We start from the raw sequence: 57,671 nt of genomic DNA, 5'->3' as shown, positions 1-57,671 counted from the left end.
CCGTGCTGCGCGATGCCAAAAACAAACCCGTGGCCCAGAGCCTGAACGCACTGGAATATTTGCTCCGGTTTCTGGATGCGTATGATTTTGCGTCTGAAGGCCGCGAAGAGATTCAGGAGGAAAGCAAAACCCTGATCAACGCCGCCGTGCTGGGCCTTATCTTCGAGAAGATCAACGGGTACAAAGACGGCTCCATTTACACGCCCGGCTTTATTACCATGTACATGTGCCGGCAGGCCATTCGGTTGGCGGTAGTGCAGAAATTCAACGAAGCCTACAACTGGCAGGCCCAGAACTTCGACGACCTCAAGAATTACCTGGCCGACCACAAAAGCGCGGCCAAAATTCTGGAATTCAACGCGCTGCTCAACAGTTTGCACATCTGTGACCCCGCCGTGGGCAGCGGGCACTTTCTGGTGAGTGCGCTCAATGAACTCATTGCCGTAAAAGCCGAACTCAAACTGCTGGCCGACTACAAAGGCGTGCGCCTCACAGAGCATGACGTGAGCATTGAGAACGATGAACTGATTGTCACAGACCTGCACACGCAAGATATTTTTGAGTACACCGTGAGCCCCGCCGCCCAGGGCAAAGGGCTGTACATTGCCCCCGAAACGCAGCGCGTGCAGCAGACGCTCTTCCATGAAAAGCAGACCATTATTGAGAACTGCCTGTTCGGCGTAGACATCAACCCCAACTCTGTCAAAATCTGCCGGTTGCGCCTCTGGATTGAACTGCTTAAAAATGCATATTATTTGCCCCACCCTAAATCCCTCCCCAACGGAGAGGGACTTTCAAGTGCTCCCCTCTCCGTTGGGGAGGGGCCGGGGGTGGGGCTCAGCAGCCCGGTGTGCTACGCCAGCGCGGCGGGCTTGCGTGATGGTTTTGCCCAGGTCAGCAACCAACCAGAACTGCAGACGCTGCCCAACATTGACATTAACATAAAGCAGGGAAATTCTCTATTGAGCCGGTTTGGGCTGGACACAGACTTGAGCGAGGCGCTGCGCGGCACCAAGTACAGCGTGGCCCAGTACCGCAGCTTTGTGCAGGAATACAAGAACAGCCACAACAAAGACCGCAAGCGCGAGCTGGAAACCATCATCAACCACATTAAGGCAGATTTCCGGACGGAGATTCAGCGCAATGACCCCAAGGTGAAACGCCTGCAGAAACTCACCGGCGAACTGCAGGTGCTCACCACCCAGATCCCCATGTTTGAGCCCAGCGCCAAGGAGAAGAAAACCCGGAAACAGCAGCAGCAGAAACTGGAGCAAGACATTGCCGCCCTGAGCACGGGCATTGACGAAATCAAAAGCAACGCCATTTACCGGAACGCCTTTGAGTGGCGCTTCGAGTTCCCCGAGGTGCTGGACAACGACGGCAACTTTGCTGGCTTTGACGTGGTGATTGGGAACCCGCCGTATTTAAGATTACGAGATGATAAAACCTCAATTAGAAATTACTTTCTAAAAAATTATACATCTGCAGAAAATCAACTCGATTTATATCATTTATTTATAGAAAGAGCTAAAATGATTGCGCACCAGGAAAGTGTTATATCATTTATTATTCCAAATACTTTTTTAGGAAATGAAAATTGCAAAAACTTAAGAAAATTTATTCTTGAAAATCTAAAGTTATATTCAATTATTGATTTTAAAAAACAAGTATTTGATGATGCTTCTGTTGAAGTAGTTATCGCTAACTTTAAATTAACAGGTTCTAATGATAATGGTTCCTATATTATATTAGATGATAACGGATTTAGAGAAGTGAACAAGTTTTCTGCCGAAAAATTTAGAGAAAATACAAACTACAATTTTACAATTACTTTAGATGCAGGTTTAATATCAGTAATTGATAAAATTAATTCCAAATCTCAGAGAGTTGAAGATTTGTTCGATGTGATATCTGGAGTTAAAGAGTACCAGATAGGTAAAGGAACTCCTAAACAAACAGAAATTGAAGTAAAAGGCAGAGTCTTTAATTCAAATGTAAAGCTAGATGAAACATATTTGCCTGAATTAAGAGGAAAAAATATTTTAAATTATATAGTCAAATGGAATAATGAATATTTAAGTTATGGAAAGTGGTTAGCTGAGCCAAGACAATTTTACCAGTTTCTAGGAGCAAAAATTTTAATACGACAAATTCCAGGAAGTACTAAACTTGTTGTGGCCTACACTAGTGATGATTTTATTGTTGATCAAACTGCCTATGTGGCAAAACTGAAGAGCAAAAATGATGACTATATAAAAGTTGTTTTAGCCTTGTTAAACTCAAAATTGGTGTTTTGGTATTTTCAAAATACTAATAATGAATTTGATAAATTATTTCCTAAAATTAAAACTAAAGAATTTAAATCATTGCCATTATTTAAATTTGAAAACAGTTTAGACCAAAATGATATAATCGTACTCGTCACCCAAATCCTCGACCTCAAAAAAGAAAACCCACAGGCAGACACGGCTTCGCTGGAAAGGCAGATAGACCAACTGGTGTACCAACTCTATGACCTCACCCCCGAAGAAATTGCCCTGGTAGAAGCCAGCTAAACCCAAGCACGTACAACAAGATGAAAACAATTCACCTGCGCGCCACGTGGTATTTCCTGTTTCTGGTTCTGCTTTCCTTCGGGTGTACAGAGGAAGAAGAGGAACCCAAGCAGTACCTGTTAACCAAAATCACGCATCGGGTGGGCGATGACCGCCATGCTGGTAGTTTTTTCAACGGCGTGCGCACGCTTCAATACAACGCTAATGGAAAATTGGAGGCCTTTACGTTCAATGATAAAAATAATGCAGCGCATTTTACCAACACGTTCACCTATACCGCAGAGGGCAAACTTGAAACCATTACAGATGCAGCTACCTTAACTAAATTTATAGAAGTGCTGACCTATGATGCCCAAGGAAGAATTGCTACGTCAAAAGGCTATGCGCATAGGAATTTCACGTATGAATATGGCGCAGATGGGAAAATGACGGCTTTTGTGAATTTTGACGGCCAAGCCATTGCCTACGCCATTGTCACAGAATTTGACGCCAATGGCAACGTAGTGAAAGAGGAAATTTTCAAGTCCAATTCCTTGAAAACCATTTTAGGGAAAATAGCTTCCTTTGCCTATTCCTATGATGCCCAGAAAAACCCCTTGCAAGGTTTGACTAGCCCCGTAAACCCCCTTTTTGGCGTGCCCTCTACCTATTTAGATTTTGGCTATACCAACGCGGCGTTTTTTTACAGCCCCAATAATATTACCAAGCTAACCATTGACACCAACGTGTCTGGCACCCCTACCAGTACCACCTATGCATTCACCTATGAATACAACAAAAACGGGTACCCTACGGTCATTCGGTTTGGGCAAGATGTGATGGAACTGGAATACGGATTTCTATAAATTTCCTGTTTTGGGGCTCATTTCCAGAAATGAGGCCAAAAACGAATCTGTCACTACCGGTGCAAGAAAGCCCGGAAGTATGTGAACCAACCGCTGCCTTGGCAACGTGAAAAGATTAACAGGGGCGCTTTCTTCATGTTTTCCGTTTTCGGGCTACATTTGTGAAACGCCGCCCAAAACGCGGCGCCCACCAACCATTACGCAACATGCTACCGCACCTACAAGAAGCCACCACGTACATACAGCAGCAAATAGAGCAGTTTCAACCAGACTTCGGCATAGTGCTGGGCACGGGCCTGGGCGCGCTGGTGCAAGACATTGCCGTGCAGTACGCCCTGGACTACCAGGATATTCCGCATTTTCCGGTGTCAACGGTAGAGAGCCACAGCGGCAAGTTGATCTTTGGCCAGCTGGGCGGCCGAAACGTGGTGGTCATGCAGGGCAGGTTCCATTACTATGAAGGCTACACCATGGAGCAGGTGGTGTTTCCCATACGGGTCATGAAAATGCTGGGCATTCAGAAACTGCTGGTGAGCAACGCCGCCGGCGGCCTCAACCCCCAGTTCAATACCTCAGATTTAATGGTCATCACAGACCACATCAACCTGCAGCCCACCAACCCACTCATTGGCAAGAATCTGTCCACGCTGGGGCCCCGCTTCCCAGACATGAGCGAACCCTATGACCCCGACATGATCTCCCAGGCCCTGGATATTTCTGAGCGCCATAACCTGAACGTGCAGACCGGCGTGTACGTGAGCGTGCCCGGCCCCATGCTGGAAACCAAAGCCGAATACAAGTACCTGGGCCTCATTGGCGCCGATGCCGTGGGCATGAGCACCGTGCCCGAGGTCATTGCCGCCGTACACATGAACCTGCCCGTCTTTGCCGTTTCTGTGATCACAGATATGTGCGTGCCCGGCAAGATCAAGAAAGTGATTTTGCAAGACATTCTAGACGCCGCCGCCCAGGCCGAGCCCAACATGACCTTGTTAATCAAAGAACTCATCCAGCGCCAACCCTAAGTAGCTATGGCAACCCGTTTTAGTGCTCATTTCCAGAAATGAGCCCTAAAACAGAAAAGCCCCGGCCTGATTTCCTGTAAGGATTTCAGACCGGGGCTTTACTTGAAGAATAGTATTAGTGAATGAAAATCAACACGCATTTCGTCCCCCTTTGAAGGGGGTAGGGGGATGATGACTTTAAATGAATTTGCTTTCCCGAGAATCAGACTTTCTTGTTAAAATTAGTTAGTAGTCGGGCCTACAACTGGCCTTATCATCCCCCTACCCCCTTCAAAGGGGGACGAGATGCGTGAAGTAAATCTTAATAGTCCATTGAGATTTCCGTTTTAGGGCTCATTTCCAGAAATGAGCCCGAAAACAGAAAAGCCTCCGCTTGATGCCCGTGGGGGAAATCAAGCGGAGGCTTTTTTTTAATGCGAGGTTCTGCTATTTCAAGATCAGTTCCTTGGTGACGTAGTTCAGGTGCGTGAACACGCCGTAGCCGCCTACCACGGTATTCTGGATCGCCACGGGCTGCGCGAAGGGGTTGCCGTTGGAACGGCGGGCGTCTTCGGTGCTGCTGATAAAGCGGTAGTAAGCCTGGTCTACGTGGTAAAGCTTTAGGTTGAGCGTGTCGTCTTTCTTGAAACGGTAGGTGGTGGTGTAGGTGATTTTCTGGCCGTTGCGCAGGCGGTCGGTGATTTCGGCGTCCATGCGGCTGTTGGTGTTGTCCACGGTGGAAGTGTCTTTCTGGTGGGCCAGCAGGCGGTAAAAGTTTTCGGCGGCGGGGTCGTCTTGCCAGCGCACATATAGATAGGCCTCTTTCACGTTGTCGGGTTTGTCATTGAACTTGTAGCCCACACTGTCAAAAGGCACGGGCGGCAGAATCTTGGTGGAGCCGGTCACGCGGCGGCCTCTGGGGTCGGTGATTTCCAGGGTATAGACATCGCCGGGTTTGGCGTCAATGAGCACGGGGTTGTGGTAGTTGTAGGCCTTTCGGTTTTCCTCATCTACCTGTAACCGGAACGTGAGCTTGATGGGCGCTTCATTGTTTTTGGTGATAAGCACGGTGGCATCGTCTACAATGGTGGGCTGCACGTTGTCAAAATAGCCGGTAGACTCAGACAGTGCCATTTTAATGGGTTTTCCGTTCTCCAGATAGCACTCTACTACCAGTTGCGCGGGTATTTTAGGCAATTTCACCTCAATTTCCTGCTCCATGTCACAGGCCGTGCAAACCGCCGCCAGAAACAGGGTCAATATCAGCCTACCGTTAAAAAAAGTTTTCATTAGAACTTGAAATTATAGGTCACAGACGGAATTATGGGGAACAAAGACACCTGTTTGGCCGCAAAGCCCGTGATTTGGCGCGTCTCTTCGTCTTCAATGGTTTCAAAATACACAAAATAGGGGTTGCGGCGGTTGTAGGCGTTGTACACGCTAAAGGTAAGGTCTGCGCTGCCGCGCTTGGGCCGCAACTTCCAAACCAAACCTAAATCTAAGCGGTGGTAAGCCGCCAGCCTGAACGAATTGCGGTCTGGGTAAATGGGCACCACCACAAAATCTTCGCCCTCCACGTCTTGCACCAGAATGCGCTGTACCGGCAAAGAATAGGCGTTGCCCGTGCCGTACACAAAGGTGGCGGTGGCGCTTATGCGCTTGTTCACTTCTTGTATGGCCACTATGGAAATGTCATGCCGCCGGTCAAAACGGGTAGGGAAGGTCTTGCCGTTGTTAATGTCTGGGAAGGTGCGGTTGGTCCAGGAGAGGGTGTAGCCCACCCAGCCGGTGGTGCGGCCGTTTTTCTTCTCCACGTAAAATTCCTGACCATAGCTTTCACCGGTGCCAAAGACAAATTCGCCCTCCAGTTCTGTGTTCCCGAACAGCTCTGCGCCGTCACGTAAATCCAGTTGCCGGGTCATGTCTTTGTAATAGGCCTCCGTGCTGAACAGCCAGTCTTCTTTGTACACTTTGGTGAGGCCCAGCGCCACCTGGTCAGAGAGCTGCGGTTTTACGCCGGGGCTAGACGGGTACCAGATATCAGTGGGCAACGAAGCGCCGGAGTTAGACACCAGATGCACGTACTGGTACATGCGCGTGTAAGAACCCTTGAGCGTGAGTGTTTCATTTAAACGGTAACTGGCGGCGGCGCGCGGCTCCAGGCCCGTGAAGTTCTTACCCTTGTTCACAAACCCCGACACGCGCAAGCCATAACTCAAAGTCAGGCTGGGGCTCAGTTCCCAGTCATCTGAGGCGTAGGCGCCATACTCAAAGCCGGTGTAGGTATTGCCCGCGTTCACGCTCACAGATCCGTCTTCGCTGCCAGCCTGCAGGCGGCCCACCACAAACTCATGGTTGGTGCCAGAAAGGCCAAATTTCAAGGTGTGGTTCTCTTTGGGGCTCCACTCAAAGTCGGTTTTGAGGTTAATGTCTGAGATCTGGGAGGTAAGGCTGAAACTGAAAATGTCCAGCTGGTTTTTGATCTCATAAGAGTATCTGGACGAGGTGAGCGTAGTGTTGGAGAAGAATTTAGGCGAAAACTGGTGTACCCAGCGCAGAGAGCCCACCCGGTTGCCCCAGTTGAAATTGAAGTTGAAGTCGGCGTCATTGAAGGTGAAAAAATCACGGCCGTAGTACCCGCTAAAGAAGATGCGGTCTTTTTCGCCCAGTTCAAAAGAAGCCTTGGCGTTGAAGTCATAGAAGTAATAATCTGGGATGGGCGCCCATTCTGGGTCACTTTCCTGAGATTTGTTGATCAGGCGCGTGAACACGTCTACATACGTTCTTCGGCCGGAGATCAAGAAGGAGGATTTGTCTTTCTGAATAGGGCCTTCCACCGTCACCCTTGAGGCTATCAAACCCAGACCACCAGACACGTCATATTCCTTGCGGTTGCCTTCGCGCAGCTTTACGTCCAACACGCTGGAGAGCCGCCCCCCAAACTGCGCCGGAAAACCGCCTTTGTAAAGCTCCACGCCCCGCACCGCATCTGGGTTGAACACACTGAAAAACCCGAACAAGTGGCTGGGATTGTACACCAGGGCGTCGTCTAACAACACTAAATTCTGGTCATTGCTACCGCCGCGCACAAACAGGCCGGTGCTGCCTTCGCCGCCGCTCTGCACGCCCGGTTTCAGTTGCAAGGTTTTGATGATGTCCACTTCCCCGAACAGCGCGGGCAGAAGTTTGGCCTCACGGGCGGTCAAGGTTTCCACACTCATCTGGGGCGTGGTGAGGCGTTGCTGGTATGAGTTGCGCTCGGCTTCCACCACTACTTCATTGAGCGTGTTGGTGGTTTCTTTCAGTTCCAGGTTGAGGCGGGTGTTGGCGGTGAGTTTCACGTCCCGGAGTTCAGTCTGGAAGCCCAGGTAGGAGAATTGGACCTGGTACGTGCCGGGTGCCAGGGAGAGGGAATACAGGCCGTTCACGTTGGTTTCTGCGCCGGTGCCCAGGCTGGGGACGGCCACGGTGGCGCCAATGAGCGGTTCGCCGGTGGTGGCGGAGCGCAAGGTGCCGGTAAGCGTGACTCTGGCCTGAGCCTGCCCCGTGTGGGCATACACCAGCAGCGCCAGCAAGGCCGGCAGCACACGTTTTAAGAAAGGCAAGGGTACAAGTTGGGCAAATGAATACACGTTTCTAGTAAATGTAGCTACAGGCATAACGCCCAGACGCTTGATTTGTTTTCAGCTGATACAGAAAAGATTGCGCTTTGGTTGGCCTACTAAGAGCATGTTTAAATTTGCCTTTTGCGCTGCAATACGGTATCAACAGAACCTGACTTCACCATTTTTTCTCACCATAGCGCTGCTATGCTGCTCAAAAAGGGCTTTGCCAGAACCTATTGCTACCATTTTTCGCCTGCAAAATCAAAATTTAAACAAGCTCTAAACAGAACCAGCCACAGTCTCTTCTTTTGGCGGATGCCTGGCTCCTGGCCCCGGGTTTTCAAAAAGACACCTCTACTTGACCGCTCATGCTGGGTTTTCCCCTACGAACCCGGCAAAAGAAGAAATCCGTTTTCGGGCTCATTTACAGAAATGAGCCCGAAAACGGATACTACACCTTAAACACCTTACAGCGTGGAATACAGCCAGGCTTGCTGCAGGGCTTTCTGGGCTTCCGTGGCGTTGGGGTCTGGGTTTAACACATGGGCCACATATTCTTCTGAGGGCACCAGTTTGGTTTTGAGCACTTTGGGTTTCACGGTGCCGCTGGCGTCTTTTCTACCTACCACAAGGGTCAAGTCGCTGCCTTCCTGGCCGTTGAGCACGTGTTTGGTGATGAGGTCGGTGGCGTTCTGCAGCGTGATATCTTCGCCGTTGATTTGCCAGAGTTGGTCGCCGGCCTGGTAGCCCAGCTGTTTCCCGAAGGCCGTGACGTTCTCCACGCTGGCCACCATGATGTGCCCAGAGGCCTGGTCGTATCCCAACGTAGGCCTGCCCAACGACAACCTGCGCTGCACGCCGGTGGGCGCGTAAGTTACCCCCACTTTACTGAAAATCTCCTGGTACGGCAGCGGCGTGGCGCCTTCCACGTACAGCCTGAAAAACTCCCTGATTTCTGGGTAGGTGAGGGCCGTGATCTTGTCAAACAGTTCTTCGTCTTTAAACGATTGGTCTTTGCCGTAGGTCTTGCTCAGATCGGCCATCAGGTTCCGGATGCCGTATTTGCCACCTGACAGTTCCCGAAGCCTGATGTCCAGGGCCATGCCCAGCAGCGCGCCTTTCTGGTACACGTTGCCGTACTGTTTCTCATGCTGGTCCAGGGCGCCCAGGCTCAGCTCCGTAAAGGCCAGGTCATCTTTGTATTCCTGTTTAGACGAAATGATTTTGTTGCGCAACTCCGCCAGAAAATCTGGAAACTCCACCAGTTTCTGGTTTACCTGCACGTGGTGGGCAAAGTATTCGGTCACGCCTTCATAGAGCCACAGGTGTTTGGACATTTTAGGGTTGCCGAAATCAAAATTGCCGATTTCCTCTGAGTGGATGTTGAGCGGCGTGACAATATGGAAGAACTCATGCGCCGCAATGTTGCGCACCTGCTCGGCCAGCATAGCCGGGGGCATCTCCGGGAAATAATACACCGACGAATACGAATGCTCCAGCGCGCCATACATGCCCGTGCGGTTGGGTTTGTTGTCAATGTAAATCAGGAACGCGTATTTGTCCACGGGCAGGTCACCGCCCAGGTAGTTTTTCTGCGCCTCCAGAATGGTTTTGATGTTCTGCGCCAGGTTTTGGGAGCGCTTGCCCCCGCCGGCGGCGTAGGTGGAGATGAGCACTTCGGCGCTGCCTACTTTGAGCATGGCCGTGTCTGGCACGCTGTAGAGCATGGGCGAGTCTACCAGGTCATTGTAATTGGCCAAACGGTAGGTGTCTGCGGTGGCGGTGGAAGACGTGGCGCGCAAGGGCGTGGCACCGTAGAAACCCTTCGGTTTGGTTACGGTTACCTCATAGGGCACTTTGGTCATGCCGTCAAAATAGCCGTAAAACCCGTGGTTGTTGAGCAGAAACACCTTGCCATTTTCAATGTCTGTGGCAGCGGGTTCAAACACAATATCTTCTTTTTTAGATGTGTCCCAGGTGTCCTCTACCCAATAGGTGAGCTTGGCCAGTTTCTTGGCTTTCTTTATGCGCCAGCTGTTCTGATTGATGCGTTCCACGGGCAGTTTCTTGCCTTTTTTGTCAAGGGCCACCATGTCATTCACAAACTTCCCGAAGTCATACACTGAGTACGTGCCCGGCACCATCTTGGGGAAATTGTAGATGATTTCGTCCTGGTCAATGTCGGGGGTTAGGAGGGTGACCTGCAGTTTGTCATTTTTTACCTGGGTCAGGTCAATGGAGAACCGGTACCCGCGAGCGGCCGTTTCTGGCTCTGGGTCAGCCTGTGTAGGGAACTGCAACAAAAGGGCCAGGCCCAGCGCTGCCAAAAAGTTTTTACGCATGTTGGAATTGTATGGAATGCTATGAAAACGAAAGTTACCCGTTTTAGGTACGTGCCCAAGATAATTTCCTGGCCACAGGCTCGTTTACACTTCTTCTATAAGTAGCGGGGGGCGTCTAAAACTTACAAAATGGTAGTTTCCGTTTTCGGGCTCATTTACAGAAGCGAAGCCAAAAACGGACTTTTAACTGTTTGAGGCCAGGCCATCACTTTCTCTGCTGTTCGGAGTCTTCCGCAGGGCGACTCCTAACTTTGAATGGAATGGAAGTCTCTGACTTCCTGCCGAATGGCAAATGGCGCTATTGGTGAAATCTATGGTAATTCTTAGCCACCAGAAATACAGGTTGCTCATAACAGAGTTCCTCCAGATTCAGGACTGATGTGAAGTCGCCTTGCGGAAGACTCCCAATAGCGAAGTAGATGGGGTGATTTCCGTTTTCGGCTCCGTTTCCAGAAATGAGCCCGAAAACGGAAACCGCTATGTCAAATGCTGCTGCACAATCTGGCTGAGTTGGTGCGCCGGGACCACGCCTGACTGCCGCCAGACCTGTTTGCCCTGGTGAAAAAGTAACAGCGTAGGTATGCCCTGCACGCGGTATTGCTGCGCCACCGCTGGGTTTTTGTCTACGTCAATCTTGATCACTTTCACCTTGCCGGCGTACTGCTGGGCCACTTGCTGCAGAATGGGCGCCATGGTTTTGCAGGGGCCGCACCAGTCGGCGTAGAAGTCTACCAGCACGGGCATGCCGGGGCTGTTGATTAATTCCTGGAATGATTTTTTCGCCATACTTCCTTTGAATTTCTGGTCCAAGAACCTATACGGGGAAAGCCAGTTCCAGGTGAACTCCATTGCGTATTTCCTTGTCATAAAAATTGGCTTTTTCTGACTTTTTGAGGTGGACGGGTTAGCCCCGCAACGGAACTTTCTGGCCCCACAGAACCTTTACAAAAGGACACTCACCTAACCATTTCCCCCTTGAAAACTTTCCTTTTATCTACCATATTCATTGCCTTGCTGGGTTGCTCTTCGTGCAAAGATCCGGAGGTGCTGGAAGGCCCGGTGACCGCCGTTGAAAAACAGAAAGACCTGTTGGTGTCGGCTACCAAACTGACTACCATTCCGGCCGCGGGCCTAAGGCAGATTGCCGTCTCTAACGGGCAGCCGGAGCTGGCCGCGCAAGTGAAATTTGACGTGGATGTGTACCGCGTGGTGTACCTTACCCAGTACAACGGGCAGGAAATCAAAGCCTCGGGGCTGATGGTGGTACCCTTGAACATGCCGGGCCCGGCACCCATTTTGAGTGCGCACCACGGCACCACCTTTGACCAGAAATACGCGCCCAGCAACTTTCAGCTGAATTCGCTCACTGGTTTTGAGGCTTTTGGGGCGGCGGGCTACCTGACGGTGGTACCTGACTTTATTGGCTACGGCGAGTCTAAGCACATTCTGCACCCGTATTATGACGTGAAACACTCCGGCACCGCCGTGGTAGACATGATCAAGGCCGGTAAATCGTTCTTCCAGAAAAACAACATCAAAGAGTCTGGGGAATTATTTCTGGCCGGTTACTCTGAGGGCGGGTACGTGACCTTGGCGGCGCAGAAGGAAATTGAGGAGAACCCAACCCATGGCCTCACCGTGACGGGCGCCGGGGCTGGAGCCGGAGGCTATGACCTGGAAGGCATGCTGGCCCGCATTGTCTCTGGTCAGAAGTATGACTACCCTGCCAACCTGGCCTTCATTATTCAGGCCTATAACAAAACCTACAACTGGAACCGACCTTTAACCGATTTCTTCCGGGAACCGTACGCCACCCGCATTCAGGAATTGATTGATGGCACACGCACCAGCAGTTCCATCAACAGCGCCTTGTCTTCAGATCCTGCCCAACTGTTCAACTCCACCTTTTTGGCGGCCCTCCGGGGAGCCGGGGAACAGCCTTTGAAAGACGCGCTCAAACGCAATAGTTTGAAGAACTGGGTGCCTAAAAGTCCGGCCCGTCTGTACCACGGCACCGCAGACACCATGGTGCCGTTTGAGAACTCACAGGTAACGGTAAACGCCATGAACGCCGCTGGTGCTACTACGCTCACGTTTGTTCCCATAAAAGGAGGCACGCATTTTAGCAGTCTGGAACCCATGATCAAAGACCTCATTCCCTGGTTTACTTCCTTGAAAAAGAAATAAGCATTTGGATTTTTTCACCACGAAAAAGCCCCGGTTCTTTAGGACAGGGGCTTTTTCCGTTTTCGGGCTCGTTTCTGGAAACGAGCTCGAAAACGGCCATCAACAAGCAGCAAGTAAATTAACTCACCTGCTTCAGTTTGGTGACCACCCACATAGACAGCACCGTGAACACAGACGCAATAATGCCAATGGTACCAAAATGCTGAAGTTTTTGGGTGATAGGGTCATTGGTGATAATAAGGCCCGCAATAAACGCCGCCATGCCAGACGCCAACTGCTGCACCGATGAGTTCACGCTCATGAACGAGCCACGCAACCGCGGTTCAATGCTGGAGGTGATCATGGACATGGCCGGCACAAACCTCGCCCCGAACACAATAAAAAACGCCGTGGTCACCACAAACGCCTGCCAGTGAGGCACCTGGGGCAAGTTGGTCACCACCAGAATAGGAATGATAGAAACCAGCGCCGCCCACATGAACACTTTCTTCTTGCCGTGCTTGTCTGCCAGCTTGCCGGCGTATTGCGAGGTCACCACCGTGGCCAAACCGCCAAAAAGGTAAATGTAACTCAACTCCACTTCGGCAAAGCCCACATTGGCCACCATGTACGGGCTCAGAAACGGCACCACGGTAAACCCGGCCATGGACAGCACCACCATCAGCGCGAAGGCCCACAAGCAGTTGGCTCTGGTGAAAATGGTCTTCAGGTTTTGGGCCGGATGCTGGGGCACGTGGTGCAGCAAATGCGCGCGCATAGACGGCAGCATGCGCCAGGCCAACACCAGCACCAGCAAGCATAGCACGGTCAAAAGGTAAAACGGGGCGTGCCAACTGGCATGGCTGGCCAGATACAAACCCACCGGAATGCCGCCAATAGACGCAATAGAGAACGCCGCCATGACCTTGCCCGTGGCCGCGCCCCGGCGTTCCTCCGGAATAGAATCGCCAATAATGGCCAGCACCAACGCGCCCAGCACGCCGCCAAACGCGCCGGCCAGCACGCGGGCAATAAGCAGAAAAGTGAAGGTAGGCGCCAGCGCGCAGGCAAACGTGCCCAAAGTAAAACCCAGGTACAACACCAGCAGCGCTTGCTTGCGGTCAAACTTGTCAATGAAAAACGCGCTGAGCAAGCCTGAAATGGCCGCACTGAACGTGTACGCTGACACCAGAAACCCAAATTCGCGCGGTGATATGGAGAAAACCCGCATGAGCTGCGGGCCCAGGGGCATCATGATCACAAAGTCCATGATGTGCGTGAATTGTATGGCGGCCAATATGAACAGCAACCAACTTTCACGCAGGGCGTGCGGGGAAGACGGCAAAGAAGTAGCGGAAGACATGTGGGTTGTGGAGCGAGGGGAAAGTGAAAACTACCCAAGCCTTACGCGGCCGTTACCAAGAGGTTTCTGCCGGCAAAAAGCGTGAGGGCGCAAAAGTAAATAAATCACATGGGTAAAACCCAAACCACTGGCTTTCTGTTTAAAATGAACCAACATTCCTGTGACCACTGGTGGCGAAGAAAAAGAAAAACGCGGCTTTCCCTGCCTCAGACCCCGTCTGCGCCCTGTGCGGCCGCGAGGTAGGGTTCACCACCCTGCACCATTTAATTCCTAGGGAGGAAGGCGGGCGGCACGGGCCCACCGCCCCATTGTGCCAACCTTGCCATAGTACCATCCACCTCACCTTCACCAACAAAGAACTGGCCGTGCTCTACAACACCCTGGAGAAACTCCGGCAAGCCGAAGACCTGCAGAAATATTTGCTTTGGGTAAAGACTAAACGCCTTGACAGAATCTCCAACCGTCGCAGGAAAAGGTAAGGCAATGCTTCCGTTTTGGGGCTCATTTCCAGAAATGAACCCTAAAACGGAAGGATTTAAAGCTTCGGAATCCGCTGATTATTAAAATATTAGTGGTTATTCTGCGCTTTTGATATTAAAGTAAATACAATGCTTTGAAAAATGCAAAAAAATGAAAGAATCCTCTCTTGATGTACACTTGGCAAGCCCCTATCTTTCGAATTATTTTATTGTTAATGAACTAGCGTCTTTCCGGCTCCCCCCAACCAGATGGCAACGCATTGAACAGTTGTTCTTTCGCCATGGTACAGATTGCCCAGAATTTCTTTTACGAGCTTGCCGTAGACCCCGTTAAAAACAGGATATACTTTAAGGTATTTGGGTCTTGGTCAAAGGAAAAGGATGTGCCGCTTTACGTTGAGCACTGGAAACAGGCCCTGGCCCTGGTAAAGCCGGGCTTTTCCTTGCTTTCTGATATCAGGGAAGGCCGGGAATACGGGGTAGGCGTGCGTGCGCTCCATCTGCGCGTGCAGAAAATGATTGTGGCCGCCGGTCTTTCGCAGGTAGCCGAAGTCCATACCTTGAATGAGCCCGCCAGCGAACAAGCCATTGACCTGGCCCATGAAAGCAATCTCCCGCTCAACATTTTTGACAGCCTAGAAGACGCCGAAGCCTGGCTCGCCGAGGTTTCCTGAGCCGGCCCCAGGAAAACCTTCACCCCATTCTGCGTACATATAGGGAAACGTAGTGCTTTCTGTGATTTGTTAGTAGCTTAGCAAGCCATCACTGTTCGGCACGTACCAACCATCCCTGCTATGAAAAAGATTGTTTGCCCCGTAGATTTCTCCAAGACCTCCAACAGAGCCGCTGAGTACGCGGCCCACATTGCCCAACACACCGGCGCCTCGCTCACCCTGCTGCATGTGCTGCACCTGCCCATCATGGACACCTCTGAGTCGGCCATGATGGCCAGCCAGGTACTGGACGAGCAGCGCCGCACCGCCACAGACAAACTGCATTCCCTGTCGCTGCACCTGCAAGGCCTGTTTGGCGAAACAGGCGGGGCCCGGTACGTCACCGACTCCAAGGTGCAGGAGGCGTTTCTGGCAGATGCCGTGGAGCGCATGGCCCTGGAAGAAGGCGTTGATTTTGTAGTGCTGGGTACCACCGGCGGCGGCAACAGGCTAGAGGAAATCTTGATTGGCAGCAATACTGAAAGCGTGATCCGTCAGGTGAAATGCCCGGTGCTGGCTATTCCGGCCAATGCCATGTTCCCCAGCATCCACCGCATTGTATACGCCTCAGATTACCAGCCAGAAGATTCAACGGCTTTGCGCCAGGTATTAGAATTGGCCGCTGTGTTCCAGGCCGAAGTGGAGGTGGTACACGTGAGCAAAAGCGCTGATGCCGAGTCTGCGAACCAAGCCCAAACCTTTATGGAGCGCCTGCGGCAGGATCTGGGTGAATCTGCCATCCGGTTCCAGCAAATTGTGCACGAGGAAGAAGACGCCGGCCTCAAAGAATATCTAAGCAATACCCAAAGCAACATGCTGGCCATCTTGAAAAAACGCCGCAATTTCTTTAAAGACCTGTTCACCATGAGCCTGGCCGAGAAATTGACCTACCAAACCAAACTTCCGCTGCTGGTACTCCACGCTGACCAGGACTAAAGATTTTATGGCATCTGCTCCTGAAGCCGCCGCGCCGGCGCGGTGGCTTAAAGTTCTGGCCTTTGGGGCTATCTATATTATCTGGGGTTCCACGTACCTGGCCATTTTCATCGCCATTGAAACGTTGCCGCCGTTCCTCATGGCGGGGCTTCGGTTTTTGCTGGCCGGGGTGGCCTTGTATGCGTTCGCCCGGTTATCTGGTACGCCTGCGCCCAAAATTATTCATTGGAAAAGTACGGCCCTCATTGGCGCGTTGCTCTTGCTAATTGGCAACGGGGCCGTAGTCTGGGCCGAACAGCGGGTGGCCACCGGCATTGCCGCGCTGTTGGTGACCACTGTGCCTTTGTGGGTGGTGCTGTTGCAATGGTGGGGGCCTGCTCACAAGAAACCCACCTTGGGTGTGGTGCTGGGTTTAGCCATTGGCTTGGCCGGCATGGTAGTCTTGGTGAGCCCCTGGGAAATTAGTGGCGGCATTGATCTTTGGGGCGGCGGGGCCATCTTTTTAGCTGCCGGGGCCTGGGCTATGGGTTCTCTGTATTCGGCTTCGGCCCAGTTGCCTGCTTCTCCAATTTTAACCACCGGCATGCAGATGCTCTGCGGCGGCGCGCTGCTGCTGCTCACGGGCACCCTTACCGGCGAATGGCAAACCACCAATTGGTCTGAGGTAAGTGAGCGGTCTTGGTGGGCATTTGGGTATCTGGTGGTGTTTGGTTCTCTGGTGGCTTTTACCGCCTACAGTTGGCTCACCCGGGTGGCGCCGCCTGCGCAGGTTTCTACCTACGCGTATGTGAATCCCGTGATTGCCGTCTTGTTGGGTTGGGGCTTCGCGAAGGAAGAAATAACCAGCCAAACCTTGATTGCGGCCGCCTTGCTCGTAACGGCAGTGGCCTTAATTACCCTAAAGGCGAAGCGTTAAATTCTGTAGCCACCCTTCGGTAAACCTTAGTTCAATAACGGATTACCTTCTGCTTCTCCATCCGTTTTCGGGCTCATTTCCAGAAATGAGCCCGAAAACGGAAAAGTGTGTCCTTCCTTTAAAAGGTACAATCTTACATCTGAGGCCGAAGGATAAACCTCCGGCTGTTCTCTCCATTCCCTTACTTTTTACACCGCACAGACTTTGCAGGCTGCTTTTCCTTGTGATTTCGCTTGGGGAGCTGTGATGGACTTGGAGCCGCTTTTGCAACGCTTGAGGGAGCGACAGTTCTGGTCAAGGTGGTAGATATTGGAGCCAGTGCAGATAAACGCTTTGCCAGATTTGTTGGTGATGGTGGCGGTGCCCGAGTTGGCTTTTTTAGGGAGGCTGGCCTTGGCCGCCGCCGAAGCAGTTTTCCGGTTTTTCCTGAATTCCCAGGGAGCCACCGGGGTTGGGCCAGCCCAGAGGCCTCTTTTTTGGGCGCGGGCTTCCAGTTCCAGTTGGGCCAACGCCTGGTCTTTGGAATAAGCGGTGTAATGCCAGGCATAGCCTTGTTTTACCAGTTCATGATTCAGGCTTCGGCCATCGGGCAGCAGAATGTCGCCCACGGTACGGCCGTAACGGTCAATGTCGCGCACCACCAGTTCCACGTATTTCCCAAAGGCCAGGTCAGAGGCGAACTCCCGGGCCCGCGTGCCGTAATCCTGGTTTTTCTCCGGCGCGTCCACGCCTTGCAGCCTGACCGTGAGTCCTTTGCCGTCTTTCAGAATTTCAATGGTGTCGCCGTCCTTGATCCCGATGACTCTGTACTGGTTTTCCTTGGGAGCATTTTCTTCTTTTTTCTGCGCCTGCTGGCAACCCAGCAACAGAAGCGTGAGCCATAACCAGAAAATATCAGTAGTCTGCGGGAAGAAGCGTGCCATACATCAATACGTAAGAGTTTGTTTCTGACGAACGGAGGCGTCGTAACGTTTTGAGCCTCTGTTATTAAAAATATTTTGCCCGTCAGAAAAAAAATGGGTTCAGTGGATTTTCCCTTAAAATTAACACTTTCCGAATTAGGCATCCCGCTAAGGCTCCTTTTCTTTTAAAATAGCAATCAGATATCTATAGTGTTTCCAATATATAAATAAAATAATTTAATAATGGTAATATGTAGGGAGTTTGAGTGATTAACTCATACCAAGTTCATTTGAAATTTGTGAATTCTTCAACATCTTGAAAGGAAATGAAACAAATTTACTTCCTGTAAAAATGACGAAACTCTCAAAAATTCCCTTCATTTTATTGGTGGCCGTGGTGGTGCTGGCCCTGGCGTTCCCCTCAGCTTCCGGAGTAGCGAAAGCCTATGACCTAAACCAAGCCGATACCGCCTGGATGCTGACCGCCGCCGCGTTGGTGCTGATCATGACGCCGGGCCTGGCCTTTTTCTACGGGGGCATGGTCAACCGCAAGAATGTCATCTCCACCATGCTGCAGAGTTTTATTTGCATGGCGCTGGTGGCGGTGGTGTGGGTGGTCTTTGGCTTCAGCCTGGCCTTCGGCGATTCTATTGGCGGTGTCATTGGCGACCCAAGCACGTTTTTCATGATGCGAAACGTATTGGACGGTGCGCCCTGGGCCCTGGCACCCACTATTCCGCTGGCCTTGTTTGCCATGTTTCAATTGAAGTTCGCCATCATCACGCCGGCGCTTATCACCGGGGCCTTTGCCGAACGCATTAGGTTCACGTCTTACACGGTGTTCATCTTGTTGTTTTTTGTGTTCATCTACGCGCCCCTGGCCCATGCCACCTGGCACCCAGAAGGCCTGCTGTTTAAATTGGGCGTGCTGGATTTCGCGGGCGGAACGGTGGTGCACATGTCGGCGGGCTGGGCGGCGCTGGCTTCTGCCATCTGTTTAAAACGGCGGCACAAGGTGAGCCATTCACCGGCCATGGTCACCTTTGTGCTCCTGGGCACGGGGCTGCTGTGGTTTGGATGGTTTGGGTTCAACGCGGGCTCTGCCATGGGCGCGAATACGTTGGCCGCCACCGCGCTGGCCACCACCATGACTGCTTCTGCCGCCGCCGCCTTGGCCTGGATTTTCTTTGATGCCGTGAAAGGAAAGAAACCCAGCGCCTTGGGCACCTGCATTGGGGCCGTGGTGGGTTTGGTGGCCATTACGCCGGCGGCCGGTTTCGTGTCATTGCCGCATTCTCTGGTGATTGGCGTGGTGGCCGCTGTGATCAGTAACCTGCTGGTTGATTATAGGTCCCGGACTTCTTTAGATGACACCCTGGATGTGTTTCCGTGCCACGGGGTGGGCGGCATGGTGGGCATGTTGCTCACGGGTGTGTTCGCCAGCAAAAATGTGAACCCCGCTCTCACCGAGCAAGGCTTGTTCTTTGGGGAAACCCGCCTGTTTCTGGTGCAGTTGGGTGCCATGATAGGTGTTTCTATTTTCGCGTTTGCAGGTTCCTGGGTGCTGCTCAAGGTAACTAACCTTATCTCGCCGTTACGCGTGTCTATGGAGGAGGAAGCCCTGGGGCTTGACTTATCGCAGCATGATGAAAAAGTGTGACGTTTTCGGGCTCATTTCCAGAAATGAGCCCGAAAACGGGATTTTAAGAATCATCATCTGGCAAGTGTTCTAAGTCATTTAAATCTTTGTGTCTGGCGGCTGCTTTTTTATTCAGGCGAAGGTCATTTAAGTGAATTAAGGCAATATGAACACCTTCCAATTCAATCTCCATTCTGTTAGGATACGCCTCAGCAAACGTAACACCAGAAATGTGATTCATGATTTCAATCTGAGAAGGGGGAGAACCGATGTCAAAAACAGTCATTTCTGCAAAGTTCATAGTTAACAAGGGCGAGGCATCATAGCCGAACGCATCAATTGCTTTTACCAGATGTAAGGCATTTTCATTAGACGGTTCTACCCAGATGTCCATATCACCTGTAGTGCGCGGGTATCCGTGAAAGTTCACGGCGTAGCCACCAACTAATAAATACCGTACCTGATGCTCCTGGAGCAACTGTAAAAACTGAAGAAAATGCGCATCAAATAACTGCATATAATCTATTTGGCTGCTTGCGCATTTTTACGGGCAAAGAATTCTTCAAGTGTTTCATGTTCTTCTTTCACGAAGATTCTGGTCACCTTAATAGGTTGAGGATTGGCCTGTGCATAATAAGCATGGTACACTTTTCTGTTAAGCCGAAATGCTTCAGCCAGCCTTTCACTGTAACTTTTAGTCTGCCAGTAGGCACGCTGGTCGTCTTGCTGCGCGTGGGTGGAGAAGTTTATCTTCGGTTTCATGTTGTGCAACTTAAAGTAATACAACTGATTATTTGATGGTAGTTTATAAATTACACCACCACGCCATAACCCAGCACTCTAATAGCGCTTCGGCCAGCGGCTAGTTTCTCCACCACAATCTGCGTGCTGATGCGTTCTTTCAAGGCTTCTACGTGCGAGATGATGCCAATCATTTTGCCGCTGGCCTGCAGGCTTTCCAGCGCGTCCATGGCAATGTCCAAGGTGTCAGCGTCCAGTGTCCCGAAGCCTTCGTCAATAAACAACGAATGAATCTGCGTTTTGTGGCTGGCCAAGTCAGAGAGTCCCAAGGCCAGGGCCAAACTCACTAAAAAGCTTTCGCCGCCAGACAGGGAATTGACAGATCGCACGGCATCGCCTTGGTAGGTGTCCACAATCTGCAGTTCCAGTTCATGTTCGCCGCTTTTCAAGATGCGGTAGCGGTCATTGAGGCGGTGCAGGTGGCGGTTGCCCAGTTCTACCAGGCGGGCCAGGGTGAGGCTTTGGGCGTACTTGCTGAACCGTTTACCATCTGAGGAGCCAATGAGCGCCGCCAGCCGCTGCCACCGCTCGGCCTCGGTTTTCTGGGTGCCCAGTTGCTGGGTGAGTTGCCGGTGTTTCTCGCGGAGCTGCGTGTCTTGCTGCAGCCTGACCTGCACCCGCGTGTTCTGGGCCAGTAATTCCTTTTTCTCTTCCTCCAGGGCCAGAATCTGCGGCACCACCTCCTCCAAAGTTAGTTCTGTGAGGTGGCGCGCTTTTTCAAGGGTCAGTTCTGCGGATGTTTCCTGCAGGCTGTGTTCCAGTTGGGTTAAGGCTTTTTGCAGTTGCTCCTGCTCCATTCTTAGTGCCCGGGCCTCCGCCTCTGGCAATAAGATAGCCTGTAAGTCGGTCAGCGCTTGATAGCCCAGCGGTTGTATCTGGTGCAGCAGTTGTGCTTCCTGCGCGGTCTGGCTTTGGGCGTTGGCTTGATGTTCTTTGGTTTTGTCTGACAGCCGCGCGATGAGTTGGTTTACATGGGCCTGTTCTTTTTGTAGTTCGGCCTCAGCTTTTTGCAGGGCCTGACCGGCTTCTTGCAGGGCTTGTTGCAAGCGCTGCTTTTCTTGCTGAGGTTGAAGGTCTGCCGGTAACAGTTGGTGACGCTGGTCTGTCAGTTTCTGTAAGTGTTCCTGCGAGGTGCGCACCAATTGCTGGCGTTGCTCCAGTTCTTTTTGCTTTTCACCTTTGGTGGTAGAACCATTCTCTACCTGGTTTTTGGCGGTCAGAAATTTCTCGCGTAACGCTGCTTGCTGGGCTTTTTTCTGCTCAAACGTTTGACGACGCGTTTCCAGCAGGGCCATTAATTCGGCACCGTTGGTTCCAGTGTACGTAAGGCCATACGTGGCAAAAAAGCCACGCACGGTACCGGAGACCACTTGTTCCTGTTCGGCCAGATCTACCAATTCCTGCTGCAGGCGGTTTAATTGTATTTGCGCGGCGCTGCGTTTTTCCGTGGAAATTTCCAGGGCATGTCTTAGTTTCTGTTCCTCAGACAGCAGATGTTGCTCCTGCTGGCGAGCCTGTTCGGTTTTGGCGCGTTGGCTCCGGATGCCCTCCAAGGTGGTGGTGGCTTGCTGCAGTTCGGTTTTACGCGCGTTCCAGTAAAGGTCAATGGTGTCTGCGCTGGCAATTTGGTGCGCCAGGTCCAGGGCGGTGTTCACCTGCTGAAACTGCTGGAGCAACTGCTCTGCGTTAGTAGCCAATTGCGCGGCTTTCTCCTGGGTGTGCTGCTCCGCCACTTCCAGTTTATGGATGGCCGCGGCCAGGTTGCGTTCCTGCTGGTCATATTGCTGCACTACTTTTTGCTGGGCCTGCAGGTTCTGTTCGGCGGCTGAGAGCGTGAGGGGCTGATGCGCCTCCACAAACGGATGGTGCAAAGCGCCGCACAACGGGCACGGTTCTTCTGGCTGAAGCTGAGCCCGGGCATCTTCGTATTTCTGGATCTGGCGTTGTAAATCTACAATCTGCTGCAGGTCTTTCTGTTTGTCAAGGGCCTGGGCGTACAGCACCTGCGTTTCCGCGAGGGCTTTGCGCTGGGCATGCAAATCTCCCGTGGTGCGGGCTAGTTGGGTTTGCAGGGTTTGCCGCTGTTCCTCTAATTGCACGTAAGCCTTGCTCAGATGCAACTGTTTCTCCAGCTGGCTGCACACCGATGGAAGGCTGTGGCAAAGTTGTTCCAGCGCTTCGGGTTCCTGGCCCTGCAAGGCTTGTTGCATTTGTTTCTGCAGATTCTGCAGCAGGTCGCGGTGTTGTTGCAGGGTATTTTGGGTGGCGGCTAATTTGGTTTGCAGCGCGCTGGCGTTTTTGGCCTCATTTTCAGAAATGAGCCCGAAATCAGCTTTTTCCTGCTGAAACTTTTGCTTAAGAACTCTGATCTCACGCAGGCTGCGGGCTTCGGCTTTGAGTTCCGCGAGGCTGTTGGTTAATTCCTCGTCTTGCTGGTTGGCCAGCAGCCAGGTAGCCAGTTGCCCTTGGGCCTGCTCCACTTCCTGCAGCAGTATTTGTTGTTGTTCTAAGGTGGAGGTAAGTTGCCGCACTTCTTTCTCCAGTTGCTCGGCTACCTGCCGGTCTTTACCGAACTGCTCTTGTTGCGCCGCCAGTTTTGAGTCTAGCTGCAACACCTGGTCCAGGCGGGGCTCGGCGGTCTTGAGCGTTTCCTGGCCTAGGGCGTGTGCCTGCGCCGCGGCTTCAGAAGAAGTAGCGAGCTGTTGCACCAGTTCTTTCTGCGCGGGCAATTGTTCCTGCAGTTGCTGAACGGTCTGGTGGAGTTCCTGGCCATGGCGTTGCACCTCAGAAAGCCTGGCCAGCGCGGCCTGAAACGGTTGGGCCTCGTCATGCCGCGCAAGGCGGTCACGCGATGGTTGCCAGGCCAGTTCCTGGGTTTTGGCTTGGGTGAGTTGCTGGGTTAAGGCACTTTCTTTCTGCTGAAGTTTCTCCAGTAGCTGCAGCCAGGTCTGTTGCGCCTGGTGCCGCAGGAGTTGGTGGTGGGCCAGGTCGGCGTTGGCTTGTATGGTGGCGGCTTCCTGCTCCAGGGCGGCGCGCTCTTCCTCTGGCAGTAATTGGTCGGCTTGCAACAGGAGCTGCAAATCCAGGAGTTTCTGTTTTTCGGCCTTGGCTTTCTCAAACGCGGCCATGGAAATCTGGGAATAGATGCGGGTGTCGGTGAGTTTCTCTAGGAGTTCGCTGCGCTCGTTTTCGTTAGCTTTGAGAAACCGGGTGAAATCGCCTTGGCTGAGCATCACTGACCGCAGGAACTGTTGAAAGTCCAGGCCGCAGAGGTCTATGATACGCTGTTTGGTTTCGGTGAGCCTACTTTCCAGCACTTCCTGGGTGGCCGCGTCTACGAGTTCCATGGCGGGCGACTGCAGCTTGCCGTCTGGTTTGCTGCGGCTGCGCCAGAGGCTCCATCGCGCCCGATAAGTTTTCTCCTGGGCTTCAAACTCCACTTCAGACCAGCACTCGCCGGTGTGGCGCGTCATGATTTCGGCTACGTCTTTGCCGTGGCGCGGCACCTGCCCGTACAAGGCCACCGTGATGGCGTCTAGAATGGTGGTTTTGCCGGCGCCCGTGGGCCCGGTAATGGCAAACAGGCCGCTCTCGCTCAGCGGCGGTTCATTAAACTGAACGTGGTGCTCGCCCTGCAGCGAGTTGAGGTTGAAAAAACGGACGGAAAGTATCTTCACGGGAGTGGCGCGTTGCGGGAAAGTAAAGATAGCAGGTTTTGGGGAAGGGGAGGAGGGCGACTTTTCCGTTTTCGGCCTCATTTCTGGAAATGAGCCCGAAAACGGAAGATTCAGGTGGGCAAGCCACTAGAAAACTGTGGTGTCTAACAGAATGTCTAAAACCAGAGATTCAAAGATTGTCCACGGGCGGGCCTGTTTGGTTCTGGTACCGTGTTAACCGGTTAACGGGAGAGCATATACCCTAGAAACTCCCCCAGACGCTTGCCGCCCTGGTAAATGAAAAAGGAGGACAGCAAGATTAAGCCAAGGGTAATCAGGCGTCGGCGCGAAGAGAAAAAGTGGGCCATGCTATTTCCTGGAAAAAGTGTTGGCCATAAGTTTGAACGCCGTTAGGTTGGTGTCAAAATCACCGGAGGCAGAGCCTACCATAATGTAATATTCGCCGTTGGTGTCAAAGAGAATGACTTGGTACACCAGTTCCTGCTGCCCTTTTTGGTCTTTTCCATCAGCAATGATTTCATAGCCTGGTAATTGGCCAATGGTCACGGGGTTGGTTTCCTTGATGACAGAAGTACTGCCATTGGGTAATTTCATGAGTCGGTTCACACTGAAGGCTTTCTGGTCTTGTACCGTGGCCGGGCCTAAAGAATTGGCTACTATAAAAGAGGCTTGGTCTGGGGAAGCAGTAGGGGTTTTGCCGTCTTTTGTGAAAATAAGGGTACCCGCCAAACCAGTGGAGAATTTAAAAGCCGTGCCCGCCGTGGCCACCTGAAATTTAACTGCTTCTTCGGCTTGCGGGTCTTGGTCCTTCACATACATGGCCGTTAAAAGCGCTGTCTTTAGTTCGTTTTCTAAGCCTTTGCTTTGCTCCGGAAACATGCTGTTGATAATGATTGATTTTTGGGCATCGCCAAAAAGAAGCATCAGTTTGATATAGGTAAGGCCGTTGGCTTGCTGGCTCACTTTGTACAGCGTGGCTTTAGCGCCTTGGTGGTCAACAGTTTGTTTGTTCAGCAACACCATACCACGGGTTTTCAGGTTGTCGGCGGTAAAACCAGTCATCAATTCCTGCACGGGGCCTTCTAACTCCGTCACCATGATAGACGCGCCGGTGGCTTCCTGCTGAAAACCTGGGTAATTGGTGGCTTTGATGAAACCCGCCGGCGGTGTCATTTTTATCTTTGTTCCTGGTACGGGCACCAAGCCAGAAATTGTCTGGCCAAATGTTAAAAACGAAATAAATAAGAAGGGGAATAAGAGCTTAAATTTCATAAGGAATAAAATGTCTTCTAAAGATACGGATTACTGTAATTCCATCGCTATCTGGCAATCTTGCCTTTTCTGTTTTCGGGCCCATTTCTGGAAATGAGCCCGAAAACGGGAAATTCAGGTGGGCGTCTTCAGCTTAGAAGGAACTGGAGCAAATCATTCAGGCACCTTATAAGTTAAAATAGCAGGTAATGGTGCTTTTCTTCTATTGTGGTATTTAAAAGGGTATTTGGGCATTGGTGCATCTAAAATGCAGGAAATCCGTTGAAGCCTACAGTTGTGGCACATAAGATTGCAAATATCCTATATACGCCTTTCGGCCTGGTTTCTATTTTTTGAGGAACACCCAGAAACAGAGTTTGGCACGCAAGTTGCAAGTAGGGTATTCAAGAAACTTAGAGTGTTGTTTCAATATAAACTGAACGTGTTATGAAAAAGCTAAGTGTAGTATTCAGCGTAATGTTCTTGGTATCTGTGTTGTTTAGCGTAGGTGCCCAGGCCCAGGAGAAAAAGAAATGGAGCCCACAGGCCAAAGGCGCTGTGATTGGAGCTGGTACCGGGGCTGCGGCAGGTGCCATCATCAATAAAAGAAATAGAGTAGTAGGTGGTGTGGTAGGTGGCGTGGTTGGTGGAGCCGCCGGTTACGGAGTTGGTAAAATCATTGACAACAAGCAGAAGAAAAAAGCCGCTGAGGAGCAAGCCGAGTTTAACAGACAAGTAGCTGCTAACCGGGCGTATGCCTACAGCTCTTCTAACAAATCTGCCGGTTCCAGCCGTAAAGCGTCTGCCACCAAAGCTGCCGCTGTGGCCGCTGCCCCCGCTACCATGGCCTATACCGGGTACACTGCCGGTCAGCCACAGATCATGAGTATGTCTAACCTGTCTTTCTTGCCCAACGAGCATTACGGTGACTACTCAAAACCATATGCTTCTTCTGAGTACAGAAGAAAGAGCTGGTAAGTAAACAGGAGCCCCCAAAGAAAAAGCCCAAGCCCTGTGTTTGGGCTTTTTTTCGGACCCGATTTAAAATATTTGAAACTCCTAATATTCAAATGGAGTATGTGTGTACAAACCCTAATCCTGAATCTATGAAACCGTATTTGTTAATGTTAGCCGTGGTGGCTCTGCTTTCTTCCTGCACCAAGGTTGATGACCAGAAACAAGCCGTGAACGTGAGCCAGTTGAACCAGACCTTCATTGGCGCCTGGAACAGCCGCAACGCCACCCAATTAGATACCCTGTTAGCTGAAGACGTTCATTTTGTGCAAGGCGAAGTCCATTACAGCGGTAAGTCTGAAGTCTCCAACAAGTGGGTGCGTGAGACCCTGGGCACCATTGAAAACCTGCGCATCTCGCCGGTAAGTTCTGGCATAGATGAGAACATAGCCTTTGAGGGCGGAACCTTCACCGTAGATGTGTTGCCCGCTGACCGCCAATTGCCCCGCGGCGAAGGCGAAGGGAACTTCCTCCTCCTCTGGAAAAAGAATGACAAAGGTGCCTGGAAACTGCACTATGCCCAGTTAGAAGACCACCCGGTGCAAGTGAAAAGATAGTCTGAAAGTCTGGCCTTCGGCCGAAGTAAATAGTTCTGAAAAGGGCAGTGACCACATGGTCACTGCCCTTTTTCTTTATGAGATTTCTAAGTTCCAGCTCAAAGGTGTTTGCTGAAAAGATTGAGTTCATCTGCGCTGGGGTTTAGCCTGATTATCTTCTCCCAACCCATGCCCAGTTTGCCCAAAAGCCGTACAGAACGTTCATTGTGCAAGGTGGTCACCGCATAAATAGTAGCGAAATGGAACGCAGCATGGGCATGTTCTAAGACTGCCTGCGCTGCCTCTAAGGCAAATCCCTGGCTCATGTGCTCCGGCAGAAACGCAAACCCCACATCTGGAAACGCCAACTGTTCCCGCTTCACCAATCCGCAGACGCCCAATACTTTTTCAGAGGCTTTCTCCACCACCGCATACAAGCCATACCCGTTCAACAGGTAACTGGTTTTGGGGCCTTCCTGAATGTAGGTTTTAGCGGCGTGTTCGGTTCTTATGCCTTTGTCCCCAATAAATTCCAGCCACCCCGGCGAGTTGACCAAGGCTAAAATAAACGCAGCATCTCCCTCGTCTAACTGGCGTAATTCTAACCGGTCTGTCTGCAATATATTCATGAAAAAGGTGCTCTTACAATTGATGGTAAGTGATAAATTGAAATTGCTGGTTTAAGGTTTTATGGATCTTTTGTATAAGCCCAAAAACAAGAACCAGGGAGCCGCAGCGGCCAACACATGTTTCAAAGCGTGGCCACTCATGAGTTGCCCGGTAAAGGCAAAAATTTCCTGGTCAAACGTCTCCAGAACTTTCGCCAGGGCGTAGGCCAGAACCACATACCACGTGTAGGCATTGGTGCTGAACGGCGATTTGAACAGCAGGAGAATCAGCGGGGTCAGGAGAATGGGCAGAAACTGCACCAGCACGTAAAAGCGCAAATCGCCGTGGCCGTCCTGCTCCGTAACATACCAATACCCTACTGAAAGAAGGCCCAGCACTACCAAAGGAACCAGCAGCCGTTGGCCAGCTTTCAGGTGAATGTATTCGCTCACCACCACAGAGAAAAAGCCCATAAAGGCAATGGTCATGGGCAAGCGGTCCCAGAGCAGGGTGTGGTTGTCTGGAGCCAGGTGGTAATACGCCGAGCCCAGCCCAGTGAAAAAAATGCCTGCAAAGAAGAGTTGATACCCCGTTTTGGTGCCTTTCATCAGCCCTTTGGGGTTGCCTTGGTATAAGCGCATGACACAGTATAAACCCACTACCATGAAGGGCAGGTTAGACAACACATTCCAGAAATTGGGAATGCCAACGTGCGTCTGCCCATCGGCGAAGGCATGGTAGGCCAGGTCCTGCGGAATGGGATCTACCAAGAAAACACCCACCACGGCCGCTGTCACCAGTAAGAGCAAAACCCCAATTTTCTGGTAGCGGTGCGGATCAAAAACGGTCATGGAAGTTAGGTGAAGGGGGCTGAAAGCGAATGCAGTTCCCAAAATAGGCGTTCTTCCTGACTTTAGAAAACCGGCCAAGTTCCAATTGTTCCGCTGAGTCAGCAAAATGTAGGTGCATTTACTTCGGCACGCTTTGCATGAAGGTTTTTATTTGCTTGTATCTGGGGTTCCAGGTCCAGAAAAACTGGAGAATCATGGGAATATGGTGCTTGCCTTTCTGCAGATGATATACCGGGGCGGGGTTAAAGGCTTTGGCCTCGGCTAGAAACCGGGCGGTGCTTTTTTGAATGGAAGGATACGTTTTGCCACCCATGTACACCAGCATAGGCACCATGTTTTGGTGAAAGTGGAACAGCGGCGTGGCGTCTTTCCAGTTGGTAGAATCAGCGGTGAAGGTTTTGAGATACGTGTGGCCGGCGCTAAATTTTGCTTCGTGCAAATACCCGTGCATGTCCAGGCCTGCCGCATCAATTAAAACCAAGCCTTTCACCAGCCGCTGGGCCGCCACGGTGTCTTGCCGCAACCCCACCAAGGCCGCCAAATGCCCACCCGCCGAGTGTCCCGATAAGAAAAGTTGGTTGGCGTCTGCGCCGTATGAGCCAATGTTTTGGCGGGTCCATTGCACCGCGTTCCGGACGGCCGTTTCCATCTGCTGGTAGTTGGCGCCGGGGCTCAACGGGTAGGAGATAATGACAGCGGTGATTTTTTTCCGGGCCAGGCGCTTGCCCAGAAATTTGTACAGGTTTTTGTTGCCCGAATTCCAGTTTCCGCCGTGCACAAAAATAAGAACCGGGCTGCGTTCCGGCGTTTTTTTGGGTGCATACACGTCCAGTTTCTGGGCTTCGGTGCCTTTAGACAGATTGACCGGCTGGTAGGTGATGTCTCTGGTGGTAGTCACCCGCCTGAACGCACAGCCCGACAATTGCCCTACTGCCATGAAAACCAGAAGAAGACGAAAAAAAGAAAAATTCCGCATTGTTATTTTCAAAGTCTGAGAGCACATACGGCGCCCATGGTGTTTTAGCTTTTCTGTTTTGGGCCTCGTTTCCAGAAATGAGCCCGAAAACGAAAAAGCCCAGTCCCTTCTCACTCTGGGAGAAGGTTAGGATGAGGGTGTATTCTTATTACTTCTCGCGAGAGATTCCAGACTCGCCGTTCAACAAAGATAAAATCTTTATCTACCGCTAAACTTGCGGGAGGAGCTATTTAGAACAAAGGTTTACTCCCTCAACCTAACCCTCTCCCAGGGGGAGAGGGGATTTTTTTCTTTCCGTTTTCGGCTTCGTTTTCAGAAATGAGCCCGAAAACAGAAAAGCCAGCCTCTAGGTTAGAAGCTGGCTTTTTGGTTGAAAATATGTCCGAATAAAATTTTTAAAAATTACGCGTCGGCTGTCTCCAAACTGGACATGTCAATCACGAAGCGGTATTTTACGTCGCCTGCCAACATGCGGTCATAAGCGGTGTTGATTTGGGCGATGTTGATGACCTCAATATCTGAGAGAATGTTGTGCTCGGCGCAGTAATCCAGCATTTCCTGGGTTTCTTTTATACCGCCAATTAAAGAACCGGCAATACTTCTTCTTCCAAAAATCAAGGTACCTGCGTGCAGTTCAGGTGCCTCCGGCGGAACGCCCAGCAGAATCATGGTACCGTCGCGCTTGAGTAAACCGGCGTACATGTCCAAACTCACTTTAGCCGACACGGTATTAATGATGAAGTCAAAATACCCGCGCACTTGCTTTAGGGCTTCTTGGTCTTTGGTTACCACGAATTTATGCGCGCCCAATGCCTGCGCATCTGGTTCTTTGGAGGGTGAAGTTGAGAGAACGGTCACTTCGGCGCCCATGGAAGCGGCCAGTTTCACGGCCATGTGGCCCAATCCGCCCAAACCTACCACGGCTACTTTATGCCCTTGGCCCACGCCCCAGTGGCGCAGCGGCGAAAACGTGGTGATACCGGCACACAGCAGCGGCGCTACACGGGCTAAATCCTGGTCTTCGCGCACTTTCAATACGAATTTCTCTGATACCACAATCTGGTTGGAATAGCCACCGTACGTTGGGGTATCCATGCCTTTTTCTGGACTGTTGTAGGTGCCCGTGAAGCCGTTCTCGCAGTATTGTTCCAGGCCGTCTGAGCAGCTGGGGCAAGATTGGCAGGAGTCCACCATGCAGCCCACGCCGGCCACTTCGCCCACGCTGAAATTTTTGACGTGCTCGCCCACTTTCACAATGCGGCCCACAATTTCGTGGCCCGGCACCACAGGGTAATTGGCGCCGCCCCATTCGCCTTTGGCGGTGTGCAGGTCTGAGTGGCACACGCCGCAGAACAGAATCTGGATCATGACATCATGCGGACCCACGTCGCGGCGGTTGAAATTATAGGGCGCCAGCGGCGAATTAGGGTCAAACGCGGCGTATCCTTTGGATTCGATCATAGTATTTTAAGATTTGATTGAAGTCTAAACCTTAAAATACGGCAAGTGTTGCTGTAAGATTTAATCTATTTTTATTTCTTACTTGAAAACGATGTAAATGCCTGATTTTCAAATGATGTCAGCCAGGAAACCAGCGGATTTGACTTTCCTGTTTTTGGCTTCATTTCCAGAAACGAGCCCTAAAACGGAAGTTTGCTCAAGTCCGCGTTTCCGCCGGAGAGAATGACGCCCACTTTCTGCCCTTGATAGGCTTCTTTCTCCCGCAGCAAAGCTGCAAACGCCACGGCGCTGGAAGGCTCCACCACCACTTTCAAACGTTCCCAGATCAGTTTCATGGACGCTGTGATTTCCTCTTCGTCCACCCGTATAATTTTGGTCACGTGATTTTTGATGATAGGAAAATTGATGTCGCCTAATTGGGTTCTCAGGCCGTCTGCGATGGTGTTGGTGGTGTTATTTCCCTCAATCTTCCCGCTCTGCAAAGACCGGTACGCGTCATCCGCACCAAACGGTTCGCCGCCCACTACCTGGCAATTCTTCCCGAAGTAGTGCGCTGCCAACGCCGTACCCGCAATCAGACCGCCGCCGCCCACCGGGGAGAAAATAGTTTGAAGTTGTGGTTGGTCCTCCAGCAGTTCCAGCGCAGCGGTTCCCTGGCCAAGAATTACGTCCAAATCATTGCTGGGATGGATGAAAAAAGCGCCTTTCTCCTGCTGCACCTGCGCCGCCACTTGTTCCCGCGCTTCGGGTGTAGATTCGCACTCAATGATTTCGCCGCCATAGCCGCGCACCGCGTATTTCTTTACCTGCGGCGCATTCTGGGGCATGACAATGTAGGCTTTCACGCCCACGCTCTGCGCCGCCAACGCCAATGCCTGCGCAAAATTTCCCGAGGAATGCGTGACTACGCCCTTCGCTTTTTGCGCGTCAGATAATTGCAACACCGCGTTCATGGCTCCGCGCATTTTAAAAGCCCCCATCCGCTGGAAATTCTCGCATTTGAAAAAGACCTCCGCGCCTGCAATTTCATTCAGTAATCTGGACGTGAGGACGGGAGTTCGGTGAATGTAGGGTTGAATTCGTTGGGCGGTGGCGGTGAGGTTTTGCGGGGTCATGGTAGTGGAGGTTTTTGCAAAGGAAGGAAATTGTGAGGATGTGGGGAAGGAGTTTTGCGCAGATTAGATTTCAGTATGAGGTAATTTTTAGCAAGTGTCTTTATTTGTAAATTGTCCTTATGTATTCATCCGTTTTCAAGCTCTATTTTCAAAATGGAGCCCGAACCATAATTCGTAGAGACCAGGCACCGCCTTGTCTCTTGCGCTTGCACTTCGCAAATGCCGCTTGCGCGAAAGACCTCGTAGTGTGCGCAGCTCCTACGAGTGTCTCTGCCCATTCCCGTTTTCCTCGCCGTTGTTGGTGTTCTCACCAACGACCAAGACTGCCCTTCACTAAAGCAGCTTATACTTTTTAGACTTGAATAGTCCTACCCTTTAGGGCCGGATTCTTTTAAGGATGCGGTTCAAACCAGCAATCACAGATAATTCATGCTTCGCCAATCTGAAGATTGGCGGTCCTATTATTCGAAGAGCGCTTCCGCTAACTCTTCGCATAACTATGAATAATTCTGAAATCAATAGACCCGTGCTTTAGCTCGGGTTTCGCATATTTTGCCTGCATTCCCGTTTTCGCTCCTATTTCCAAAACAGAGCCCAAAAACGAAGCGCCACTTCTGGGAGGTGGCGCTTCTGTGTGTGTGTTAAAAGAAACTTAGTATGGCTTTGCTTCGTGTGATTTTTCCTGGGCAGCGTCCACGCCTTCCTTGGGCGAGGTGGCACCAATGGGGCCTTTGTCGTCTTTGGCTTTGGAAGTGGCGGCCAGGCCTTCGCGCACGCGGCGGCCGTAGTCTTCATCGGCTAGCGTGAAGTGCTCCACCATTTTGTCCTGAATACGTTTGTCGGCGGTAGCCAGGGTGTTGACCAGGTTGTTGATCAAGTCATCGCGCTCCCAGTCTTCAAAGTTGCGATACGTTTCGCCGGCTTGTTTGAAGTCATTGGTGCGGTCAATTTTGGCCCGAACTAAATTCGCTTCATAGCGCGGCTCGTAGTCTTTGCCAGGTTTAGGCGCTTCTACAATGTTGCCCAGCGTGGACGGTTCATAGTTGATGTGCGCGTTCTGGCCTTTCCCGAAGTCTGTGTGATACGACATCTGGCCGCCGCGTTGGTTGGTGACTACCTGGTTTTTGGGCGCGTTGATGGGCAGTTGCAGGTAGTTGGGGCCCACACGGTAGCGCTGCGTGTCTGAATAAGAGAAGGTTCTGCCCTGCAGCATTTTGTCATCTGAGAAATCCAAACCGTCCACCAAAACCCCGGTCCCGAAGGCTACTTGCTCCACCTCGTTAAAGTAATCCACGGGGTTGCGGTTCAAGACCATCTTGCCCACGGGCAGGAACGGGAATTGGTCCACGGGCCAGAGTTTAGTGTCATCTAGCGGGTCAAAGTCCAGTTCCGGGTGTTCGTCATCAGACATAATCTGCACGCACAGTTCCCATTCTGGGTAATTCCCTTCTTTAATAGCCTCAAACAAATCTTGGGTGGCGTGGTTGAAGTTCTTGGCTTGAATGGCTTCGGCTTCTGGCTGGGTGAGGTTTCTGATGCCTTGTTTGAGCGGCTCCCAGTGGTATTTCACCAGCACGGCTTCACCATCAGCATTCACCCATTTGTACGTGTTCACCCCGGAACCCTGCATCTGGCGGTAGTTAGCCGGAATACCCCACGGCGAAAACAGGAAGGTGGCCATGTGCGTAGATTCAGGCGTGTTGCAGATGAAATCAAAGATGCGCTCGCCGCTCTGGATGTTGGTCACCGGGTCTGGCTTCTGCGAGTGAATCAGGTCCGGGAATTTCATGGCATCGCGTATGAAGAAAATCTTCAGGTTGTTGCCCACCAAGTCCCAGTTTCCGTCTTCGGTGTAGAACTTCACCGCAAACCCGCGCGGGTCACGCAACGTCTCAGGGGAATGCGTACCGTGGCCTACCGTAGAGAAACGAACAAAAACCGGCGTCTCTTTCCCTTTTTCCTGGAACAGCTTGGCGCGGGTATATTTAGAAATGTTTTCGTCGCCCACTTTTCCGTAGGCCGTGAACACGCCGTGCGCACCGGCACCGCGGGCATGCACCACGCGCTCAGGAATCCGTTCGCGGTCAAAGTGACTGATTTTCTCAATGAAGTGGTAATTCTCCAGCACCGCCGGCCCGCGGTTGCCAATGGTCCTGATGTTCTGGTTGTCAGTGACCGGATGGCCCTGGCGGGTGGTCAGGTTCTGTTTTTCACCGGTGCCGTCGCCGGGTTGGTTGGGTGATTGGTCTTTTTCGTTTACCATAGTTTGGGTGGGTTAAGAGGTTGAATCGTTTTGTATGTAACAGCGGAGCAGGCACAATCTGAAATACTAGCGTTCCACTGGAAATTTTACAGTCACTCGTTTAATTTATACTCAAAGGTGCGGCCTTTGTTGTTATCGTTCAAATTGATAATGGCTATGCAATCATAGTGTGTGTCTATTATGAACTAGATTTTCGATTATGAATTTTGCTTTCCAAATTGCCCTGTTGCTGTTTTACAAACGATAGACTTTCGTTTTTGGCCTCTAAACTGGAAATGAACGTTAAACCAAAAAGTCTTTGGCAGGTTATAACAGACGCTAGAGGCTTCATCCCTAAGTTAGAAGTAAACCAAATGGAATACAAGAAACTGCTTAAAAACCAAGCGTTTGTCAACGGGAAATGGGTCCAGGCGACCGCCGGAAAATCCTTTGACGTGACCAATCCTGCTACCGGCGAAATCATAAGCACCGTGCCCGACATGACCCGCGAGGACGTGCGCCACGCCATTGATGCTGCCCATACTGCCTGGCCAGATTACCGCGCCCTCACCGCCAAAGAAAGAGCCGCCCTCCTGCGCCGCTGGTTTGATTTAATAATAGAGTACAAAGAGGAATTAGCCCATCTCATGACCCTTGAATCTGGCAAAGTGATGACCGAGAGTTTAGGGGAAGTGGCTTACGGCGCAGCGTTCATTGAGTGGTTTTCTGAAGAAGCCAAGCGCACCTACGGCGATGTTATTCCGGCCCCCACACCCGACAAACGAATGGTGGTCATCAAGCAGGCCATTGGGGTGGTGGCCGCCATTACGCCCTGGAATTTTCCGTTGGCCATGATTACCCGCAAGGTTGGACCCGCGCTGGCCGCTGGTTGCCCGGTCATTGTGAAGGTGCCCTCAGAAACGCCTCTCACCGGCTTGGCCCTCGCGTATCTGGCAGAACAAGCGGGTTTCCCGAAGGGCGTGTACAACACCCTCACGTCCAAAGACAGCGGCGGCATTGGCAAGGAACTCTGCGAGCACCCGCACATCAGAAAACTCTCGTTCACCGGTTCCACGCCCGTGGGCAAAATCCTGATGGAGCAATCGGCGAGCACCTTGAAGAAACTGTCTCTGGAGTTAGGCGGCAACGCGCCGTTTATTGTTTTTGACGATGCTGACTTAGACGAGGCCGTGCAAGGTGCGTTGGTCTCCAAATTCAGGCACAACGGCCAGACCTGCGTCTGCGTGAACCGCATTCTGGTGCAGGATTCTGTGTATGATGCGTTTCTGGAGAAATTCACCAAAGCAGTTCAGGGGCTTAAAACCGGCGACGTACTAGAAAAAGCCACACAGATTGGACCGCTTATCAACCAGAAGGGCTTAGAGAAAGTGCAGGAACACATCAAAGATGCCCAGACCAAAGGCGCTACCATCACCACGGGCGGAAAAGTGAAAGAAGGCCTTTTTTTCCAACCCACCGTCCTGGCCGGCGCCACGCCCGACATGCTGATTGCGCGGGAGGAAGTCTTCGGGCCGGTAGCGCCTATTTTCAAATTCAAAACCGAGGAAGAAGCCATTCAACTGGCCAATGACACTGAATACGGCTTGGCCTCTTACTTCTACAGCCAAAATGTGAACCGCTGTTGGCGCGTGGCCGAGGCCCTGGAATACGGTATGGTAGGCATCAATGAAGGCTTGATTTCCACGGAAGTGGCTCCGTTTGGCGGCATCAAAGAATCCGGTTTCGGGCGTGAGGGTTCTAAATATGGAATGGACTATTATATGGAAATGAAGTACCTGTGTTTTGGCGGCGTGCAGTAGCGGCGTAGATGCCTGCAGATTTCCGTTTTCGGGCTCATTTCTGGAAATGAGCCCGAAAACGGAAATACTAATCCGTTACTGGTGTTTGAAGTAGCAAGCAGCAATGGTAGAGACGCAATACCCAGCGGCTTGGCACCATTATATGTTGGGGAACGCCAGACGCAAAGTATTGCGTCTCTACACTTGAGGTTGGTCCAGTTAACCTAGGACACCATAGTCAATAAACCCTTCGTAAAACGAAAAGAGGCCACCTGCTCAGCAGGTGGCCTCTTTTGTAAAAGAAATATTCAACTTTTTATTCCACAATCACTTTTCTTGTGATGGTGTTGCCGTCTTCTCTGATTTGCAGCAGGTATAGGCCTTTGGCAAGTCCTTCGGTGGAGAGCTTTGCTTCTACAGAAGTTCCGGTAACGTTCAGTTTCTGCGTCTTCACGGTTTGTCCGGCCACTGATACCAAGGCTACGGTTACTTCCCTGGCTTTAACTTGAGACAACTCTATGGTAATGTTGCCGGTAGAAGATGGGTTCGGGTAGATTTTCACGTTAGCTTCCTCGCGCTGATCGGTCATGCTGGTCACCAGGCCAATGCGCACAATGCCGGCACCTGAGTTGTTGGCGTCCTCGCCGTCAAAAATTCTGTCCTTGGCCGCGGCCCGCAATGCATTCACAGCCTGCGCAGATGGTTTGTAGTTGTTGAAGGTGAATCCGTTCACGGTTCCGTCAAAGGTTACGTTGTCGGCGCTTACTTCCTTACCCGCCATTGCATTCTCTGCAAACGTAATGAAGCTGAATTTCACAGTACTGATTTTGGTGTCACTGAGGTCAGAGATAACGGCCTTGGGACCATTGAGGTAAATACCGTCATTGTATTCTGTGGTGATGGCAGTTGGGTGTTCAATCACCACACCGCCCTTAAGGGCAAGGTCATTTTCATATTGACCCAGGCCTACCACTTGCATACCCACCCGTACCCCGTCTTGTACGGTGGTGTTGGTCACCACTGCGCGGGTATTTCCTAAAGTGGCATTGTCAATGTACATGCCGGCACCGCTTCTTCTGAGTAGGTTGTTGTTGATGACTAGCCTGTCTGGGTTGGTGGCGCTCTTCACATTGTTAAGCAAATAGATAGCTGAACGGGCGCCGGTCACGGTGTTGCCTTCAAACCGAATGGAGTTGTCTCCTAACAAGGTTGCTGCTTCCATGCCCGTGAATTCCACAATAGCTGGCTTGTTCAACCCATCTGCTGACCATTGACTGTAATCAATGGCGTTGATGGTGTTGTTCTGTATTAAAACGGCTGGCGCAATGGCACCGTTAATACCTCTAACCGCAATACCTTCTACGTGCGCAGCAATTTGATTGTCTGTGATGGTGGTGGTGCCAGAGATTTGGGTAGAAGCGTCATATCTGTACAGTACCCCATAATTGGAGTTGGCCACGCGGTTTCCAGTAATGGTGGGCACATGGTTAATTCCAAACATAGAAACAGCCACTGTAGTACCAGTGCCGGTGATATTCTCGAATTGATTATTCTTTATCAATAACGGAGAATTAGTTATGGCAGTTGAGGCAGTGTAAGTGCCATAATAGGTGAGGTTAGAAAACCTGTTATTTTGGATAAGTATGTCAGTGAAACCATTGGTTGCTACCACGCCTAAAGAATTTCTGGTGCTAATTCCATTTATCATAGCTGGGCTAGCGTCAGAGAGGTTGGTATTTACGCCATTAAATTCAATACCGTCAATTTTTACGCCGTTGTCTCTTATCAAAGCAAGGGCAGCGCCAGTATTCAAAGTGAGGTTGGTAGTTGGAGGAATGATTCTGGTCACGGATTGTCCCCAGTTCCAGGGTGCCACCCCATAATTCACGCCCCTAATATCCAAGGTTTTATCTATGGAAAGGCGTTCTACAAAGGTACCAGGGCCAATGTCAATAATATCGCCGTCTTGGGCAGCCGTAATAGCTCTGGAAATGGTCCCGAAGCCGTTATCAGCGGTAGCTCCGTTTCCGTTGGCACCCGTGCGTACATACCAGGTGGCGTTGGCAACCGGTGAAATCTCCACCTGTCCGCTAGAAGCCCATTCCGTGTCTTCACCGTCCAAGATTCTGTCTTTCACGGCGGCGCGCAAGGCGTTGTCTGGGTTGGCAGATGGTATGTAGTTGGTAAAGGACATGCCACCTACGGTACCGTCAAAGATGACGTGGTCGGCGTTCACGGTGCGGCCCGCCATGGCGCTTCTGTCAAACATGATGAACGTGTACTTGGCGCCGCTCAGTTTGGTGTCGTTCAGCTCTGCCAATACAGCTTTGGGACTTGTTAGGTAAATGGCGTTGTTGTATTCGCCCATGTCAGGTTCTGGGTGTTCAATGACTACGCCGTTTCTCAAGGCAATCTCATTGGTAAACGCGCCATCGCCCATTACTTGTATGCCATTGATCAGGCTGTTTCTGATGGTGCCACCTTCCACTACCAGGCGGGCATCTGCCACAGAGGCATTGTCCATGAACACACCAAACATGCTGCCCCGCACCAGGTTCTGTTTCATCAGGAGCCGGTCTGGTTTGGTGGCGCTTTTGCCAATGTTCAGGAAATAGAAAGCCGAACGGGCATTGTTCACCACGTTCTGCTCCACTTTAATGTCTTTGTCCCCAAACAGGAACTCAATGTCAAAGCCGGTAAACTCCCTAGAAGCTGGTTTTACCAGGTCATCAGCAGACCACTGCGCGTAGTCAATGCTGCTGATGGTGTTGTCCATCAACAATACCTCTGGGTTAAGGGCATTGTTGTTTCCGCGTACGGCAATGCCAAACCGGTGCGCCTCAATCTGGTTAGACATTACCGTGGCCACCCCGGCAGTCTCTGTGGTGCCGGAGTACAGAACAGAAATGCCTATGTTGGACTTGGTGACTCTGTTGCCTATGACGGAGGGAATATGGTTGTTGATAAAGATGGCCAGGGCTGACCCGGTGCCAGTGGCGGTAATGTTGTCAAACTGATTTTCTTGAATGACCAGCGGAAGGCTGGGAACGGGGGTGGAGGCCCCATAAACGCCGTAGGCCGTCAGGTTAGAGAATTTATTGTTGACCACCTGCATATCGGTGAACCCGGTAGTAGCCACCACGCCAATGCTGTTTCTGGAGTTCACTCCATTTATGACCCGGGGGGAAGCGTCTGAGAGGTTGTCGTTTGCGCCGTTGAATTCAATGCCGTTGATTTTTACGCCACTCGCGCGCACATTCGCCAAGGCGGCGCCGGTATTGCTGGCAAAATTGGTGGTGGGCGGCAGGATTCTGGTGGCCGGCTGGGTCCACTCCCAGGGAGCTACCCCATAGTTAGCGCCCCTAAAGTCCAGGGCTTTTTCAATGGTAAGGCGTTCAGTAAAGGTGCCAGACCCAATATTGATGATGTCGCCGTTGGAGGCGGCTGCCATAGCCGCGCTGATGGTGCCAAAGGCAGAAGTGGCAGAGGAGCCGTTTCCAGTACCGCCGGACCGCACATACCAGGTGTCAGCGAGCAGGGTGTGGGAAAGTAAAAGTGGAACGAGTAACGTGAGTACTAATTTTCTCATGCGTTTTTAAATTAGGTGGAACACAACCTTTGTGTTTGAGGAAATAACAAAGTCGCAAATTACTAGAGCCATTAAATGAAATCAATACTCATTATTAATGATTTTCAGGAAGTATAAAAAAGGAAAACCCGGCAGGATTCTACCAGAAATTAAAAAATGCTTAAGAGAGAAATTGAAGTGAAAGGGAAGAAAGCCAGTGGAATATAGAATCAAAAATGGCTTTCAATAAAAAATCCGTTTTCGGGCTCATTTTCAGAAATGAGCCCGAAAACGGAAAACCGGCAATCCTTCAGAAATTAAGAAACCGAAACGTTGGCGGTCTGCCGGATTTCCTCATCCTGCTGCGGCATGAGTTCCAGCAGTTCGTCAAAGGTGGAAACCAGTTCGTCATAACCAGCGTTGCCGAGGGCTTCTTCGCATCTTTTCAGGAAAACTTCCTTCGGTTTCAAATCAGCGAGGTCCTGGTCTTGGGTTATTTGCTGGTCCAGGCTTTGGTCTGAGATGGTGCGCTGGTGCCGGTGAATGAGCAGGTGCACGCAAGTGTTTGCGGCGAAAGCTTCGTGGAGTTTGGCCGTGTGTTCGTGCAGGTTGTGTTCGTACTGTAATTGGACCTCGGCCCAGGCAGGGTGGGGGAATTCAATGTTGTCGTAGGCCAGAATCTTGGGCAGAATTTCGTCCAGGGTGCCTTTGAACCGCACCAGCTTGCGCCAGCAGGGGACAGGCAAATCCTGGATACTGGCCAATTTCCCGTCGGCGAACTCCAACACCACTACCTGTTTGCGGTCTGTGTTCTCAGAGAAACTCAACGGAATAGGTGACCCGCTGTACCGGATGTGGGGCAGTTTGTTCACTACCTGCGGGCGGTGCAAATGGCCCAGGGCCACGTAGTCAAAACAGGTGGGGAATTGGTCGCCGGTGATCTGGCCCAGGTTGCCCACGTGGATCTCTTTCTCTGAATCTGAGGCGCTGCTGCCGGCGGCAAACAAATGACCGGTGGCCAGAACCGGGATTCCTTGTTTTTTGTAATCGTCCACCAACGGCGAGAACTGACTGTAATGGTCACAGATGCCTTGCTTTAGCCGGGCTTCGCGTTCCTCAGACGTTTCTCCGGGCACCGAGAGGCGCACGTCTTTGTCGCGCAAAAAGGGCACGGCGCAGACCACCAATTGCGGCTCACCCAATGCGGAGGAAATTAGAAGGACCTGGTCTGCTGCATTCTCAGGGGCGCCGCCCACCACGTGAACTTTGTAATGGCGCAGAAACTCCGCCGGCGCATTGAGGGTAGAAACCGAATCATGATTGCCGCCAATGACCACCACTTCCTGGCAGCAGGTGTCTTTGACTTCGCGCAGAAAATCATAGTACAGCTTGAGGGCGGTGTTGGAGGGAAAACCGGTGTCAAAGATGTCGCCGGCAATGACCAACAGGTCAATTTTCTGGTCACAGATGGTTTGGCAGAGCCAAGTGAGGAAGGCACGGTGTTCCTCGGTGCGTTCATGCCCGGCCAGGCGCTGCCCTAAATGCCAATCTGCTGTGTGTAATACCCGTATCATGCTGCTCCTTTTCTGGTCATCTTCCGCAGCCCGAAGATACTAAACTAGGTTGAATTCTGTGGCATGGCAGAACAAGCGTTAGCTTTTAGGGGCGTTTTTGGCCTCTGTTTTTGAAATAGGCTAAAAAGTGGCTGTCAGGAAGTTACCTTTTTGCAAAGATTGTAAAAACGGTATCGTCGCATTGGTTCTTGCAAAAAGTACTTATATTAGCCCCTTCAAGCCTTTTACAAACAAACTACAAACAAACTATTCCCTAACTTTTACGCATTTATGGCAAACCAACTTTTCGCTAGGAAGTCTATTGACAAGCTTAGCGCAGACGCCTTTATTGAAGGCGAACACTCCCTGAAACGCACGCTAGGGCCTGGGAACCTGATCGCGCTGGGTATTGGGGCCATCATTGGAACGGGTATCTTTGTATTGACCGGTAGCGCCGCTGCCCAGTACACGGGTCCGGCCATTGTCTTCGCCTTTATTCTGGCTGGTCTGGGCTGCGCGTTCGCGGGTCTTTGCTATGCCGAGTTCGCTTCTATGATTCCTATTGCGGGGTCTGCTTATACGTATGGGTATGCCACCCTGGGCGAGTTCATTGCCTGGATCATTGGCTGGGATTTGATTCTGGAATACCTGTTTGGCGCGGCCACCGTGGCCGTGGGTTGGTCTGGTTACGTGGTCTCCTTCCTTAGGGACTTTGGCGTGAACATTCCGCCGCAGTGGAGCAACGCCGTGGGCGTGGAACTGGTGCAGTTGCCCGGTACCAGCTCTTGGGTACGCATCACGGAGCAATTGTCGGCTTCTTTGGCCTCTGAGGGTGTGGACATTGCCTCTTTGCCGCACGCTACCGGTACCTTTAACTTGGTAGCTGCCGTGGCCATTGCCTTGGTGACTATCTTGTTGGTGCGCGGCATGAGCGAGTCTGCCAAGTTCAACAACGTGGCGGTAATCATTAAAGTAGGCGTGGTGATCTTGTTCATCTTGGCCGGTATTAAATATCTGATTGGTCACCCAGAAGAAGCCGCTGCTAACTGGACGCCTTTCTTGCCAGACAACAAAGGCGAGTTTGGCGAATACGGCATCAGTGGTATCATCAGAGCCGCCGGTGTTATTTTCTTCGCCTACATAGGGTTTGACGCCGTTTCTACCACGGCCCAGGAAGCCAAAAACCCGCAGAAAGACATGCCCATTGGTATCTTGGGGTCTTTGGTGATCTGTACGGTTCTTTACATTCTGGTGTCTGGTATCTTGACTGCCATGGTGCATTACAGCCAGCTGAACGTAGCGGAGCCGATTGCCGTGGGTATTGAGAAAACCGGTTACACGTTCCTGCGTGACTTGATTAAGATTGGTGCTATTGCCGGTCTTTCTTCGGTGATGCTGGTAATGTTGATGTCACAGCCGCGTATTTTCTACACCATGTCTAAAGACGGTTTATTGCCTCCAATCTTCGGAAGGCTGCACCCTAAATTCAAGACGCCACACGTGAGCACTATCTTAACGGGTGGTATCTGCGCTATTGTGGCTGGTGCTTTCTCTGTAGATGAACTGGGTCACCTGGTGTCTATTGGTACGTTGCTGGCCTTCGTGATTGTGTGCGGCGGCGTGTGGTACCTGCGCGTGAAAGAGCCCAACCGTCCGCGTCCGTTCAAAACCCCGTTGGTGCCGTTGGTGCCTATCTTGGGTATTTTAACCTGCTTGGGAATGATGGCAGGCCTTCCGGCTGAAACCTGGTACAGACTCTTGGGCTGGATGGCTATTGGCGTGGTGATTTACTTCTTCTATGGCAAGAAACACAGCGTGCTGAACAAGGAGAACAGCAACCTGTAATCTTAGCATTGAAATTATAAAAAGCGCCCGCTGCTCAACTGCAGCGGGCGTTTTGCTTTAGATCAAACGCAGGCGTTTTTGGCTTCATTTCAGGAAATGAGCCCCAAAACGCAGATTCTCTGGGTAAGGGCTTTTATTTGGGCTTCGGCTTTAGTACTTTCCAACCTTCAAACGTTCCCAATCACCTCACAAACAAACAATAAAATACCCATGAAGAAAGTAATCCTCTCCGTGTTGGCCGTGGCGGCCTTGTCGCTGCAGAGCCGAGCACAGGAGACGTATCCGCGCAATGGGGTCTATGATGAACGGTCCGGCCTGCGGGCCTTCACCAACGCCACCATTTACGTAGACCACCAAACCAAATTAGAGAACGCCACGCTGGTTATTAAAGACGGCAAAATTGTGGCCGTGGGCACGAAAGTGTCAATTCCAACCGGAGCCCAGGTGGTAGACCTCAAAGGCAAAACGGTTTACCCGGGCTTTGTAGACCCGTTCAGCACCTACGGCATGCCGGCAATGCCTCCCAGAACGGGTGGTTTTGGGGGTGGTCCGCAGGCCGAATCTAAGAAAGAAGGCGCCTATAGCTGGAACCAGGCCATCAGGCCAGAAACCAACGCCGCCGAAGTCTTTAAAGTAGACAACCGCACCGCTGATGAATTACGCAAGTTAGGTTACGGTGCCGTGCTTACGCAACACCAAGACGGGTTGGCCCGCGGTACTGCCGCCCTGGTTTCTCTGGCCAACAAACGCGAAAACCAGGTAATCTTGCTGGACCGCGCCGCCGCGGCCTTATCTTTTGACAAAGGTTCCTCCACGCAGGAATATCCAAGTTCGCTGATGGGATCCATTGCCCTGTTGCGCCAGACGTACCTAGACGCCCGCTGGAACCAACAGAACCCCGACAAAGAGCAGAACATCTCCTTGAAAGCCTTCACCGAGGCCAACAAACTGCCCCAGATTTTTGAGGTCAGCAACAAACTCAACGCCGTGCGCGCTGATAAAGTGGGCGACGAATTCGGGCACCAGTACATCTTCAAGGGCAACGGCGACGAGTATCAAATGCTGCCTGCCATCAAGCAGACCGGCGCGCCGTTCATCTTGAGCCTGAACTTCCCGGACGCCTATAACGTGGAAGACCCGTATGAAACGCGCCGCATTAACTTAGAAGACCTCAAGCACTGGGAAATGGCTCCGGCCAACCCGTCAATGCTGGTGAAAGAAGGCGTGACCATTGCGTTCACGGCCTCAGACCTGCGCGAGAAAAACCGCTTTTTGCCTAACCTCCGTAAGGCGGTACAATACGGCTTGCCAGAGCAGGAAGCCCTGAAAGCCTTGACTTCCACGCCCGCCAGATTAATCAAAGCCGAAAAACAGGTAGGCGCGCTCCGCGAAGGCATGCAAGCCAACTTTGTGATCGCCTCCGGCAGATTATTTGACAACGCCACCATTCTTCTGGAGAACTGGGTGCAAGGCGAAGGCTACAAAATCAGTGAGACACCCGGCGATTACCGTGGCGTGTATTCTTTGAAAGTAGGCAACCAACCGGAGCGCCGCATGATCATTGCCGGCACCGCCGAGAAACCAGACCTGAAAGTGGTGACTACCGATACGCTCAAAGGCAGTTTGACTTTCTCCGGCGACATGCTCACGTTTGCGTTTGCCCCGGCCAAAGGTGCCAAAGAAAGCATTAGACTCACTGGCTGGAAATCAGCGCAAGGGTTCCAGGGCGAGGCGCAGTTGCCAGATGCCCAGACCGTGAAATGGAACGCCGTGCTGTCACAAGCCGCCACGCAACAAGCCCGCAGAGATTCGGCCCGCACCAAAGCCGCCGAGAAAATTGAACTGGGCCAGATGGTGTATCCGTTCGCGGCCTTCGGGAGAACCGAATTACCTAAATCAGAAACCGTCCTGATCAAAAACGCCACGGTGTGGACGAACGAGAAAGAAGGAAAGCTGGAAAACGCAGACGTGCTGCTCCGCGATGGCAAGATTGCCCAGGTAGGCAAGAACCTGTCGGCTAGCGGTGCTAAAGTTATTGACGGCACCGGTAAACACGTTACGCCAGGCATCATTGACGAGCACTCGCACATTGCCCTGGACGGCGTGAACGAAGGAACCCAGGCCGTGACCGCTGAGGTGCGCATGGCCGATGTGGTGAACCACGAACAAGTGAACATTTACCGCCAGTTGGCCGGTGGTGTGACTACCTCACAGTTGCTGCACGGTTCTGCCAACCCAATCGGGGGCCAAAGCGCGTTGATTAAATTGCGTTGGGGTCAGGCTCCGGAGAAACTGATGTTTGAAGGCGCAGACGGTTTCATCAAATTCGCCCTGGGCGAAAACGTGAAGCATTCTAACCGCTCGGCGGTGTACACCGTTCGGTTCCCTCAGACCCGCATGGGCGTGGAGCAGGTAATGGTAGATGCCTTCCAGCGCGCCAAAGAATACGAGAAAACCTGGGCCGGCTACAACAAACTGTCCAAATCGCAGAAAGCCAAAACGCCCGCCCCGCGCCGCGACATTGAGCTTGATGCTTTGGTGGAAATCTTGAACAACAAGCGCTACATCACCTGCCACTCGTACGTGCAGTCTGAAATCAACATGATGATGAAAGTGGCCGACCAAATGGGCTTTAAAGTAAACACCTTCACGCACATTCTGGAAGGCTACAAAGTGGCTGACAAAATGAAAGCGCACGGCGCCGGTGGTTCTACCTTCTCAGACTGGTGGGCCTACAAAATGGAGGTGAAAGACGCTATTCCGTACAACGCCGCCATTATGCACAACGTGGGCGTGACCACGGCCATTAACTCAGATGATGCTGAAATGGCCCGCCGCCTAAACCAGGAAGCTGCCAAAACCATGAAATACGGGGGAGTTTCTGAGGAAGACGCCCTGAAAATGGTGACCTTGAACCCGGCAAAATTGCTGCACATTGACAACAAAGTAGGTAGCCTGAAAGCCGGTAAAGATGCAGACGTTGTATTGTGGAATACGCACCCACTCTCTATCTATGCCCGCCCTGAGAAAACCTTTGTAGACGGCGTGGCCTACTTTGACTTGGACTCCGACAAAACCTTGCAGGAAGCTCAGGAGAAAGAACGTCTGCGTCTGGTCAACAAAATGCTGGCTGCCAAAGCCCGCGGTGAGAAAACCCAATCGGCACCTACCGGCCGTAGATTTGGGCAGCAGGTGCTACACTGTGAAGACGTAGAAAACGCAGAGGAAGAAACCTTATTTGAATCTGAATACCACAACAAAACCCAAGGAGGACACTAAGATGCAAAACACAGAAAACTCCCTGGTGCAAACCATGCCAAGAAAAATGAAACGTGCCGCGGCACTCGCTGCTACTTTGCTGGTAAGTGCCGCCGCCTGGGCCCAGGTGCCGGTGCCCGCCACCAAGCAAGCCAAACCCACCGTGCTTACCGGGGCTACACTCCACGTAGGCAACGGCCAGGTCATTGAACAAGCCGCCGTGGCTTTTGAGAACGGAAAAATCACCTATGCCGGTCCGGCCTCTGGTTACAAAGGCAGTGGGGCCGAATCCATTAACGTGGCCGGAAAGCACATCTACCCGGGGTTGATTTTGCCGAACAGCCAACTAGGCTTGAACGAGATTGAATCTGTACGCGCCACGCTAGATCAGCAGGAAGTGGGGTTGTTCAACCCCAATGTGCGGTCAGTGGTGGCGTATAACACAGACTCAGACATTGTGCCCACGCTTCGTTCAAACGGTGTGTTGTTGGCGCAAATCACGCCCACGGGTGGTGTGATTTCGGGTTCCTCCTCAGTGGTGCAGTTAGATGCCTGGAACTGGGAAGATGCCCTGGTGCGCGCCGATGGCGGGTTACATTTGCGGTGGCCAGCCATGCTGCAAACAGGAGATAACAGCCCGGCAGCGGCCCAAAGACGCCAGGCGCGTCAGACCGGTTTGACCGAGCTGGAAACCTTGCTGGCAGATGCGGCTTCGTACAAAAACCAGTCACGTGACAAAGAAAACCTGAAACTGTCTTCCTTGACGGGTTTGTTCGACGGATCTAAGAGACTATTTCTGCATGCCAATTACGGCAAGGAAATAGTAGAAGGTATCCGGTTCGCGCAGAAAGCTGGTGTGAAAAACATTGTAGTGGTAGGCGGCGGCGACGCGCTGGTAGTGGCTGATTTCCTGAAGGAAAACAACATTCCGGTCATCTACTCGGGTGTGCATGCTTTGCCTGGCCGCGCCGGCGATGACGTGTACCTGCCTTACAAAATGCCGGGTCTCTTGCAGCAGGCTGGTATTCTGTTCTGCCTGGACTATGACGCCAGTTTGCACGGCACACGCAATCTGCCGTTCATTGCGGGCACGGCCGTGGCCTTTGGCTTGGGCAAAGAGCAGGCGCTCTCCAGCGTGACGCTCAATGCCGCCAAAATTCTGGGCGTAGAGGACAAAGTAGGTTCCCTGGAAGTTGGCAAAGACGCTACCCTGGTGGTCTCTGACGGTGATTTGCTGGACATGCGCACCAACAAAGTGGGTCACGCCTTCATACAAGGCCGCAAACTCAACCTCACCGACAAACAACAATACCTCTACGAAAAATTCAACGGCAAATACCAGGAAGGAAAGTAACACCTCCTGACGCTGATGTAATGAAAGAGCCGCCAATTTGGTGGCTCTTTCTGTTTTCGGGCTCATTTCCAGAAATGAGCCCGAAAACAGAAATTTTTCAGTCTCAGCTAGGTGAATTTCGGCTGAAATCCTCTCTGGTTAGACTAGCAGGTTCATGCCATAAGAAGCTAGATTTCTGGTTTACATGCGGAGCGTTAGTGTAGTCTTTAAATGTGATGAAATGAAGACGCAGATTATGGGTGAATTACCGCTGTGAACAGTTTCAGGTTTAGTTTAGTAATTTGAATGTGATGGTAAATGAATGTAGGCAAGAGTTTTGTGCAATTCAGAGGAAAAATAGAATCCCTATTAGACGGGTCAGGAGTTTTATAATATTTTGCAGGAGACGCTATTTATTTAAGAGGCGAAGCAGTATATTTATGGTGGCAAATTTTCATTTCCTTTCAAACTATTGCTCCCCCAAGCAGATTGTGTTATCAGAGACTAGAAAAAAATGATGGAGGACGCAATTACTGCCTCGGCCAAAACCGGGGTTGACTCATCTGCGGCGTTGGTAGACATGGCATTCATGAATGCGTTGGTAGAGCATAGCCCAGAACCTATGTTGCTGCTGGAACCAGATGGCACCATACTATACGTGAACCAGGCGGTCTGCTCGCTCACCGGCAGGTCAAAAGAAGAGCTGCTCACCTTTGGCCGTGCGTTACTCATCGACCCCCAAGACCCCAGATGGCGGCTGTCTTTTCTGGAGCGGGAGCAAACGGGTCAGTCCATGGCTGAATTGAACATGCTGCACCAAGACGGTTCCCGTATTCCCGTGGAGGTGAAGTCACGCGCCTTCGTCAATTCTGCCAACAAGACCCTGACCAGCGTGCACGTGCGCGACCTGCGGACTTATTACAAAACCAAGCAGAAGATAGCGGAGCAGCAGCAAGACCTTCAGAATGCGTTCAAAGACCTGGAGTTGGTGCTGGAACATTCCGCAGACATGATCTGCACGTTTGACCAGAAGGGCACCATTCTGCAAATTAACAATGCCTGCCGGCAGATTCTTGGGTACACGGCCCAAGAGATGATTGGTAAGAACTACACGGAGTTTATTCACCCCGAAGATGTTCCCATTACCATTGATGACACCAGACAGGTACAGGAACAAAACATCACCAACAATTTCCGGAACCGCTACCTGCACAAGAATGGCTCCACTGTCTACTTGTCTTGGTCCTCTTCTCTGTTGAAAGAGGTGGGCAAGATCTATTGCATTGCCCGCAACATCACAGAAAGGATTCAAATAGAGCAAAAGCACCATGAGAATGAAACCAAAATGGAGGCGCTGCTGCAGGAAGGCTATGACCTGGTCTGCATCATTGACCGGAATGGAGTGTATTCTTATGTGAGTGGCAGTCTGCGTAATGTACTGGGCTATGAGCCGCAAGATTTGGTGGGCTTTAATGCCTTCAGCTTCATTCACCCAGAAGACCTGCCAGCGGTGCAGCAGCAGTTTGAAAAAGTACTGCTGGGCATGGAATCACAGACGCCTCCTTTCAGGTTTAAGACCAAATGCGGCGAATGGCGCTGGGTGGAAACCAAAGGAGTAAACTGCTTTCATATTCCTTCCATCAACGGCATCATCATTAATTCCAGAGACATAAGTGAGCGGTTGGCCTACCAGCACCAGCTGGAACTGAACGAGAAAAAATACAAAGCGCTCTTTGAGAACAACCCAGACTGCGTCTACTCTTTAAACACTGAAGGCTTCTTTACTTCTGTGAATGCGGCCACCGTGGCGAAGAGCGGGTATACAGAAGAGCAGCTGTTGCAGATGAATTTTGTGGAGTTGCTGCACCCAGACTGGCTGGAAGTGGCCATTCAGGAGTTTCATAAATGCCTGGCGGGCGACTCCAGAACCTCTGAGCTCATAGTCTTAAACGCCAAGGGCCAGGAAATACATTTGGCCATCACCAAAGTACCGGTGGTAGTGAACGGGCAGTTGCTGGGCGTGCACGGTATTGCCAAAGACATCACTCTCAACAAAAAGCAGCAGAAACTTCTGTCACAGACCGCCAGCCGCCTCAACAACATCCTGGAAAGTATTAAAGATGGCTTCTTTACCTTAGACAAGGCCTGGTGCTTCACCTACGTGAACCATCAGTTTGAGAAAGCCATGCACGTAGACGGCGAGGAACTGTACGGCAGGGATATTAGAAATCTCTACCCCAAAGACCAGTATGAAGTGTTCTACCAGCAGTTTGACCTGGCGCTGCAGGAAAAGAGGCCAATTCAATTTGAGGCTTTTGTAGCAGTGCTGGGCATGTGGCTGGACGTGAGCGTGTACCCATCACACGAAGGGTTGTCTGTCTACATCAAAGGCATAAACGCCCGTAAAGCCGTGGAGGCCGAACTCAAGAAACTGTCTTTGGTGGCCAGCAAAACGGTGAACTCGGTGTACATCACAGATGAGGAAGCCTGCATAGAATGGGTGAATGACGGGTTCACGCGCATCTCGGGCTACACCTTAGAAGAAGTAAAAGGCCGAAAACCTGGCGATTTTCTGGCGGGTCCCTCCACTAACAGAGAGAAAGTGAGCGCCATCCGGCAGAAATTGACCTTTGACCAGCCCTTTGTGCAGGAAGTGCAGAACCGGAACCGCTTCGGGGAAATTTACTGGTCTAAATTGGATGTGACACCTATCATTGATGAGCATTCGGGCGGAGCCAAAAAATTCATTGTGATCGAAACCGTGATCACAGACCAGAAAATTGCCGAGGAGGAACGCATCAAACTCACCGATGAATTGTTGCGCCGCAACCACCACTTGCAGCAGTTCACCTACATTGTGTCACACAACCTGCGCTCGCCGGTGGCCAACATTCTGGGGCTTACCTCGCTGTTGAGTTCTGGGGGCAACGTGGATATGCAGAAAGGCCTAACCGACCGCCTGAAACTCACCGCCCAAAACCTGGATGCCATCATCAGAGACCTGAATGATTTGTTGAGTCTGCAGGGCGGCCTGCTGGAGGCCCGCGACAAAGTTTCTTTGGCTACGGTGGTGGACCAGGCCTTGCAGGGCTTGCCCGCCGACAGCATTCAAGAAGTGCAGGTGGAACTCAACGGCATTGATGAAATTGACTCTGTGCGAAGTTACGTGAGCAGCATTGTGTCTAACCTGTTGTCTAACGCTGTCAAGTACAAGTCACTGGACCGGCCTCTACAGATTAAAATCACCGCCCATTGGACCGAGGAAAACCGGCAGCTGTGCCTTGCCGTCACAGACAATGGGCTGGGAATTAACCTGGAGAAGGAAGGCAAAAACCTGTTTGGTTTGTACAAGCGCTTCCACTTTCACGTGGCGGGGCGCGGCTTGGGGCTCTATTTGGTTAAAACCCAGGCAGAGGCCATGGGCGGAAGTGTACGCGTGGAGAGCACCCCGGGCGCGGGTTCCACCTTCTATGTCTGTTTGCAAACAGCGTTGTAAGGTTTTGACAAGTTCGTCTCATCTGCTGTGTTTTCAAAGAGACCAGAATGGGGGGAGAACCAAGGCAAGTTTCCGTTTTCGGGCTCATTTCTGTAAATGAGCCCGAAAACGGAATTTTACTTTCGTTTTAGATTTAAGATTCCGCTACTGTGTGTGAGAGCTGCCGGAAAAGCTGCTGGAAGTTTTTGTGCAGTTGGCCCCACGCGAACTCATGGTTGGGCGTGCGGTAGGGGAATCTGGCGAATCTGTTTTGAGTCACCACCGGGCACTGACTGACGAACAAGCCGGTGGTCCAGCCGTAAAACTGCACGTGCTGCGCCTCAAAATCTACCCAGCCTACCACCACAAAATCTTTGGTCTGGGGTTTCTGCTCCTGCGGGTAGCCATAGGTCCAGCTGTCCTGGGGTGGGCCGGAGACAGATTTCCTGGCCACTTTCACGTCAATCTTCCGGCCGCCAATCTTAAAGTCAAACGCATCTGCTTTGCGGTGTTCAAACCCCGCGCGGTCTACCTCAAACTGAATGCCCAGCTGGTGAAGGCAATGCTCAAAGGCCAGTTCGCCCAGGCACCCAATCATAGCCTTCTCCACGCGCGCTTCCTCAGAAAGGCTGAACCGCGAGTACAGACCGTTGCGCACCATTTGCTGGGCCATGGCCATAGCGTCTTTGAGGGCTGCCTCAAAATGGAAGGATTGGACCAGCATACAGCAAGCTTTTGGTACTGCTGATTTCTACGAAGCAATTTTGAAGCAGTTCAGTAAAACATGGCTAGGCAGAAGCGGAAGGCGCAGTTATGCAGGTTGTTGCCTGTAAAACCTAAAGCCGGCCAGCGGTGTTTCTGGGTGCTGCTCCGCTAGTCTTGACAACACAAGTTCTATTCTTTTTTTGGTGATTTCTGAGATGGTGGAAAATCCTTGGGCGGCGGCCACGGTAGAGGCAGCCACGGGTTCAGCCAACTGGACGCAGATGAATTTGCGGCGGCCCTGGTCTTGCTGGTTCATCTCCAGAACGGCCTGCGCCGTGGCCCCTGAGCCGGCAAAGAAATCCAGGAAAAGGCCGTCTGGGTCATCTGAGAAGCCCAACAGGTATTTGATCAAACTCACCGGCTTGGGGAAGTCAAACACCTTGGCCCCGAACAGTGCCTCCAGGTCGGCGCTGGCGTTTTCATTGGTGCCCACGCCCACTTTGGCGTTGATGAGGTTGGGCGGCACTTCGGCAGGGTAGGCCAGTTTTTCATATGAGGGGCTCAGTTTCGCGGTAGGAATGCTCAGTTTGGTGCCCTTCAGAATTTCGGCTTCCAGTTTGGGCTGGGTCCACTTGAATTTGGCGCGTAAAACCACAGGTTCTATGAAAAAACCGTCTTTTACCTGGGTATCTTCCAGCAAGTCAATGGTGTAGCTTTTGGTGCCGTATCTGCCTTTGAGTAGCGGACCGTTGGGCAGGCGGGTAGTAACATGGTGGGCCGGGAAGGTGAGCGTGTTCAGCTTGTTGGTCTGGTTTAAAAGGCCGTTGGAACTGGGGCTGCTTTTTCGGACGCCGGTAAACGTTTGGTCTGATTTCTTTTTCTGGTAGCAGAGCACGTACTCCACCACTTTCTTGCTTTTTTTGGAGAGATTGGCGGGCGTCTCAGACTTGGCCCAGCAGAAAATATCAATGTAATTCTCTTCGCCGTACACTTCATCTAATACCAGCTTGAGCTGCGCCACTTCATGGTCATCAATGCTCACAAACAGAAGGCCGTCTTCGCGCAGCAGGTTTCTGGACAGCACCAGCCGGGGCAGCATCATGCTGAGCCAGTTGGCGTGGTAGTGTCCATTACCACTGGTGTTTTTTGCTTTCCCGGCCCGATGTTGGTAAGCTTTGCGAGTTTCGGCGAAACGATCTGCGTAAATGAAACTGTCTGATCCCGTGTTGTACGGCGGGTCAATGTAAATGGCTTTTACTTTGCCGGCATGGGTTGGCTGCAGGAGTTTCAAGACCTCCAGGTTTTCGCCTTCTATAAAGGTATGGGGCGCGTTTTCCCAGTCAGCAGATTCCTGGGGGCAGGGCATGAGCCATGATTGGGCTGGCGTCTGGGCCTCATGGTAGGCGGCGGCCTTGCCTGGCCAGGTTAACCCATAGGCTTCAGAAGAATCTACCACTCCGGTACCCAGCAGGGTTTGTAAATGCTCCACGTTCAGTTTTCCGTTTGGGGTAAAAGCCTCTGGTACCAAGGTTTGTACCTGCTGGAGAAGGTGTTCTGACGAAGAAAATCCTGTAGCGCCTGCCATGCTGAAATCTGCTGCGGTTGAAAACCTGAATTTACATGATTTTCTGTTGGCGAGTGCTTAGGCAGGCCAGCTTACAAGAATTTTGCAGCGGTGCCTAAGAATACAAAACGCAATAAAACCAGAAAGGAGCAGCAACCGCTACTCCTTTCTGGTTTTAAACGTAGGTGTGATTTATTTCTGTTTTCGGCCTCATTTCTGGAAACGAAGCCAAAAACGGAAATGCAGAATCATTATAAATGGGAAAACAGAAAATTCAACTATTTAGCGCGGGGAGATTTTCCAGAGTTGGCCGTTGGTTTCATCGGTGACCAGGTACAGGGCGCCGTCTGGGCCTTGGCGTACGTCTCTGATGCGTTTGTCTTTGTCGGCTAGCATATGTTCTTCGCCGGTGACTTTGCCGTTTTCAATTTTCAGGCGCACCAGGCGGCGGTCTTTCATGTTGCCCACAAACAGGTTGCCGCGCCATTCCGGGAACGCCGAGCCGGTGTAGAACTGCGCACCAGACGGGGCAATCACCGGGTCCCAATAATACACGGGCTGCTCAAAACCGGCTTTCTGAGTCACGGCGTTGGGGATAGGAGCACCGCTGTATTCTTCGCCGTAAGTGACTAAAGGCCATCCGTAGTTTTTGCCTTTCTCCACCAGGTTCAATTCATCGCCGCCCTGCGGGCCCATTTCCACTACCCACAGCCGGCCGTTCTGGTCAAACGCCGCCGACTGGACGTTGCGGTGGCCTACGCTCCATATTTCGGGTTTTGAACCAGATTGGTTAACGAAGGGATTGTCTTGGGGCGCGGCGCCGGTGGCCGGGTTGATGCGCATGATTTTGCCCAGGTGGCTGTTCATCTGCTGGGCCTGCGGACGGGTGGCCAGGTCAGAACGTTCGCCGGTGGTTAGGTACAGCATGTTGTCTGGCCCAAACGCGATGCGCGAGCCGTAGTGCATATTGTTGGTGTAAGACGGCGTCACCCTGAAAATTACCTGCACTTGTTCCAGGGCCTGGTTGTTCTGGCTTAAAACGCCGCGGGCCACGCTGGTGCCGTTGCCATCTGCCCGAGGCTCTGTAAAACTCCAGTAAATAGTCCTGTCTGAGCTAAACGATGGGCTCAAGGCCACATCCAGCAAGCCGCCCTGGCCCCGCGGGTCTACGGCCGGTAGCCCGTTAATGGCTGGCCCCACCTGACCCGTAGCCGACACGATGCGCAACCGGCCCGGCTTCTCAGTGACCAATAAGGTGCCGTTGGGCAAGGGTTCCACGGCCCAGGGTTTCTCCAGCCCGGTGGCCAAGGTCTCTACCTGAAATGCGGTGGTAGAGGTCATGGCGCAGGCACGGGTTTGTCCGGCAAAGGCTGGTTTCTGGTCTGGGGAGTTGGCGGTGCGCGTCTCTAACGGGGTGCAGGCATTGGTGGTGTTGGTGGCTACAGTGTCCTGGTTGTCTTCGGTGCTTTTGCAGCCAAAGCCCAACACTGCCAACAGTAAGCCGCTGGCAACTAAATTTTGTGTGATTTTCATAGGTAGTCTAAGATTAAGGGAACTCACAGATAAACCAGTTTTATCTCAAACTGTTTCTGCTTGTGACTCAGTACTTTTACTAGAGGTGCGCCGTTTTGGTTAACCCAATTCAGAATACGCTCAACAATAGCTATTTACAAGGGCTTTGCCGGTGGTGTATTTGGGAAGGCTCAAAACATGCCAAATGGCCTCACACCAAGATCTTGTTTCCTTCCACGGCTTCCAATTCGACTTTAAAAGAAAGATTAAAAACGAAGTAAGAACGAGACTTAAAGAGCCGTTTGATGCGGTGAAGTGCTGGCAACTTTCATATTTTTCAGGAAAATAAACAGGGTAGCCACGGCCACTATAGCCAAGCCCACCCACGCCGTGGTGATTATTGTGGAACTGGCTTCGGCGTTCAAGGTCTGGTGTTTTAAGATGATGCCGTACAAGGCCCAAACGCCAACCAACCCCACATACGGGTTGGTGCGGGAGAGTACCACAAAGGTCACAATACTGGTGGCCACCGCAACCATAATCACCGTCCAGGTGCCTGCTGAAATCCCGAAGCCGTCCCACCCAAGGCCTGCCAGGGCAGAACTGGTATTGGCCACCGTGGCAATCATAATCCAGCCGAAATACAAACTCAGCGGAACCATGGTGCACCACCTGGCCGCCGCCGACCGGCCCGCGTTGAAAATCCCCAGCCGCAGGTGCATGGCCAGCAGCGTGCCCAACTGAATAAAAATCAACACCACAGATAGCACCAACCATTCCTTTACCCAGGCAATGGTCCAGGCCCCGGTAGCCAGGTTGTTCACCATAAACAAATACCCCAGCCGCTGCAAGTCTTGGTTGGCCTCATGCGTTTCTGGGGCTTTGTAGGCTTTGATCAAATGGTACACGCAGAAAATGGAAAGCCCCAGGTAAATGACGCCCCAAATGGAGAAGGTGAGGCCCGCGGGCGTAAACAGCGCCGGGTATTTGTCTGAGACATCACCAATGGTTTGGTTGTTGAACATCCCCAACTGTGATAACTGCGACGGCGCCAGGTGTACCAAAAAGAACACCAGATTCAGCATGGCCAAGGTTTTGCTATTTTTCATAGAGGAACGGCATAGGGTTAGGTGGCGAGCGGACAGTTTTCCCTGGCGCCCTGCTTGTTAAACCTAAAAAAGACGGTTCTGGTTATTTTAAAAATTAGGGTGATCGTGGAGGCCTTGTGAGTTCAGTTCTTTACCTGACGTTTATACTTTCAAAATTATCAGCCATTGTTATTAAATAGAAGACAACACTTCTGAAGGGAGGAGCATTTGGTATAAAAACCTCCCCTGAAAACAAAAAAGCCTTGCAACGTATTAAGTTACAAGGCTTTCTATGTGGCTGGAGTACCCAGAGCCGGAGTCGAACCGGCACATCAAAGATATTGGTGTTTGAGACCAACGCGTCTACCAATTCCGCCATCTGGGCAGGTACTCTCTGGTAGCTTCAGAAGGTTTATTCGTCTGAAGTGGGTGCAAACTTATTCAATGATTCTTTGATTCGCAAGAGGTAGCGCTGTTTTAGGTAATAATTTTTTACCTGCAACAGGGCTTCTTTCTGAGAATCAGGTGGTAAACTTTCATAGGTTTCCAGCACGGGCCAGATGCTGGCTTTGAGCGCGCCCTCTATTTCCTGGGTTTGGTCTGCCACCACCTTAAACTGCAGCCTATCAAAGTCCATTTCCAGGTCCATCAGTTGCTCGTTCAGTTCCATCATCTCCATCAGGAAATCCTGGGGCAGGTCGTTCTGGCCGCCTTCCTCCAACAGGCCGTGCTGTTCCAGAATGTACTGCATGCGGCGGTCAACGTGGGAGAGCGTTTTGTAGGCGTTGGTGTTGAGCGTGGACTTCTCCAGAATTTCCTGCTGCTTCTCCTGGGGCTCCAGCGTGTAGAAATCTGGGTGGAACTCGCGGCTCAGGGCGTAGTATTTGGTCTGAATGGCTATCTCGTCGGGCAAGAAGCTTTCCGGTATCTGGTAAAATTCAAAGTAGTTCACGACGACGAATTAAGAATTAAGAATTTGTTCTGATGTATGCTCACAACTAACCGTTGGTTATGCAGAGTGTGTAAAGCACATACACGGCCTTGCAACTGGAAAGATACAGTACAAGGAAATTAGACCATAGCAAGCTTGAAGGAAAATGCCTGCGCGGGCTCAGAAAACAAGGCCTTGGTGGGTTTCCAGACGCTCCCGAAAAACTCAGATTTCCGGTAATGGTTCAAGGCTTCGTCAGAGTCCCAGTGGCTGTAGGTGCTGTACACGTGGGGCAAATGGTAATCCTGCAGCAATTCCACGCTTCTGCAACCCGGGAACGCCGCAATCTTGTCTCTAGACGCCTTAAAAATCTCCAGGAACGCCGGCACGTTTTCTTCGGTAAAGGTCATGCGCACTAGCCGTATCAACATTTTAATTAGAAATTAAGAATTAGGAATTAAGAATTGGTAGGGCGAAGGTAAGAAGAGAATGCGTTTTTGGCTCCATTTCGGGAAATGAAGCCAAAAACGGAAGGTGAAATTCCCTCTCCCTTTGGGAACCGAAGGATTCTAAAAATTAACTAAAGGTAAAGTTTAGGAAAGTTTAGCCTCGTAGGGACAGGGCTTGACCTGTCCACCACGCATTCCTTATAAAGCATTCCCGAGAATCATCCTAATTTGTTGGCAAAAAAGCGAAAGGACAACCTCAACCGCAGCGGACAGGTCGAGCCCTGTCCCTACGGGTTGGTATTTCTCACCATAGGTTTAAGAAACGCATAAGAAGCGTATATCAAAACAAAACGCTTAGAAACTCGCCCTCAACCTAACCTTCTCCCAGCGGGAGAAGGGATTGGGCATTAATGGCTTCAGTCTAATTGGCGTTGGGACCAGTCTTCGAATTAATTCTTAATTCCTAATTCTCAATTATTAATTATTCAGCGGGGTCTGGGGTGAAATGGACTTCTACGCGGGAGTCAAAGTACATGCCCAGCAGTTCAGAGGCGTGGCCTTTGTTGATGCCAATGGTCAGGAAACCCTGGCGG

General features: G+C 51.6%; 42 protein-coding genes and 1 tRNA gene (2 of these 43 only partly in view). 16 read left to right on the top strand and 27 right to left on the bottom strand.

Translation table 11 applies throughout. From position 1 onward, the window contains the following. The 3 genes from IMY23_RS07160 to IMY23_RS07150 all read left to right on the top strand — a co-directional run. Positions 1-2,555 carry the 3' portion of a TaqI-like C-terminal specificity domain-containing protein gene (locus IMY23_RS07160; protein WP_192821426.1) on the top strand. It extends 1,279 nt beyond the left edge of the window, so the window shows 2,555 of its 3,834 coding nt (coding positions 1,280-3,834); its start codon lies beyond the left edge, outside the window; it ends in the stop codon at positions 2,553-2,555. Between the two features lie 20 nt (positions 2,556-2,575). Continuing rightward, positions 2,576-3,400, top strand: a complete 825-nt coding sequence (locus IMY23_RS07155) for a hypothetical protein (protein ID WP_192821425.1) — start codon at positions 2,576-2,578, stop codon at positions 3,398-3,400. Between the two features lie 206 nt (positions 3,401-3,606). Continuing rightward, positions 3,607-4,425, top strand: a complete 819-nt coding sequence (locus tag IMY23_RS07150) for a purine-nucleoside phosphorylase (protein WP_192821424.1) — start codon at positions 3,607-3,609, stop codon at positions 4,423-4,425. 426 nt (positions 4,426-4,851) lie between these two features. On the opposite strand, the gene IMY23_RS07145 is transcribed toward IMY23_RS07150, so the two are convergent. From IMY23_RS07145 to trxA, 4 genes are all read right to left on the bottom strand, one after another. Further along, a complete protein-coding gene (locus tag IMY23_RS07145; protein WP_192821423.1) occupies positions 4,852-5,694 on the bottom strand; it encodes a DUF4249 domain-containing protein in 843 nt (280 codons plus the stop codon). Further along, positions 5,694-8,009, bottom strand: coding sequence for a TonB-dependent receptor (locus IMY23_RS07140; RefSeq protein WP_225986439.1), 2,316 nt, complete (start codon positions 8,007-8,009; stop codon positions 5,694-5,696). The genes IMY23_RS07145 and IMY23_RS07140 overlap by 1 nt, the downstream gene beginning before the upstream one ends. A gap of 467 nt (positions 8,010-8,476) precedes the next feature. After that, positions 8,477-10,351 (bottom strand): peptidase M61, encoded by a 1,875-nt coding sequence (locus IMY23_RS07135; protein WP_192821421.1) that lies wholly within the window; start codon positions 10,349-10,351, stop codon positions 8,477-8,479. Between the two features lie 477 nt (positions 10,352-10,828). Continuing rightward, the gene (gene trxA / locus IMY23_RS07130; protein ID WP_370589835.1) at positions 10,829-11,218 is read right to left on the bottom strand and encodes a thioredoxin; all 390 of its coding nucleotides are present in this window, start codon (positions 11,216-11,218) and stop codon (positions 10,829-10,831) included. A gap of 108 nt (positions 11,219-11,326) precedes the next feature. Between trxA and IMY23_RS07125 the strand changes: the two genes are divergently transcribed. Further along, entirely contained in the window at positions 11,327-12,538 is a 1,212-nt protein-coding gene (locus IMY23_RS07125; protein ID WP_192821420.1) for an alpha/beta fold hydrolase, read from the top strand. 118 nt (positions 12,539-12,656) lie between these two features. Here the strand turns inward: IMY23_RS07125 and IMY23_RS07120 are convergent, their stop codons facing one another. Further along, on the bottom strand, positions 12,657-13,880 hold the full coding sequence (locus tag IMY23_RS07120) for an MFS transporter (RefSeq protein WP_192821419.1): 1,224 nt from the start codon (positions 13,878-13,880) through the stop codon (positions 12,657-12,659). 170 nt (positions 13,881-14,050) lie between these two features. On the opposite strand from IMY23_RS07120, the gene IMY23_RS07115 reads away from it, so the two are divergent. The 4 genes from IMY23_RS07115 (at position 14,051) to IMY23_RS07100 (ending at position 16,924) form a co-directional block, all read left to right on the top strand. Then, positions 14,051-14,359 carry an HNH endonuclease signature motif containing protein gene (locus tag IMY23_RS07115; RefSeq protein WP_192821418.1) on the top strand — a complete coding sequence of 103 codons (309 nt, stop codon included), beginning with the start codon at positions 14,051-14,053 and terminating at the stop codon, positions 14,357-14,359. Between the two features lie 281 nt (positions 14,360-14,640). After that, positions 14,641-15,033, top strand: coding sequence for a hypothetical protein (locus IMY23_RS07110; RefSeq protein ID WP_192821417.1), 393 nt, complete (start codon positions 14,641-14,643; stop codon positions 15,031-15,033). A gap of 120 nt (positions 15,034-15,153) precedes the next feature. Further along, complete coding sequence (locus tag IMY23_RS07105) at positions 15,154-16,008, top strand: universal stress protein (protein WP_192821416.1); 855 nt, start codon at positions 15,154-15,156, stop codon at positions 16,006-16,008. Between the two features lie 7 nt (positions 16,009-16,015). After that, on the top strand, positions 16,016-16,924 hold the full coding sequence (locus tag IMY23_RS07100) for an EamA family transporter (protein WP_192821415.1): 909 nt from the start codon (positions 16,016-16,018) through the stop codon (positions 16,922-16,924). A 188-nt stretch (positions 16,925-17,112) separates the two neighbouring features. On the opposite strand, the gene IMY23_RS07095 is transcribed toward IMY23_RS07100, so the two are convergent. After that, positions 17,113-17,847, bottom strand: coding sequence for a thermonuclease family protein (locus IMY23_RS07095; protein ID WP_192821414.1), 735 nt, complete (start codon positions 17,845-17,847; stop codon positions 17,113-17,115). A 331-nt stretch (positions 17,848-18,178) separates the two neighbouring features. Here IMY23_RS07095 and IMY23_RS07090 point away from each other — a divergent pair, with 331 nt between their 5' ends. Then, a complete protein-coding gene (locus IMY23_RS07090; RefSeq protein ID WP_192821413.1) occupies positions 18,179-19,486 on the top strand; it encodes an ammonium transporter in 1,308 nt (435 codons plus the stop codon). A gap of 43 nt (positions 19,487-19,529) precedes the next feature. Here IMY23_RS07090 and IMY23_RS07085 read toward each other — a convergent pair whose 3' ends face one another. The 5 genes from IMY23_RS07085 to IMY23_RS07070 form a co-directional block, all read right to left on the bottom strand. Further along, the gene (locus tag IMY23_RS07085; protein ID WP_192821412.1) at positions 19,530-19,982 is read right to left on the bottom strand and encodes a DUF6036 family nucleotidyltransferase; all 453 of its coding nucleotides are present in this window, start codon (positions 19,980-19,982) and stop codon (positions 19,530-19,532) included. A 5-nt stretch (positions 19,983-19,987) separates the two neighbouring features. Beyond that, the gene (locus IMY23_RS07080; protein WP_192821411.1) at positions 19,988-20,227 is read right to left on the bottom strand and encodes a hypothetical protein; all 240 of its coding nucleotides are present in this window, start codon (positions 20,225-20,227) and stop codon (positions 19,988-19,990) included. Between the two features lie 50 nt (positions 20,228-20,277). Continuing rightward, positions 20,278-23,943, bottom strand: a complete 3,666-nt coding sequence (locus IMY23_RS07075) for an SbcC/MukB-like Walker B domain-containing protein (protein WP_192821410.1) — start codon at positions 23,941-23,943, stop codon at positions 20,278-20,280. A 221-nt stretch (positions 23,944-24,164) separates the two neighbouring features. Beyond that, positions 24,165-24,290, bottom strand: coding sequence for a hypothetical protein (locus tag IMY23_RS20130; protein WP_255430340.1), 126 nt, complete (start codon positions 24,288-24,290; stop codon positions 24,165-24,167). A gap of 1 nt (position 24,291) precedes the next feature. Beyond that, positions 24,292-25,116 (bottom strand): hypothetical protein, encoded by an 825-nt coding sequence (locus IMY23_RS07070; protein ID WP_192821409.1) that lies wholly within the window; start codon positions 25,114-25,116, stop codon positions 24,292-24,294. Positions 25,117-25,641: 525 nt separating this feature from the next. On the opposite strand from IMY23_RS07070, the gene IMY23_RS07065 reads away from it, so the two are divergent. Both IMY23_RS07065 and IMY23_RS07060 read left to right on the top strand, forming a co-directional pair. Beyond that, positions 25,642-26,172 (top strand): YMGG-like glycine zipper-containing protein, encoded by a 531-nt coding sequence (locus IMY23_RS07065; RefSeq protein ID WP_192821408.1) that lies wholly within the window; start codon positions 25,642-25,644, stop codon positions 26,170-26,172. Positions 26,173-26,300: 128 nt separating this feature from the next. Beyond that, on the top strand, positions 26,301-26,765 hold the full coding sequence (locus tag IMY23_RS07060; protein WP_192821407.1) for a DUF4440 domain-containing protein: 465 nt from the start codon (positions 26,301-26,303) through the stop codon (positions 26,763-26,765). A gap of 98 nt (positions 26,766-26,863) precedes the next feature. Here IMY23_RS07060 and IMY23_RS07055 read toward each other — a convergent pair whose 3' ends face one another. The 6 genes from IMY23_RS07055 to IMY23_RS07030 form a co-directional block, all read right to left on the bottom strand. Further along, positions 26,864-27,373 carry a GNAT family N-acetyltransferase gene (locus IMY23_RS07055; RefSeq protein ID WP_192821406.1) on the bottom strand — a complete coding sequence of 170 codons (510 nt, stop codon included), beginning with the start codon at positions 27,371-27,373 and terminating at the stop codon, positions 26,864-26,866. Positions 27,374-27,424: 51 nt separating this feature from the next. After that, positions 27,425-28,204 (bottom strand): ceramidase domain-containing protein, encoded by a 780-nt coding sequence (locus tag IMY23_RS07050; protein WP_192821405.1) that lies wholly within the window; start codon positions 28,202-28,204, stop codon positions 27,425-27,427. A 118-nt stretch (positions 28,205-28,322) separates the two neighbouring features. Further along, a complete protein-coding gene (locus IMY23_RS07045; protein ID WP_192821404.1) occupies positions 28,323-29,141 on the bottom strand; it encodes an alpha/beta hydrolase in 819 nt (272 codons plus the stop codon). 441 nt (positions 29,142-29,582) lie between these two features. Continuing rightward, on the bottom strand, positions 29,583-30,641 hold the full coding sequence (locus IMY23_RS07040; RefSeq protein ID WP_192821403.1) for an NAD(P)-dependent alcohol dehydrogenase: 1,059 nt from the start codon (positions 30,639-30,641) through the stop codon (positions 29,583-29,585). Positions 30,642-30,820: 179 nt separating this feature from the next. Then, entirely contained in the window at positions 30,821-31,756 is a 936-nt protein-coding gene (locus IMY23_RS07035; protein WP_192821402.1) for a pyridoxal-phosphate dependent enzyme, read from the bottom strand. Positions 31,757-32,408: 652 nt separating this feature from the next. Further along, positions 32,409-34,019, bottom strand: coding sequence for a catalase (locus IMY23_RS07030; RefSeq protein WP_192821401.1), 1,611 nt, complete (start codon positions 34,017-34,019; stop codon positions 32,409-32,411). 353 nt (positions 34,020-34,372) lie between these two features. Between IMY23_RS07030 and IMY23_RS07025 the strand changes: the two genes are divergently transcribed. Beyond that, positions 34,373-35,818 carry an NAD-dependent succinate-semialdehyde dehydrogenase gene (locus tag IMY23_RS07025; protein ID WP_192821400.1) on the top strand — a complete coding sequence of 482 codons (1,446 nt, stop codon included), beginning with the start codon at positions 34,373-34,375 and terminating at the stop codon, positions 35,816-35,818. Between the two features lie 295 nt (positions 35,819-36,113). Here the strand turns inward: IMY23_RS07025 and IMY23_RS07020 are convergent, their stop codons facing one another. Together IMY23_RS07020 and IMY23_RS07015 are read right to left on the bottom strand one after the other, a co-directional pair. Next, a complete protein-coding gene (locus IMY23_RS07020; protein WP_192821399.1) occupies positions 36,114-39,386 on the bottom strand; it encodes a T9SS type A sorting domain-containing protein in 3,273 nt (1,090 codons plus the stop codon). Between the two features lie 296 nt (positions 39,387-39,682). Continuing rightward, positions 39,683-40,939: an exonuclease SbcCD subunit D C-terminal domain-containing protein gene (locus IMY23_RS07015; RefSeq protein ID WP_225986437.1), complete on the bottom strand. Its 1,257-nt coding sequence runs from the start codon at positions 40,937-40,939 to the stop codon at positions 39,683-39,685. Positions 40,940-41,209: 270 nt separating this feature from the next. On the opposite strand from IMY23_RS07015, the gene IMY23_RS07010 reads away from it, so the two are divergent. From IMY23_RS07010 to IMY23_RS06995, 4 genes are all read left to right on the top strand, one after another. Then, positions 41,210-42,763 carry an APC family permease gene (locus tag IMY23_RS07010; RefSeq protein ID WP_192821398.1) on the top strand — a complete coding sequence of 518 codons (1,554 nt, stop codon included), beginning with the start codon at positions 41,210-41,212 and terminating at the stop codon, positions 42,761-42,763. Positions 42,764-42,973: 210 nt separating this feature from the next. Beyond that, a complete protein-coding gene (locus IMY23_RS07005; protein WP_192821397.1) occupies positions 42,974-46,042 on the top strand; it encodes an amidohydrolase family protein in 3,069 nt (1,022 codons plus the stop codon). 1 nt (position 46,043) lies between these two features. Beyond that, the gene (locus IMY23_RS07000) at positions 46,044-47,375 is read left to right on the top strand and encodes an amidohydrolase family protein (protein ID WP_225986436.1); all 1,332 of its coding nucleotides are present in this window, start codon (positions 46,044-46,046) and stop codon (positions 47,373-47,375) included. A 493-nt stretch (positions 47,376-47,868) separates the two neighbouring features. Next, the gene (locus IMY23_RS06995; RefSeq protein ID WP_192821396.1) at positions 47,869-50,850 is read left to right on the top strand and encodes a PAS domain-containing sensor histidine kinase; all 2,982 of its coding nucleotides are present in this window, start codon (positions 47,869-47,871) and stop codon (positions 50,848-50,850) included. Positions 50,851-50,983: 133 nt separating this feature from the next. Here IMY23_RS06995 and IMY23_RS06990 read toward each other — a convergent pair whose 3' ends face one another. From IMY23_RS06990 to IMY23_RS06955, 8 genes are all read right to left on the bottom strand, one after another. After that, complete coding sequence (locus IMY23_RS06990; protein ID WP_192821395.1) at positions 50,984-51,553, bottom strand: hypothetical protein; 570 nt, start codon at positions 51,551-51,553, stop codon at positions 50,984-50,986. Positions 51,554-51,640: 87 nt separating this feature from the next. Next, positions 51,641-53,119, bottom strand: a complete 1,479-nt coding sequence (locus IMY23_RS06985) for a site-specific DNA-methyltransferase (RefSeq protein ID WP_192821394.1) — start codon at positions 53,117-53,119, stop codon at positions 51,641-51,643. A gap of 261 nt (positions 53,120-53,380) precedes the next feature. Continuing rightward, on the bottom strand, positions 53,381-54,631 hold the full coding sequence (locus tag IMY23_RS06980; protein ID WP_192821393.1) for a PQQ-dependent sugar dehydrogenase: 1,251 nt from the start codon (positions 54,629-54,631) through the stop codon (positions 53,381-53,383). Positions 54,632-54,900: 269 nt separating this feature from the next. Further along, on the bottom strand, positions 54,901-55,719 hold the full coding sequence (locus IMY23_RS06975) for a hypothetical protein (protein ID WP_192821392.1): 819 nt from the start codon (positions 55,717-55,719) through the stop codon (positions 54,901-54,903). A gap of 283 nt (positions 55,720-56,002) precedes the next feature. After that, positions 56,003-56,083 (bottom strand) — tRNA-Leu (locus tag IMY23_RS06970). 27 nt (positions 56,084-56,110) lie between these two features. Beyond that, positions 56,111-56,650, bottom strand: coding sequence for an iron-sulfur cluster co-chaperone HscB C-terminal domain-containing protein (locus tag IMY23_RS06965; protein ID WP_192821391.1), 540 nt, complete (start codon positions 56,648-56,650; stop codon positions 56,111-56,113). A gap of 119 nt (positions 56,651-56,769) precedes the next feature. Continuing rightward, entirely contained in the window at positions 56,770-57,060 is a 291-nt protein-coding gene (locus IMY23_RS06960) for a putative quinol monooxygenase (RefSeq protein WP_192821390.1), read from the bottom strand. Between the two features lie 499 nt (positions 57,061-57,559). Then, positions 57,560-57,671 carry the 3' end of an S-adenosyl-l-methionine hydroxide adenosyltransferase family protein gene (locus IMY23_RS06955; RefSeq protein ID WP_192821389.1) on the bottom strand. The gene runs 668 nt beyond the window's last position, so 112 of the gene's 780 nt are visible here — the last part of the coding sequence; the start codon falls outside the window, past its right edge — the gene reads right to left on this strand; its stop codon occupies positions 57,560-57,562.

It is taken from the genome of Rufibacter sp. LB8 (assembly GCF_014876185.1).
In the GTDB taxonomy this organism is placed as follows: Bacteria; Bacteroidota; Bacteroidia; order Cytophagales; family Hymenobacteraceae; genus Nibribacter.
The sequence above is the reverse complement of the archived record's forward strand: the minus strand, read 5'-3'. Positions and strand labels throughout refer to the sequence as shown.

What these genes read in the sequence shown, in the direction of transcription:
- IMY23_RS07150 (WP_192821424.1), top strand. Translation starts at nt 3,607, where the DNA reads ATGCTACCGCACCTACAAGAAGCCACCACGTACATACAGCAGCAAATA.
- IMY23_RS07010 (WP_192821398.1), top strand. Translation starts at nt 41,210, where the DNA reads ATGGCAAACCAACTTTTCGCTAGGAAGTCTATTGACAAGCTTAGCGCA.
- IMY23_RS07020 (WP_192821399.1), bottom strand. Translation starts at nt 39,386, where the DNA reads ATGAGAAAATTAGTACTCACGTTACTCGTTCCACTTTTACTTTCCCAC.
- IMY23_RS06960 (WP_192821390.1), bottom strand. Translation starts at nt 57,060, where the DNA reads ATGTTGATACGGCTAGTGCGCATGACCTTTACCGAAGAAAACGTGCCG.
- IMY23_RS07000 (WP_225986436.1), top strand. Translation starts at nt 46,044, where the DNA reads ATGCAAAACACAGAAAACTCCCTGGTGCAAACCATGCCAAGAAAAATG.
- IMY23_RS07085 (WP_192821412.1), bottom strand. Translation starts at nt 19,982, where the DNA reads ATGCAGTTATTTGATGCGCATTTTCTTCAGTTTTTACAGTTGCTCCAG.
- IMY23_RS07055 (WP_192821406.1), bottom strand. Translation starts at nt 27,373, where the DNA reads ATGAATATATTGCAGACAGACCGGTTAGAATTACGCCAGTTAGACGAG.
- IMY23_RS07090 (WP_192821413.1), top strand. Translation starts at nt 18,179, where the DNA reads ATGACGAAACTCTCAAAAATTCCCTTCATTTTATTGGTGGCCGTGGTG.
- IMY23_RS07110 (WP_192821417.1), top strand. Translation starts at nt 14,641, where the DNA reads ATGGTACAGATTGCCCAGAATTTCTTTTACGAGCTTGCCGTAGACCCC.
- IMY23_RS07050 (WP_192821405.1), bottom strand. Translation starts at nt 28,204, where the DNA reads ATGACCGTTTTTGATCCGCACCGCTACCAGAAAATTGGGGTTTTGCTC.
- IMY23_RS06980 (WP_192821393.1), bottom strand. Translation starts at nt 54,631, where the DNA reads ATGAAAATCACACAAAATTTAGTTGCCAGCGGCTTACTGTTGGCAGTG.
- IMY23_RS07035 (WP_192821402.1), bottom strand. Translation starts at nt 31,756, where the DNA reads ATGACCCCGCAAAACCTCACCGCCACCGCCCAACGAATTCAACCCTAC.
- IMY23_RS06985 (WP_192821394.1), bottom strand. Translation starts at nt 53,119, where the DNA reads ATGGCAGGCGCTACAGGATTTTCTTCGTCAGAACACCTTCTCCAGCAG.
- IMY23_RS20130 (WP_255430340.1), bottom strand. Translation starts at nt 24,290, where the DNA reads ATGGCCCACTTTTTCTCTTCGCGCCGACGCCTGATTACCCTTGGCTTA.
- IMY23_RS07060 (WP_192821407.1), top strand. Translation starts at nt 26,301, where the DNA reads ATGAAACCGTATTTGTTAATGTTAGCCGTGGTGGCTCTGCTTTCTTCC.
- IMY23_RS07025 (WP_192821400.1), top strand. Translation starts at nt 34,373, where the DNA reads ATGGAATACAAGAAACTGCTTAAAAACCAAGCGTTTGTCAACGGGAAA.
- IMY23_RS06975 (WP_192821392.1), bottom strand. Translation starts at nt 55,719, where the DNA reads ATGAAAAATAGCAAAACCTTGGCCATGCTGAATCTGGTGTTCTTTTTG.
- IMY23_RS07070 (WP_192821409.1), bottom strand. Translation starts at nt 25,116, where the DNA reads ATGACACCGCCGGCGGGTTTCATCAAAGCCACCAATTACCCAGGTTTT.
- IMY23_RS07105 (WP_192821416.1), top strand. Translation starts at nt 15,154, where the DNA reads ATGAAAAAGATTGTTTGCCCCGTAGATTTCTCCAAGACCTCCAACAGA.
- IMY23_RS07080 (WP_192821411.1), bottom strand. Translation starts at nt 20,227, where the DNA reads ATGAAACCGAAGATAAACTTCTCCACCCACGCGCAGCAAGACGACCAG.
- IMY23_RS07145 (WP_192821423.1), bottom strand. Translation starts at nt 5,694, where the DNA reads ATGAAAACTTTTTTTAACGGTAGGCTGATATTGACCCTGTTTCTGGCG.
- IMY23_RS07005 (WP_192821397.1), top strand. Translation starts at nt 42,974, where the DNA reads ATGAAGAAAGTAATCCTCTCCGTGTTGGCCGTGGCGGCCTTGTCGCTG.
- IMY23_RS07015 (WP_225986437.1), bottom strand. Translation starts at nt 40,939, where the DNA reads ATGATACGGGTATTACACACAGCAGATTGGCATTTAGGGCAGCGCCTG.
- IMY23_RS07155 (WP_192821425.1), top strand. Translation starts at nt 2,576, where the DNA reads ATGAAAACAATTCACCTGCGCGCCACGTGGTATTTCCTGTTTCTGGTT.
- IMY23_RS07095 (WP_192821414.1), bottom strand. Translation starts at nt 17,847, where the DNA reads ATGGCACGCTTCTTCCCGCAGACTACTGATATTTTCTGGTTATGGCTC.
- IMY23_RS07135 (WP_192821421.1), bottom strand. Translation starts at nt 10,351, where the DNA reads ATGCGTAAAAACTTTTTGGCAGCGCTGGGCCTGGCCCTTTTGTTGCAG.
- IMY23_RS07045 (WP_192821404.1), bottom strand. Translation starts at nt 29,141, where the DNA reads ATGGCAGTAGGGCAATTGTCGGGCTGTGCGTTCAGGCGGGTGACTACC.
- IMY23_RS07040 (WP_192821403.1), bottom strand. Translation starts at nt 30,641, where the DNA reads ATGATCGAATCCAAAGGATACGCCGCGTTTGACCCTAATTCGCCGCTG.
- trxA (WP_370589835.1), bottom strand. Translation starts at nt 11,218, where the DNA reads ATGACAAGGAAATACGCAATGGAGTTCACCTGGAACTGGCTTTCCCCG.
- IMY23_RS06990 (WP_192821395.1), bottom strand. Translation starts at nt 51,553, where the DNA reads ATGCTGGTCCAATCCTTCCATTTTGAGGCAGCCCTCAAAGACGCTATG.
- IMY23_RS06995 (WP_192821396.1), top strand. Translation starts at nt 47,869, where the DNA reads ATGATGGAGGACGCAATTACTGCCTCGGCCAAAACCGGGGTTGACTCA.
- IMY23_RS07030 (WP_192821401.1), bottom strand. Translation starts at nt 34,019, where the DNA reads ATGGTAAACGAAAAAGACCAATCACCCAACCAACCCGGCGACGGCACC.
- IMY23_RS07100 (WP_192821415.1), top strand. Translation starts at nt 16,016, where the DNA reads ATGGCATCTGCTCCTGAAGCCGCCGCGCCGGCGCGGTGGCTTAAAGTT.
- IMY23_RS07065 (WP_192821408.1), top strand. Translation starts at nt 25,642, where the DNA reads ATGAAAAAGCTAAGTGTAGTATTCAGCGTAATGTTCTTGGTATCTGTG.
- IMY23_RS07120 (WP_192821419.1), bottom strand. Translation starts at nt 13,880, where the DNA reads ATGTCTTCCGCTACTTCTTTGCCGTCTTCCCCGCACGCCCTGCGTGAA.